Source organism: Achromobacter sp., from assembly GCF_049647645.1.
GTDB lineage: Bacteria > Pseudomonadota > Gammaproteobacteria > Burkholderiales > Burkholderiaceae_B > Achromobacter.
The window spans coordinates 57,672-100,303 of record NZ_JBARYB010000274.1 but is presented as its reverse complement, the minus strand read 5'-3'; the positions used below and the strand labels follow the sequence as shown (position 1 = coordinate 100,303).

General features: G+C 65.2%; 40 protein-coding genes, 1 tRNA gene and 1 pseudogene (1 of these 42 only partly in view). 20 read left to right on the top strand and 22 right to left on the bottom strand.

What is annotated here, in order from left to right:
- The first annotated feature begins 103 nt into the window (after positions 1–103).
- From rsmD to WBB14_RS31840, 4 genes are all read left to right on the top strand, one after another.
- Positions 104–670, top strand: a complete 567-nt coding sequence (gene rsmD, locus WBB14_RS31855; protein ID WP_424243318.1) for a 16S rRNA (guanine(966)-N(2))-methyltransferase RsmD — start codon at positions 104–106, stop codon at positions 668–670.
- A gap of 58 nt (positions 671–728) precedes the next feature.
- Positions 729–1,232, top strand: coding sequence for a pantetheine-phosphate adenylyltransferase (coaD, locus tag WBB14_RS31850; RefSeq protein WP_173145623.1), 504 nt, complete (start codon positions 729–731; stop codon positions 1,230–1,232).
- Between the two features lie 124 nt (positions 1,233–1,356).
- Entirely contained in the window at positions 1,357–1,608 is a 252-nt protein-coding gene (locus WBB14_RS31845) for a YfhL family 4Fe-4S dicluster ferredoxin (protein ID WP_006385941.1), read from the top strand.
- Entirely contained in the window at positions 1,605–2,828 is a 1,224-nt protein-coding gene (locus WBB14_RS31840; RefSeq protein WP_424243317.1) for a benzoate/H(+) symporter BenE family transporter, read from the top strand. The genes WBB14_RS31845 and WBB14_RS31840 overlap by 4 nt, the downstream gene beginning before the upstream one ends.
- A 25-nt stretch (positions 2,829–2,853) precedes the next feature.
- Here WBB14_RS31840 and WBB14_RS31835 read toward each other — a convergent pair whose 3' ends face one another.
- Entirely contained in the window at positions 2,854–3,240 is a 387-nt protein-coding gene (locus WBB14_RS31835) for an MOSC N-terminal beta barrel domain-containing protein (RefSeq protein ID WP_424243316.1), read from the bottom strand.
- A complete protein-coding gene (locus WBB14_RS31830; RefSeq protein WP_424243315.1) occupies positions 3,237–5,765 on the bottom strand; it encodes an AsmA family protein in 2,529 nt (842 codons plus the stop codon). Before WBB14_RS31830 ends, WBB14_RS31835 begins: the two co-directional genes overlap by 4 nt.
- A gap of 396 nt (positions 5,766–6,161) precedes the next feature.
- On the opposite strand from WBB14_RS31830, the gene WBB14_RS31825 reads away from it, so the two are divergent.
- Positions 6,162–7,760 (top strand): MDR family MFS transporter, encoded by a 1,599-nt coding sequence (locus WBB14_RS31825; protein WP_424243314.1) that lies wholly within the window; start codon positions 6,162–6,164, stop codon positions 7,758–7,760.
- A gap of 3 nt (positions 7,761–7,763) precedes the next feature.
- Entirely contained in the window at positions 7,764–8,213 is a 450-nt protein-coding gene (locus WBB14_RS31820) for a MarR family winged helix-turn-helix transcriptional regulator (protein WP_424243313.1), read from the top strand.
- Positions 8,214–8,259: 46 nt separating this feature from the next.
- Here the strand turns inward: WBB14_RS31820 and WBB14_RS31815 are convergent, their stop codons facing one another.
- A complete protein-coding gene (locus WBB14_RS31815; protein WP_424243312.1) occupies positions 8,260–9,156 on the bottom strand; it encodes a LysR family transcriptional regulator in 897 nt (298 codons plus the stop codon).
- Positions 9,157–9,260: 104 nt separating this feature from the next.
- On the opposite strand from WBB14_RS31815, the gene WBB14_RS31810 reads away from it, so the two are divergent.
- The 7 genes and pseudogenes from WBB14_RS31810 to WBB14_RS31780 form a co-directional block, all read left to right on the top strand.
- Positions 9,261–9,941, top strand: coding sequence for an RraA family protein (locus tag WBB14_RS31810; RefSeq protein ID WP_424243311.1), 681 nt, complete (start codon positions 9,261–9,263; stop codon positions 9,939–9,941).
- A 40-nt stretch (positions 9,942–9,981) separates the two neighbouring features.
- Entirely contained in the window at positions 9,982–10,959 is a 978-nt protein-coding gene (locus tag WBB14_RS31805) for a Bug family tripartite tricarboxylate transporter substrate binding protein (protein ID WP_424243310.1), read from the top strand.
- Position 10,960: 1 nt separating this feature from the next.
- On the top strand, positions 10,961–11,593 hold the full coding sequence (locus WBB14_RS31800; protein ID WP_424243309.1) for a 4-carboxy-4-hydroxy-2-oxoadipate aldolase/oxaloacetate decarboxylase: 633 nt from the start codon (positions 10,961–10,963) through the stop codon (positions 11,591–11,593).
- Between the two features lie 110 nt (positions 11,594–11,703).
- Positions 11,704–12,459 (top strand): sulfite exporter TauE/SafE family protein, encoded by a 756-nt coding sequence (locus WBB14_RS31795; protein ID WP_424243308.1) that lies wholly within the window; start codon positions 11,704–11,706, stop codon positions 12,457–12,459.
- A gap of 35 nt (positions 12,460–12,494) precedes the next feature.
- The gene (locus WBB14_RS31790; RefSeq protein WP_424243307.1) at positions 12,495–12,872 is read left to right on the top strand and encodes a ligand-binding protein SH3; all 378 of its coding nucleotides are present in this window, start codon (positions 12,495–12,497) and stop codon (positions 12,870–12,872) included.
- A gap of 519 nt (positions 12,873–13,391) precedes the next feature.
- Positions 13,392–14,534: an STY4528 family pathogenicity island replication protein gene (locus WBB14_RS31785; protein ID WP_424243306.1), complete on the top strand. Its 1,143-nt coding sequence runs from the start codon at positions 13,392–13,394 to the stop codon at positions 14,532–14,534.
- A 602-nt stretch (positions 14,535–15,136) separates the two neighbouring features.
- Positions 15,137–15,832: pseudogene (locus tag WBB14_RS31780) on the top strand (phage integrase N-terminal domain-containing protein); the annotation flags it as partial.
- Here the strand turns inward: WBB14_RS31780 and WBB14_RS31775 are convergent.
- From WBB14_RS31775 to WBB14_RS31730, 10 genes are all read right to left on the bottom strand, one after another.
- A complete protein-coding gene (locus WBB14_RS31775; RefSeq protein WP_424243305.1) occupies positions 15,812–16,750 on the bottom strand; it encodes a tyrosine-type recombinase/integrase in 939 nt (312 codons plus the stop codon). The pseudogene WBB14_RS31780 and the gene WBB14_RS31775 sit on opposite strands and share 21 nt — an antisense overlap.
- A gap of 194 nt (positions 16,751–16,944) precedes the next feature.
- Positions 16,945–18,036 carry a redox-regulated ATPase YchF gene (gene ychF, locus WBB14_RS31770; RefSeq protein ID WP_332014805.1) on the bottom strand — a complete coding sequence of 364 codons (1,092 nt, stop codon included), beginning with the start codon at positions 18,034–18,036 and terminating at the stop codon, positions 16,945–16,947.
- Positions 18,037–18,133: 97 nt separating this feature from the next.
- Complete coding sequence (locus tag WBB14_RS31765) at positions 18,134–18,913, bottom strand: type II CAAX prenyl endopeptidase Rce1 family protein (protein ID WP_424243304.1); 780 nt, start codon at positions 18,911–18,913, stop codon at positions 18,134–18,136.
- Positions 18,913–19,509, bottom strand: a complete 597-nt coding sequence (gene pth, locus WBB14_RS31760; protein ID WP_424243303.1) for an aminoacyl-tRNA hydrolase — start codon at positions 19,507–19,509, stop codon at positions 18,913–18,915. Before pth ends, WBB14_RS31765 begins: the two co-directional genes overlap by 1 nt.
- Positions 19,510–19,606: 97 nt before the next feature.
- Positions 19,607–20,221, bottom strand: a complete 615-nt coding sequence (locus WBB14_RS31755) for a 50S ribosomal protein L25/general stress protein Ctc (RefSeq protein WP_424243302.1) — start codon at positions 20,219–20,221, stop codon at positions 19,607–19,609.
- 147 nt (positions 20,222–20,368) lie between these two features.
- On the bottom strand, positions 20,369–21,319 hold the full coding sequence (locus WBB14_RS31750) for a ribose-phosphate pyrophosphokinase (RefSeq protein WP_006227587.1): 951 nt from the start codon (positions 21,317–21,319) through the stop codon (positions 20,369–20,371).
- Positions 21,320–21,459: 140 nt separating this feature from the next.
- Positions 21,460–21,536, bottom strand: a tRNA-Gln gene (locus tag WBB14_RS31745).
- Between the two features lies 1 nt (position 21,537).
- Positions 21,538–22,449 (bottom strand): 4-(cytidine 5'-diphospho)-2-C-methyl-D-erythritol kinase, encoded by a 912-nt coding sequence (gene ispE / locus WBB14_RS31740; RefSeq protein ID WP_424243320.1) that lies wholly within the window; start codon positions 22,447–22,449, stop codon positions 21,538–21,540.
- Between the two features lie 72 nt (positions 22,450–22,521).
- Entirely contained in the window at positions 22,522–23,118 is a 597-nt protein-coding gene (gene lolB / locus WBB14_RS31735; protein WP_424243301.1) for a lipoprotein insertase outer membrane protein LolB, read from the bottom strand.
- The gene (locus WBB14_RS31730) at positions 23,118–25,004 is read right to left on the bottom strand and encodes a tetratricopeptide repeat protein (RefSeq protein ID WP_424243300.1); all 1,887 of its coding nucleotides are present in this window, start codon (positions 25,002–25,004) and stop codon (positions 23,118–23,120) included. The genes lolB and WBB14_RS31730 overlap by 1 nt, the downstream gene beginning before the upstream one ends.
- Between WBB14_RS31730 and mutM the strand changes: the two genes are divergently transcribed.
- From mutM to WBB14_RS31710, 4 genes are all read left to right on the top strand, one after another.
- Entirely contained in the window at positions 25,003–25,830 is an 828-nt protein-coding gene (gene mutM, locus WBB14_RS31725) for a bifunctional DNA-formamidopyrimidine glycosylase/DNA-(apurinic or apyrimidinic site) lyase (RefSeq protein WP_424243299.1), read from the top strand. The genes WBB14_RS31730 and mutM overlap by 2 nt on opposite strands.
- Positions 25,831–25,969: 139 nt before the next feature.
- Positions 25,970–26,923, top strand: a complete 954-nt coding sequence (locus tag WBB14_RS31720) for an MBL fold metallo-hydrolase (protein ID WP_332012501.1) — start codon at positions 25,970–25,972, stop codon at positions 26,921–26,923.
- 112 nt (positions 26,924–27,035) lie between these two features.
- Positions 27,036–28,715, top strand: coding sequence for an FAD-dependent oxidoreductase (locus WBB14_RS31715; protein ID WP_424243298.1), 1,680 nt, complete (start codon positions 27,036–27,038; stop codon positions 28,713–28,715).
- Between the two features lie 19 nt (positions 28,716–28,734).
- Entirely contained in the window at positions 28,735–28,929 is a 195-nt protein-coding gene (locus WBB14_RS31710) for a DUF2783 domain-containing protein (RefSeq protein WP_414639406.1), read from the top strand.
- Between the two features lie 6 nt (positions 28,930–28,935).
- Here WBB14_RS31710 and WBB14_RS31705 read toward each other — a convergent pair whose 3' ends face one another.
- Complete coding sequence (locus WBB14_RS31705; RefSeq protein WP_424243297.1) at positions 28,936–29,844, bottom strand: LysR family transcriptional regulator; 909 nt, start codon at positions 29,842–29,844, stop codon at positions 28,936–28,938.
- Positions 29,845–30,010: 166 nt separating this feature from the next.
- On the opposite strand from WBB14_RS31705, the gene hmgA reads away from it, so the two are divergent.
- Complete coding sequence (hmgA, locus tag WBB14_RS31700; protein ID WP_424243296.1) at positions 30,011–31,309, top strand: homogentisate 1,2-dioxygenase; 1,299 nt, start codon at positions 30,011–30,013, stop codon at positions 31,307–31,309.
- A gap of 124 nt (positions 31,310–31,433) precedes the next feature.
- Positions 31,434–32,753 carry a fumarylacetoacetase gene (fahA, locus tag WBB14_RS31695; RefSeq protein ID WP_424243295.1) on the top strand — a complete coding sequence of 440 codons (1,320 nt, stop codon included), beginning with the start codon at positions 31,434–31,436 and terminating at the stop codon, positions 32,751–32,753.
- Here fahA and WBB14_RS31690 read toward each other — a convergent pair.
- The 8 genes from WBB14_RS31690 to WBB14_RS31655 form a co-directional block, all read right to left on the bottom strand.
- Positions 32,750–33,769: an acyltransferase gene (locus WBB14_RS31690; protein ID WP_424243294.1), complete on the bottom strand. Its 1,020-nt coding sequence runs from the start codon at positions 33,767–33,769 to the stop codon at positions 32,750–32,752. The two genes, fahA and WBB14_RS31690, sit on opposite strands and share 4 nt — an antisense overlap.
- A gap of 422 nt (positions 33,770–34,191) precedes the next feature.
- A complete protein-coding gene (locus WBB14_RS31685; RefSeq protein WP_424243293.1) occupies positions 34,192–36,087 on the bottom strand; it encodes an LTA synthase family protein in 1,896 nt (631 codons plus the stop codon).
- 147 nt (positions 36,088–36,234) lie between these two features.
- Entirely contained in the window at positions 36,235–36,963 is a 729-nt protein-coding gene (locus WBB14_RS31680; protein WP_424243292.1) for a FadR/GntR family transcriptional regulator, read from the bottom strand.
- 78 nt (positions 36,964–37,041) lie between these two features.
- Positions 37,042–37,776 (bottom strand): phosphatase PAP2 family protein, encoded by a 735-nt coding sequence (locus WBB14_RS31675; protein WP_424243291.1) that lies wholly within the window; start codon positions 37,774–37,776, stop codon positions 37,042–37,044.
- A 63-nt stretch (positions 37,777–37,839) separates the two neighbouring features.
- Positions 37,840–39,210: an ATP-binding protein gene (locus WBB14_RS31670; RefSeq protein ID WP_424243290.1), complete on the bottom strand. Its 1,371-nt coding sequence runs from the start codon at positions 39,208–39,210 to the stop codon at positions 37,840–37,842.
- Positions 39,207–39,923 carry a response regulator transcription factor gene (locus WBB14_RS31665; RefSeq protein WP_424243289.1) on the bottom strand — a complete coding sequence of 239 codons (717 nt, stop codon included), beginning with the start codon at positions 39,921–39,923 and terminating at the stop codon, positions 39,207–39,209. The genes WBB14_RS31670 and WBB14_RS31665 overlap by 4 nt, the downstream gene beginning before the upstream one ends.
- A 25-nt stretch (positions 39,924–39,948) precedes the next feature.
- On the bottom strand, positions 39,949–41,364 hold the full coding sequence (locus WBB14_RS31660) for an FAD-binding oxidoreductase (protein ID WP_424243288.1): 1,416 nt from the start codon (positions 41,362–41,364) through the stop codon (positions 39,949–39,951).
- Between the two features lie 121 nt (positions 41,365–41,485).
- Positions 41,486–42,115, bottom strand: coding sequence for a BPTD_3102 family carboxylase-like protein (locus WBB14_RS31655; protein ID WP_424243287.1), 630 nt, complete (start codon positions 42,113–42,115; stop codon positions 41,486–41,488).
- Positions 42,116–42,447: 332 nt separating this feature from the next.
- Here WBB14_RS31655 and WBB14_RS31650 point away from each other — a divergent pair, with 332 nt between their 5' ends.
- Positions 42,448–42,632, top strand: the 5' portion of a protein-coding gene (locus WBB14_RS31650) for a phosphomannomutase/phosphoglucomutase (protein WP_424243286.1). Its footprint extends 1,207 nt past the window's final position; 185 of the gene's 1,392 nt are visible here — the first part of the coding sequence; it begins with the start codon at positions 42,448–42,450; its stop codon lies off the right edge, out of view.

Below are 42,632 nucleotides of genomic sequence, written 5' to 3'. Positions count from 1 at the left end.
GGGCTCGGCAGGCGCGGCTACGGCGTCTGCGGCCTCGGGCGGCGGCGCGGGTTGAACCGGCGCGGCGGGCGGAGGGGATTTTTTCTTGAAGAAGCGGCTAAACATGGGTAACAAGTATATTCGTATCGTCGGGGGCCAATACAGACGCACCCCCATTGCCGTACCCGACGTGGAGACGCTGCGCCCCACGCCCGACAGGGTGCGCGAAACGCTGTTCAACTGGCTCAATCACCTGTGGGGCGGCGAGTTCGCCGACAAGCAGGTGCTGGATCTGTTCGCCGGCAGCGGCGCCCTCGGCTTCGAGGCGGCCTCGCGCGGCGTGGCGCATGTGCAGATGGTCGAGCGGGACAAGACCGCCGCGTCCGCGCTGCGGACACTGCGCGACAAGCTCAAAGCCGACATGATACGCATCCACGTGGGCGATGCCATGCAGGTCGCCGAACGCATGGATGCGTCCCGATTTGACCTCATCTTGCTGGATCCGCCCTTCGGCCAGGGCTGGCTGCCGCGCCTGTGGCCGATTCTGCCGGGCATTCTGACCGAGCATGGGCTAGTCTATGTAGAGGCGGAAACCCCCATCGAAGCCCCCGAAGGATTCACGATCTTGCGGCAGGACAAGGCAGGCGCGGTCCACTACCACCTGCTGGAATTTGCTGCATTGCGCAAATAGGTCAATAATCCGAGCTTCGGAGGATGGTGTACACCACTAATAACGGTACGGAGCTCGCATGATCATCGCTGTATATCCTGGCACTTTCGACCCGCTGACCAGAGGCCACGAAGACCTGGTCCGCCGTGCCGCCACGCTTTTCGACAAGGTCGTGGTAGGTATCGCCATCAGCCGCAACAAGAAGCCCTTCTTCAGCATCGACGAACGCGTGGAAATCGCGCGCGAAGTGCTGGGCCACTATCCCAACGTGGAAGTGCAGAGCTTCGCCGGCCTGCTCAAGGACTTCGTGCGCGACCAGAACGGCCGCGTCATCGTGCGCGGCCTGCGCGCCGTGTCCGACTTCGAGTATGAATTCCAGATGGCCGGCATGAACCGCCATCTGCTGCCCGACGTCGAAACGCTGTTCATGACGCCCTCGGACCAGTACCAGTTCATCTCCGGCACCATTGTGCGCGAAATCGCGCAGCTGGGCGGAGACGTGAGCAAGTTCGTGTTTCCGTCGGTCGAGCGTTGGCTGCAGGAAAAGGCCAAGGAACGCCGCGAACAGTCCTGGCCGGGCTAAGTCCGGCCACAGGTATTGCTCCACCCTCGAAGGGCGCGCAGAGCGCCCTTCTTGCGTTGCGTGGCCGGGGCGGGCGGCGGCGCTACAATGCGCTTAGCCCTATCCGCCCAACCCGCAGCCCGCCATGGCCCTGACCATCACCGAAGAATGCATCAATTGCGACGTTTGCGAGCCCCAGTGCCCGAACGACGCAATCTCCATGGGCGAAGACTATTACGTCATCGACCCTGACCGGTGCACCGAATGCGTGGGCCACCACGACGAGCCGCAATGCAAGGTGGTCTGCCCGGTCGAATGCATCGAGCTGCACCCGCAATGGAAAGAAGGCCAGGAACAGCTCATGGCCAAGTACCGTCGCCTGACCGGTGCGGCATGAGCGACGCCGCGCAGTCCAGCATCGACCTCCCTCCTTCCCGCCACCACGCCCGCCGCGACCTGTCCGCATCGGCCATCGCCGCCGGCCTGGTCGCCGTCCTCGTCAGCTTCGGCGGCACCGCCGTGCTGATGGTGCAGGCTGGCCATACGGCCGGCCTGGATTCAGCCCACATCGGTTCCTGGATCGGCTCGCTCAGCCTGGCGTTCGGCCTGGGCGGCGCCGTATATAGCCTGCGCACGGGCCTGCCCATCGTCATGGCCTGGTCTACCCCTGGGGCGGCCCTGCTGGTGACCGCGCTGGCCGGCGTTCCCTTCAACGAAGCCATCGGCGCCTTCATCCTGGCGGCCGCGCTGACGCTGGCCTGCGGCCTGTTCGGCTGGATCGATCCCATCCTGCGCCGCATTCCCGGCGAAATCGCCGCGGCCATGCTGGCGGGCGTGCTGCTCAATTTCGGCATGGGCGTTTTCAGCAACATCAAGCAGCAGCCCGCGCTGGTGCTGGCGATGTGCGCCGCCTATCTGCTATGCCGGCGCTGGGCGCCGCGCTACGCGGTGCTGGTCGTCATGCTGGTGGCCATCGCCCTCGCCTTCGGCCTGAACCTGATCCAGCTGGACCTGCTGGACTGGCGCCTCACCGAATTCGTCTGGACCACGCCCGCCTTCAGCGCGCAGGCCGCGGTCAGCCTGGGCATTCCGCTGTTCGTCGTCGCAATGGCGTCGCAGAACCTGCCGGGCCTGGCCATCCTGCAGGCCGCCGGCTACCAGCCGCCCGCCTCGCGTCTGGTGGCGGCCACTGGCCTGCTGGGCCTGCTGGCCGCCCCCTTCGGCGCGCACAGCGTCACGATGGGCGCCATCAGCGCCGCCATCTGCACCGGCCCCGAAGCGCACGCAGACCCATCCAAGCGCTACATCGCCGCCGCCACCTACGGCCTGGGCTATGTCGTGCTGAGCGTCGTGGCCGGCGCCGTGGCCGTGTTCTTCCAAGCCTTGCCCGCCGCCCTGCTGGCCGCGTTGGCCGGGCTGGCGTTGCTGGGCACCATCATGGGCGGCATGGCCGCGGCCATGGCCAACCCGCAACGCCGCGAAGCCGCGCTCATCACGCTGCTGGCCACGGCATCGGGTTTCAGTTTCTGGGGTATCGGATCGGCCTTCTGGGGCCTGGCGGCGGGCCTGCTGGCCCACGCGGCATTCGAGTTCAAGCGTTCGGGCGCAAAGGCCTGAAGCGGCCTTCGCGCGCCCGGCCTGCTCAGACCGGCCAGGTGGCCACGGGCGTGTCGGGGTGCACCTTCATGATGCGGCAAGGCACCTGCACGAAGTTGGAGATCCAGGCCGCAGCCAGCTCCCCTTCGTCGACCACGTCAATCACTTGCTCGCCCACCTTCATGCTGTAGCGCACGCTGTCGTCGTCTTCGATGACGTCCAGCGGAATATCCATGCGCAACATGCCCGGCGCCTTCAGCACCAGGTAGCCCAGCCGCAGTTCGACCGAGACCTCGGCCAGCCGCGGGCACAGGGCACGGTTCAGCCACTGTCCGGAATCGTTGGCGACCAGCCATTGCCGGTGATAGCCAGCGGCCTCGGCCTGTGCGGTGACGCCGCACTCGGCCACGGGTTGGAAGTGTCCGGCGTTCATTTGCCCAGCAATCCCTTCAAGGCCTTGTCGACGGCCGCGCCGCCCTTGCCCTTGCCCGTCACCGCCTCGCGCAGTTTGTTTTCCAGACTGCGCTGGAGAATGCCGCCGATGGCGTCCTTCCAGAGCAGCGTGTAGGTCGGCTTGTCGAACGGCCCCTTGACGTGCACAGGGATGGTCACGTCCTTCAGGTCTATCAGTTCCTTGCCTTCCGGATCGGCGGCCGGGTTGACGACGCGGGCGCGCGCCACCAGGTCCAGCTCGCTCTTGACGAAGTCTATGGTGGCCGGTTCGCCCTGCGTCACGCGCAGCAGGGGCGACACCACATTCAGGCGCTTGACGGCGGCCACGCCCTTGGTGAAGGCCAGGTCCGCGTCCATCTCGGAGAATGCCGTCTGCTTGCTGGTGTCGGAGGCGACGGTTTCGTTCTGCGATTCCGGCTTGAAGGCTGCCTTCAACTCGCGCAGCGTCTGCGTGAGGTTGATGCCCTTGACCGCGCCATCGCGCAGGCGCAACTGCATGGTGCCGCCCAGGCCGCTCTTCATGGCATAGCCGTTGGCGCCGGCCGTTTTCAGGTCCAGCGCGAGGCTGCCGGTGCCGCTCAGCACGTTCTGGTGCGCCAGATCCATCAGGAACGGTTCGATGGCGATGCCGGCCAGCGACATCTTGGTGGCCAGTTGGTTGCCCTGCGCGGCGTCCACCGACAGGGCGCCCGCCAGCTTGCCGCCGTAAAGGCCGGCAGTCAGGCTGGAAATGTCCAGCTTGCCCTTGTCCAGCTTGACCGCAGCGCCGACGTCATCGGCCTTCAGGCCGCGCACGACCAGCTTGCCGACCTTGATCGTGCCATTGACGCTGGGACCAATCAGCGCCGACAGATCGATCGTGTCGTCGGCGGGCTTGGGCGCAGCCGGTGCGGGTGCCGGTGCGGCCGGTTGCGCCGGCTTGCCTTCTTCCTTCTTGGCTTCGGCAGGCTGCTTGGCCGCGGGCTGCGCAGGCGTTGCGGCCGCGGGCGGCACCAGCTTGTCCAGGTCCAGCGTGTCCACCACCAGCGCGAAATTCACCTTCGGCGAATCGCTCAGCTTGGTAATGTCCGCGCTCAGGTCGAACTTGCCGCCTTCCAGCACCGCGTTGATCTTGCTGGTGGCCTGATCCTTCAACAGGTCTGCGGTGACGCTGCCGATCACCGGGATCTGCAGGCTGCCCTTGGGCAACCCGGGGTCGGTAATGTTGACGTCGCCGCGCAGGCCGGACAGGCCGCCGCTGCGCTGCAGCAGGTTCAGGGACAGCGGCGAGGCGAAGTTCAGCTTGACGATCCGTTCGCCGTTCTTGGACGTGCTGTCCAGCTTGGCTTCCTTGATATCCAGTTCGCCGGCGTTGCCGCTGATGCCGTTCAGGCCGAAGCTCGCGTCCAGGCCGCTGATGCGTACACGGCCCGTGAGCGCTTCTCCCGTGGCCGAAGCCGGCGAGATATTGAGCGCAGGCGCGTCCACGGCAAATTCGAAGGGACCGTCGGCCACGCCGCCCTTGGCGCGGATGGCCAGTTTCTCGATCTGCAGTTGGCTCTTGTGCGGGTCGATCGCCAGCTTGGGAATGGCCACGCTAGCGTCCACATTGGTGGCGCGCGCGGCGGGATCGGTGACGTCGCCCTGGAACACGACTTCCAGGCCGGCGATATCAAGCGCCGATTTCTGGCCGTTGAAGGCCAGATTGCCGCGCACGGCCAGGCTCTTGGCCTCGGCGCCCGGCAGCTTGCCGTCCATGCGCAGGTCCAGCTTCTGCGCCGCATAGCGCTTGGCGGACGGATCCAGCGTCAGCAGGGCCTGACCGGTCAGGTTGGCGTCCACGCGAGGATTGCCGCCCTCGACACGCGCGGTCATGCGCACGTCAAACGGCTGATTGAAGGTAACCCGACCCGTGTTGGCGTTGATCTTGGTGACCGCCACCGCCATGCCCGTGATCGCGTCCTGCAACAGCACCTGGCCGTCCTTCAGGTCGAGCCCGGCGATGTCGATCTGCATGTTGTTGCGCGGCTGCGGCAGATTGCCGTTGGCCAGGGCCTGCACCGCGCTTTGCGCCGCGCCTGCCAAGGCTTCGGCAGGATTGGCAGGCGCCGCCGTGATCGGCGCGGTGCCGCCCACGAGATTGCTGAAATTGAAATGGCCCTGCTTGTCCCGCACCACGCGGGCCTTGAAGCCGGTGATGGCCACGTGGTCCACGACAAAGCTGTTGGACAGCAGCGGCCACACGGCTACCGCCAGGCGGGTGCTGTCGATGGAAGCAAAGGTTTCCGGACTATCGGGCTCGGACAGCGACACGCCCTGCACCGACAGGCCGATACGCGGGAAGAGCGACAGCTCGATCTCGCCGTCGATCGTCAACGTGCGTTGATAGCGTTGCTGGACAAGCTCTTCCAGCTTGTACTTGTACGCGTTGGGGTCGAATGTCAGCAAGAAGATGGCCAGGCCGACGACGGCCACGACAACCAACACTACCAGGCCTATCAAAATGCGCTTGAACCACGTTTTCATTGCTGCCCCGTCGGTACCTCGACTGGAAATCCTTGAATGCCGTCCGCGGCGCCACGCGCGCGAAAGGTGCTTTGGCGGTGGAAAAACCGCCCGGTCTATGAAGCCATCGGCCTTTCAGGGCGTGCCCTATCTCAAGCCGAGCCTGGGGCTGCGGCGCCGAAAAGGGGGATCTGCCAAGGAAAGCCTGATGAAGACGCCAGCAAAGCCAGCGTACAGATAGCGCTATCGTAACAAATCAGGCCGACTGCGCGAGACCGGCCCGCCAGGTCGGCGCAAAATCAGCACTATTGCCGGCGCCCTTCCTCCCCTGGAAACGCATGCCGGACCTGACAACTTTCTGTCTGACGGATTGTAGGACTAGAATGATTGATACATCAATCATTGATAGATCCAACAATGTCCGCCCCCGCTCCCAGCACCCCGCACTCGCCCGGCCAGGTGCTCCCTTTCCGCCAGACCCTGCTCGCCATGTTGGGCATGTGCTTCGTCATGATGATGGTCGCGATCGACCAGACCGTGGTCGGCACCGCGCTTCCCACCATTGTGGCCGAACTCAAGGGCTTCGAACTGTATGCATGGGTAGCGACGTCTTACCTGCTGACCTCCGTCATCACCGTGCCCATCTTCGGCCGCCTGGGCGACTACTACGGGCGCAAACCGTTCGTGGTGGCGGCCATCGTGCTGTTCACCCTGGCCTCGGTGCTGTGCGGCGCGGCCGACAGCATGTTCACGCTGGTCCTGGCGCGGGCGCTGCAAGGCATAGGCGGCGGCATGTTGGTGGGCACCGCGTTCGCGTCCATCCCCGATCTGTTTCCCGATCCCCACGTGCGGCTGCGCTGGCAGGTCATGCTCAGCTCCGCCTTCGGCATCGCCAACGCGGTAGGCCCGACCCTGGGCGGCGCGCTGACGGAGCACTACGGCTGGCGTTCGGTGTTCTACGTCAACCTGCCCATCGGCATCCTCGGCCTCTGGTTCGTCACCCGCTATCTCCCGCACCTGCGCAGCCACACGGCCGGCCGGGTGCGGCTCGACTGGCAGGGCGCGCTACTCATCGCGCTGGCGCTGGGCAGCCTGCAATTGCTGGTCGAATTGCTGCCCAAGGAAGGGCTGAGCGGGTCCATCATGCTGCTGGGCGCGGGCAGCGCGGCCGCCTTCGCCGTGCTGCTCTGGTGGGAACGGCGCTGCCCTCATCCGCTGCTGCCGCTGGACATGTTCCGCAACCGCGGCCTGGCCATGCTCTTCACCCTGGCCCTGCTGGTGGGCGTGACCATGTACTCGCTGCTGTTCTACGCGCCGCTGCTGCTGCAGGGCGGCTTCGGGCTGTCGCCCCAGGATGCAGGCCTGCTCATCACGCCCATGGTGGTCTTCATTACCGTGGGCAGCATCATCAACGGCCGCATCATCACCCGCATCCGCAATCCCAACCGCATGCTGTATGCAGGCTTCATCCTGATGGCGCTTTCATGCACGGGCATTGTTACCACCCATAGCTATACGTCACATGGGCTCATCGCCGCATACATGCTGATGGCCGGCCTCGGCATGGGCTTCATCATGCCCAACCTGACGGTTTTCGCGCAACAGACTGCCGGCCGCAGCCACCTGGGCATCGCCACCGCGCTGCTGCAGTCGCTGCGCATGATAGGCGGCATGCTGGGCACGGCGATCGTCGGCACCATGGTGAGCCACAGCTATTTCAGCGGCGTCGAATCCACGCTGCGCGGCGCCTCCGCCCGCTGGTTGCCCGAACTGCACGATCCGCAGATGCTGGTCAATCCCGCGGCCCAAACGCAGTTCCTGGCACAATTGGCGCATCAAGGCCAGGACGGCACCTCGCTGATCGAGATCGCGCGCGTCGCGCTCGTGGGCGCGATCCACGAAGGGCAGTTGATCGCCCTGGCGGTCGCTGTGTTCGCGCTGTGGTGTGTGCGGCGGGTGCCGCCGATCCAGTTGATCCGCCCCTCCAAACCAGAGCCGGCCGGCGTCGGAGAATAACTTTTGCCCAAACAACAACAAGGCTTGCAGGTCATCCAGCACATGGGACAGGCCTACCGCGGCATGCAGAACGCGTTCAGCAGCACGGTCGGCCACGCCCTGCCCCGCTGGCGCATCCTGCTGGCACTGCATGAGAACGGCCAGTGTTCGCAGAAGCATCTGGCCGAACGTTGCCGGCTCGATCCCGCATCACTCACGCGCCAGCTGCAGGCCATGGAAAAAATGGGCTGGATCGCGCGCGAAGTCGACCCGCAAGACAACCGCCTGACCAACGCCAACCTCACGCCTGCCGGCCAGGCAGTGGTGAACGAAGCGCTACCCAAGCGGGCGGCCTTCTTCGAGGAATCTCTGAAGGGTTTGTCGGGCTCAGATATCGACACCTTGAATCGCGTGCTGAGCGTGCTGGAAGCGAATTTCCTGCGGGCAGCAGCGGATAAAACATCCCAGGCCTGAAGAGGCAAGGAATTTGCGGTGCGGATGCACACGCCGCATCGAACCTTCAGCGCTTGCCCGATTGCTCCATGATGATCTTCATGAAATCGTCGGCCAGCCGATGCGAGGCTCCCTTTGCGCGCACCGCATACACCTGGGCCGTCGCCGTCAATCCCTGGACTGGCAGAAACAGGATATCGCTGCGGCTTTCGTCCGCCACCGACCTGCCGACCAGCGCATAGCCCAGGCCAGCCGCGACCAGGCCTAGCGCGGTGTGGATCTCCTTTGCCTCATATCCCACGCGCACCTTGGCGCCGGCCTGCTCCAGCGCATGCATGGTGGAGCGGGCGAAGCTGCTTTCCGGATCCTTCGGATAACTGATGAACGCCATGCCGGCCAGATCATTGGGGGTCAGGCGCCGGCGTTTGGCAAACGCGCCCGAGGACGGCACCGCCGCAACCAGTGCGTCATCGAATAGCGGAAAGTAATCCAGGTCATCTTCCGCGACGCACGGCCCCATTGCGCGCGACAGGCCTACATGAATGAGACCTGAGCGCAAGGCCGCACCCTGATGCTCACTGAGGATCTCGGTCAGGTCGATGCGCACCTTGGGCAGGTCGGCCTTCATCTTGCGCACCGCGTCGGGCAGCACCGAGAAAATGGTCGAGCGCGTGAAGCCGATGCTGAGCCAACCGAAATGGCCCGCGGCCATGTCCTGCGCCTCGTCGAACAGGCGCTGGGCATCGGCCAGCAACGCCTTGGCTTTGGGATAGATGAAGCGTCCCAGCGGAGTGAGCGTCATGGGCCGCGTGGAGCGGTCAAACACCTTTGCGCCGAGCATGGCTTCCAACTGCCCCAGCTGCATGCTGACCGCGGTGGGCACCACGTGCAATCGCTGCGCCGCCAGATTGGCATTGCGGGTTTCGACCACTTCGCAAAAAAACTGCAGGGATTTCAGGTTCATGGAAATTGATCTTACGCTCAAAATCGCTTAATTGATTTCCACTTTTTATTAGCTGAACATGGGATCACACGCATATAACGACGCGCCGGAACCTGGAGATTCTGTTGATTCCCGATTTGCACGAACCCGAATGGCTGAACCTGGCCCGCGGCCTTTCCACCGCCGAGGTATCCGATGCCCTCGACTACTACGAGCTTCCCGGCAGTGCCCTGGGTATCCGGCCCATCGCCGGCCCGGCCCGGCTCTTCGGCTTGGCCTACACCGTCCGCTTCGCACCGATAGACCACGCCCAACCCGGCACGGTCGGTGACTTCATCGACCGGCTCGCGCCCGGCGCCGTCGCCGTTCTGGACAACGGCGGGCGCATGGACTGCACCGTGTGGGGCGGCATTCTCAGTCGGTTGGCCGCGCACAAGAACATCGCCGGCACCGTCGTGCATGGCGTGTGCCGCGATACGGCCGAGGCGGACGAGGCCGGCTATCCCCTGTATGCCCGCGGCGCCTTCATGCGCACTGGCAAGGACCGGGTGCAGGTGCAGGCCTACGAAGAGCCCGTAACGCTGGGTGACGTGCGCGTATGTCCTGGAGATCTGCTGATCGGCGACGCCGACGGCATTGTGGTGGTGCCGCGCGGGCGCATGCAGGAAGTGCTATCCAAGGCCCTGGAAACGCGCGCGCTGGAAAACCGGATTCTGGACGCCGCGCTTGGCGGCATGCCGCTGATCGAAGCGCGCAAGCAGTTCGGCTACCACACGCTGCAGCGTTCGCCGGCCAAGCTCGCCTGATGCTGGCTCGAATAACAACTACATGATCCAAGGAGACACGATGACCATCACCCGCACGCTGTCCGCGGCAACCCTCGGCCTGGCGGTGACGACCATGGCTAGCCCCACGCTGGCGCAAGACGCGTATCCCTGCCAGCTCGTCAAGATCATTTCACCCTATCCTCCGGGCGGTACCACCGACATCCTGGCGCGCCTGATCGCCCCTGGCCTGGCCGACGAACTCGGCACCAACGTGATCGTCGAAAACAAGGGCGGCGCCAGCAGCAACATAGGCACCCAGTACGTCACCACCGCAGCGCCGGACGGCTGCACGCTGCTCTTGGGAAACAACACCGGCGTCGTCATCAACCGCAACCTGTACAAGCTGCGCAACGACCCGGTCAGCACGCTGGCGCCGGTCGCCGAAGTGGCCGCGGTCCCGCTGGTGCTATACGTCAACGCCGGCGTGCCCGTGAAGACTGCCAGCGAACTTTTCACGCTGATCCGTAGCAAGCCGGGCGAATTCAATTTCGCGTCCGGCGGCAGCGGCAGTCCTCAGCACCTGATGGGCGAGATGCTCAAGCTCGACATGAAGCTCGACATGACGCATATCCCCTATCGCGGCCAGGGTCCGGCGCTGGCCGACGTGATCGCGGGCCAGGTCCCCGTGGCCTTCGAAACCACCACCGCTATCGCGCCACAGCTCGGTTCAGGCCGCATCCGCGCACTGGCCACCACCGGAGAGACCCGCTCCAAGGGCCTGCCGGACGTGCCGACCATGAAGGAGCTCGGCCACGCCAGTTTCGTGATCGAGAACTGGTATGGCATTTTCGCCCCCGCGCAAACGCCTGCGACTCTGATTCAGCGGCTCAACCAGGGCATCGTGAAAACACTGAAGAGCCCCGCGCTGGCCAAGAACCTGGACGAAATGGGATCCGATGACGTCGCCGGCACGCCCGAACAATTCGCGAGCTTCATTGCCAAAGAATTGCCCTACTGGGAATCGCTGGTCAAACGCACCGGCGCAAAGGTGGACTGACATGACAGACCTGCTTGCCACCCTGCGCCAACTGGGCGCCGCCACCGTCTACGAAGCGCAGGGCGCCAAGGGTGCGCTGGACCACGGCATCAAACCCATCGACCCGACCGTACGCCTTGCGGGTCCAGCCTTCACCGTCGACTGCCGCCCCGCCGACAACCTCATGCTGCACTATGCGGTCCAGAAGGCCCGTCCTGGCGACGTCCTCGTGGTCGATGCCAAGGCCTTCATGGAAGCCGGCCCCTGGGGCGACGTGCTGACGTTGCAAGCCATGCAGGTTGGCATCGCCGGCCTGCTGATCAACGGCTGCGTGCGCGACGCGAACCTGATCATCGAACTTGGCTTCCCGGTGTTCTGCCGCGGCCTGTCGATCAAGGGCACCGGCAAATTCCAGCCAGGCCGGATCAACGTGCCCGTCAGCATCGGCGACACGATCGTCCATCCCGGCGACTACATCGTGGGCGACCGCGACGGCGTGGCCGTTATTCCCGGGAACGAACTGGAACAAACCATCTCCCGCAGCCTCGCTCGCGAAGAGAAAGAAGCTGGACAGCGCAAGGCGATCGAGCAAGGCGTCTTTACAACCGAGCTGCTGGGCTTGACGGACACCCTGCGCAGACTCGGTCTGGAATAACCCTCAACCATAAGACCCGCGGTATCGGCCCATAGGAAAACAGGATTTCCCAGAGCCGAAGATCGCCCAGAATACAGAACCTTTCCGTACATGCCATGAGAAGGACGGCGATGGATTCTGTATATCTGGTGGTCACCCTCGGCGCGGTCGTCGCGGGTTTCGTGCAAGGCCTGTCGGGCTTTGCGTTCGGCCTGGTGGCGATGTCGTTCTGGGCCTGGGTGCTGGACCCGCGCCTGGCCGCGACGCTCGCCGTCTTCGGCGCCCTGGTCGGGCAAATCCTCGCCGCCATCACCGTGCGCCGCGGCTTCGACCTGCGGCGACTGCTGCCTTTCGTGATCGGCGGCCTATTCGGCATTCCGCTGGGCGTGGCGCTGCTGCCGCGACTGGACATGGACTGGTTCAAGACCATCCTCGGCGCCCTGCTGGTGATCTGGTGCCCCGCCATGCTGTACTCCAAGAATCTTCCCAAGATCTCCGCGGGCGGCCGCGCGGCCGATGCGGCAGTCGGCATGGCCGGCGGCGTGCTGGGCGGCATCGGCGGCTTCACGGGCACGCTGCCCACCTTGTGGTGCACTCTGCGCGGATTCGACAAGGACGCGCAACGCGCCATCATCCAGAACTTCAACCTGTCCATGCTGCTGGTGACCATGGGCACGTATCTGGCGACGGGAATTGTCACGCGCGCCATGCTGCCCATGTTCGCCATCGTCGCCGCCGCCATGCTGGTGCCGGTGTTGCTGGGCGCGAAACTCTACATAGGCATCAGCGAAGCGCGTTTCCGCCAGATCGTGCTGGGATTGCTGACAGGATCGGGGGTTGCCCTGCTGGCGTCGGCAGTGCCGCGGCTGCTGGCGCGCGTGGCATAGTTCCGCGCATGCAACAGCACGAACAAGGAGTACCCATGAATCCCGATCGCCACTACCTCGTCATCCAGGCCCATGCCAGCGAATTTCCCGAGCCCATGCTCGTACGCAAAGGAGATCGCGTGGCCGTTGGCGAACGGTACGATGGCCCCGAGGGCTGGCCCGACTGGTATCACTGCACGCCAGAGGGCCAGGAAGCCGGCTTCGTGCCGGCGCAATTCCTTGACCGCCACGGCGACGGCAGCGCCACGATGACGGAGGATTTCACCAACAAGGAACTGGATGTCGCGCAAGGCGAAATGCTGCGCGGCGAACGCGAATTGAATGGATGGGTGTGGGCGATCAGACTCGCCGATGGTGAGGCAGGCTGGGTGCCGCTCGATAACTTGCGCGTCTGCGGTCAAGCCAGCTGCTGACGCAGTCCAACTCGGCCTTGACCGGCCACCCCCCTATTCACCGCAAGATTTGCAGCGAATAACCAGTCTTTCGCCGCAGAAAGTTATCTTCTTGCCCTTCCTGCCTTCCTCGCAGGGTACTTCCGGGGCGCGAGCAGCGTGTATCGCTCGTGCCCCCTCTCCATGAAAAACACCCCAAAGATCGGCCCGAAGTCCGATCTTTGGGGTGCGTCGCAGAATGTTCAGCTGCGCTTAGACGTTGATCACACGTTTAAACGTTGATCGGTTGGCAAAGGCTTGTGAACACTAGGTTTCGCGGAGAAATCTGGCCACGACCTTTGCGGGAATCGCTGGAAGTACCCCCAGTTGTACCCCCATAGGGGTATCGGGATGATAGATCAGTCTGGATGCCGGCGCCAGCGCTGCGCCTGCCGGATAAAACGGGTATGGCGCAGACCGCATTGTTGGCTGACTGCCGAGAGGGTACGCGATGAGATGCAGGGGAACGGGCCGCTGTGGCCCAGACCTTGGAGAACTCTCATGGCAGACCACCACACCCGCCACAACCCGCTGGGGCAAGATGCCCTGTTCATGACGCCGGCCTCACTCATGCTCGATGCGCGCCTCACGCCGCTGGAGCGCAATGGTTGGCAGGTTCTGCGCATGCTGCGCTCTGCGGAGGGCATCAGTCCGCTGGCAAACCTGGGGCAGTTGCGTCGCTATCTCACCTCTACCCCGCTGGGGCAGCGGGCCGGGTACGAGACGGCCCGGCGCGTTCTCGTTGTGCTTCGGCTGACGGGCTGGATCAGCCTGGTAGGCCAGCAGCGCGATCCTCTAACCGGCCATGTGCTCAGCGAGCTGTATCAGGTTCACGAAAGCGCCCTGCACTTCCAGCAGGCCCGCACGCTCGATGCCAGTCTGTCCGCGCTTCTGCAAGCCTCCATCGGCCACGAAAACAACCAGGTGGATCGGGTGGCTGTCCACATTCAGGCAACGCTGGCACAGGCACCTGAAGCCGCCTCCATTGCGACCCACGATCAGCTCGGCGATGACGATGATTTGCCCCCTACGCCGCCGTCGCAGGAGAGCGAGGCAGCCGACCCACTGCCATTGTCTGGCGATTCCGCTGGCAGCACACTTGTTCCTCAACAGACCGAACACGCTCGCCACATGACGGCTGAGCAGGGCAGTACGTATAAGACGCATATGTATAAAAAAGAACGTACGTACCGCGCGCGCGAAGGCGACGGCGATCCGGCATCGCAGTCGGTGAGCTTGCCGCCTTGCCTGAGCAATGCCCAGGCAGATCAGCAAAAGGACGTGCAGGCCGCCTTGCGGCGGCTGCCGCCGCAGCATCGCCAGGAAGTGCTCGACGAGTTGCAGGCACGCAGCCAGAGCGGCACCGTGCGCAATGTCGTGGCCTACTTCTTCGCCTTGGTGAAGCGCGTTTTTGCGGGCGAATTCCGTCTGTGGGCAGGACGCAAGGAGGCGTCTGTCGCGAACCTGCCTACAACTCCGCCGCGTACCGAAGCCCGCCCTGAACCGACTGCGCCACCGGCATCGCGTGAAACTGCCCTGGCGCACATCGCCAACATCCGCAAGATGCTGAACGCCTCGACGAACACTGGGGACATCGCAGCGCAGGCAATGCAGGCCAGGGGATGGCAGCCGCATCCTGCGTAGCAAATGCTGCCGCGAAACGGGTCGTCACTGCACTCCGCAGTGACGACCCGCGCCACACCGCCAACAATGCGGGCAAAAGCCTGTTCCCATTGCGTGCGGCCTACATGATGATGCCAGCGCTACACTGACCGGGCAGTCGCCAAGACCGATGGGCTTCGTACATCGGCACCCCCAACAGCGCAGGTTCCTGCAAGCGCTGGCCCGAAAGGGTGGAGCCACCCCAGGTATGCCCAGGCTCCGACCGCATACCGGCCCTACCCAAGGGCGGAGCCCTCTTCGTCTGTTTGAACTCATCCCTACCGCGCCGCCTGGCGCGCTGTCCTTTGCGGCAGTTTCCTCTGTGCAACGCACAGGGCTCCCGCTGCATTTCTCATCCCACTCACTTCATAGGAGGACTCGTCCACGTTCGCATCACTTTCGTCTTGTAGTACCTCCGTCCGGGCTTCCAGCAGGGAGCAAGACGGATGCCTCATTCGAGGCTCTGGTGTCTCCTGAACACCATGCCCTTGCCCTCACGGGATCTCGCGTCAGCGAGTTGGCACCAACACTAACCATTGATTTTCAGGACAACGCAGTATGGCGCTTTGCTTGGAGGCCAGAAAATGGACGACTTGACCTATACCCTGCGGCAGCTTTGCCAACGCAACCGTGACGGCAGCCACACTACACAGGCCGACCGGATGCGCTCGCTGTCGCTGGCCGCCCGGCAACTGCGCAAGGCGGGTTTCCGGCAGATGAAAGCATCGTCACTCAAGGGCAAGCACGCTCAGGCGCTGCTGGAACGCTGGCAAGGCGAAGGCTTGTCGTCCGGCACCATCAAGAATCGGCTCTCTCACCTGCGCTGGTGGGCCGAGAAGATCGGCAAGGCTGGTGTCCTTCCGATGGCCAACGCACAGCTTGGCGTGGCTGAACGCCGTTATGTGACCAACATCAGCAAGGCCCGCGAACTGGGATCTGCACTTGATCAGATCACCGATGTCCATGTGCGCATGAGCCTGCAACTGCAGGCCGCGTTTGGCCTGCGCCGAGAAGAATCCATCAAGTTCCAGCCCAGCTATGCAGACCGGGGCGATCATCTCGCTCTCAAAGGGTCATGGACGAAAGGCGGAAGGGCACGAACCGTACCGATCACCACGCCCGAACAGCACGAAGTGCTCCGGGCTGCGCACCGTCTGGCAGGCGCTGGATCAATGATCCCGGCACACAAAAGCTACATCCAGCAGCGGCATGTCTACGATGGTCAGTGTAAAGCGGCGGGATTGAGCAACATGCACGGGCTACGGCATCGCTATGCACAGGTAGCGGCCACCGCCCGTGATGCACTGCAAATCCTTCAGCACGGCAATAGCCTGCGCCGACAACGGGCTGACGTGGTCACGCCGCGCTTTCATCTTCGCCGCAGGCCGCCGCCACAGCGCATCCTCAAAGTCGAACTCGTCCCACTCTGCGTCCGCCGCTTCCCCTGGACGGCAGGCGGTCAACGCAATCAGCCTCAGACACAACGAGGTTTCCGGATAGCCCCGGTAGCCGCGCAACTCCTGATAGAACTTCTGGATTTGCTCTCGCGTCATCGCCGCCTTGCTCTCGCTGAACGGCACGCGCAGCAGCCCGCGCAGGCTGGGAATTGGATTTGCCTCGACCAGCCCCCGCACCACCGCAAACTCAAAGATCGCTGAAAGATCACCTTTGACGTGAATCGTCGCCCACGCACCGTGGGACTTGCACTCCTCCAGCAGCGGGCGAATCTGCTTCACGCCAATGTCGCTCATCGGCATCCCATCGAACTTGGGCGACAGGTACTTCCTGATGCGGGACTCTTTCGTGCGGTAGGAACTGAGCGCAAAGACTGGCTTGATCTCGGCCAGGTACGCCTGCGCCACCTTGGCGAACGAGCTTTCACGGGCGCGCTTACGTTCCTCCAGCGCTTCGAGGTTGCGCTCCTTGACCTGCCGCCGCTCATGGGCAGGATGGATGCCTTGCTTGACCAAGGCACGCGCCTTCTCGCGGGCCGCGCGCGCCTCCGCAAGGCTTACTTGAGGAAAGCCGCCAATGGCAAAGAGGTTCTCCTTGCCTTGCAGGCGGTACTTCCACCGCCAGAGCTTGCCGCCGGTGGGCTTGACCAGCAGGAACAAGCCCCCGCCGTCTGAAAGTTTCCAATCTCGATCAGTCGATTTGGCCGACCTGACTTTGAGGTCGGTGAGTAGGTTTTCGGGCATCGTTGGACTCCACTGCGGGGAAAAGTACCCCCACGGTTGAACACGAGTACCCCCAACGCTACCCCCGAATTTTTCAGACCTCGATGAACAATAGGAACGCTCAGTAGACCGTATTGTTTGGCAAGCCCTTGATTTAAAAAGGTCTGCTCAATCCACCAGGCGCCACTGAACGCTCCTGAGTTCCGAAAAAATCGTCAGACGTTGAACAGGAAGTTCATCACGTCCCCATCCTGCACGATGTATTCCTTGCCTTCCGCGCGCATCTTGCCCGCTTCCTTGGCGCCCTGCTCACCCTTGTAGGTGATGAAATCTTCGTAGGCGATGGTCTGGGCGCGGATGAAGCCGCGTTCGAAGTCAGTGTGGATGACGCCGGCAGCTTGCGGCGCCGTGGCGCCGATCGGCACGGTCCAGGCGCGCACTTCCTTCACGCCCGCAGTGAAGTAGGTCTGCAGGCCCAGCAGCTTGAAGGCGGCGCGGATCAGGCGGTTCAGGCCGGGTTCTTCCATGCCCATGTCCGACAGGAAGGCCTGGCGGTCGGCATCGTCAAGGTCGACGATTTCGGATTCAATGGCGGCGCAGATCGCGACCACGGGCGCGTTGCGCGCGGCGGCGAATTCGGTCAGGCGGTCGAGCAGCGGATTGTTGGTGAAGCCGTCGTCGGCCACGTTGCCCACGTACATCGCGCGCTTGGCGGTGATGAAGCAGAGCTGGGCGATGTCGGCCTGCTCTTCGGGCGAGAGGTCCAGTGCGCGGATGGGCTTGGCTTCGTTCAGCTGGGCCACGCACTTTTCCAGCACGGCCACGATGCGCTGCGATTCCTTGTCGCCGGAACGTGCGGTCTTCTGGTGACGATGCAGCGCCTTTTCGGCGGTTTGCATGTCGGCCAGCGCCAGCTCGGTTTCGATGACTTCGATATCGGCGATAGGGTCGATTTTTCCCGCCACGTGGATCACGTTGGGATCCTCGAAGCAGCGCACCACGTTGACGATGGCGTCGGTTTCGCGGATGTGCGAGAGGAACTGGTTGCCCAGGCCTTCGCCCTTGCTCGCGCCGGCGACCAGGCCCGCGATGTCGACGAACTCGACGGTGGCGGACAGGATGCGTTCGGGCTTGACGATTTCAGCCAGCTTCTGCAGGCGCGGATCCGGCACTTCGACCACACCAACGTTGGGTTCGATGGTGCAGAACGGATAGTTCTCGGCGGCGATGCCGGCGCGGGTCAGAGCGTTGAAGAGTGTCGATTTGCCTACGTTGGGCAGGCCGACGATGCCGCATTGCAGAGCCATGGGAATCCTGTGTAAGTACGGTATTGATCGTTAACGTTCTAGTTTACCCCGGCCGGGCGCTCGAGCCCCGCCGGTGCTGTGGCCGCTGAGGCCCCGGTTAAGTCGCGGCAGCCGGGATCCAGCGCATGATGATCCAGATCATCAAAATGGGGCCGGCGTTGAAAGCGGAGTGCAGCAGTATCGCCGCGCCGATTCCGCGCCGTACGCGCATCCAGCCCAGCACCAGGCCCGTCAGCCACTGCGGCAGCACCAGCAGGGGCAGCAGCCAGTATGGCGTCTTGCTGTAGACGAAATTGGTCAGATGCACGGCGGCGAAGGTCAGCGCGACCAGATGGAACACCAGGCCGAAATGCTTCAGGTAATAGCGCCGCCAGGTGGTGTCCCAGCCTTGCAGCGGTTCGGCGCGCTGGCGCGCGCCCCAGCAGGCCAGGATCACGAATGCGGCCAGGAGCAGGCCGGTCCAGACCTTGGGACCCCACAGCACCACAGGCACCATCGCCGGGATCAGCCACAGCGTCTGCTTGGGGCGGCGCAGGCCGTAGCGGAACAGTATTTCCTCGACCAACGGCGCCCAGATCACGGCGGTCAGCCAGGGGATGTTGGCCGGATCGAGCCGATGCGTGACGCCACCCAGCCCCGCCGCCGCCACGGCGACAGGCCCCAGGGCGAACAGGTTCACAGCCCACAGCAACGCGGCCCAGGCCAGCAGGCGGCCCGGCCCCAGGCCCGGCCACCAGTCGGCCACCAGGCCGCTCGCGGCTGCGCGGCCCGGCAGGCGCGAAGCCGGATGCGGGTGGCGGATGAAACGCCAGAAGTCCACGACCTCACTGCGAAAACGCAGTTTGCCGTCGGGCGCGGACCGCCGCTGGTCTGTCATCAGGCGTCGTTGCCGCTATGAAGCTGGCGCGTCGCCAACGGGAAATCGCCGGCCAGCATCGCCGGCACCACGGCGCGGCAACGGTCGATGACCGCTTCGATCTCTTTTTGCTCTTCGCGGCGCGGCGGATGCAGGACGAAGTCCGCCACCTGCTGGGCCAGGCCCAGCGTGCGCGGATGGCCGATGCCGATGCGCAGGCGCCAGAAATTGGGGCTGCCCAGCGCCGCCTGGATGTCCTTCAGGCCGTTGTGGCCGGCGTGGCCGCCGCCCTGCTTCAATTTCACCTGGCCGGGCATCAGGTCCAGCTCGTCGTGCAGCACCAGCACCTGTTCCGGCACCAGCTTGTAGAAGCGGGCCAGTGCGCCGACCGCCTGGCCGGACCGGTTCATGTAGGTGTTGGGTTTCAACAGCAGCACGTTGTCGGCGCCGAGGCGGGACTTGGCCACCATGCCGAAAAAGGACTTCTCCAGCGCAAAAGAAGTGCGCAAGTCGTCCGCCAGATGGTCGGCCAGCCAGAAGCCGGCGTTGTGCCGGGTGGTTTCGTAGTCGGGGCCGGGGTTACCCAACCCGACGATGAGGCGTATAGGAGTAGACATGATGGGGGTGTTTAAACCAAAAAACCCTGCGCATGCAAATGCACACGCAGGGTTTCGGGCATCAGCCGCGGAAAGCCCGAAGGCTTTCCGGCAGGACTTAGGCGGCCGGAGCTTCGGCAGCGCCTTCGTCAGCGGCAGCGCCGCCCTTGACCACGGCCGTGGCGGCCAGCAGCGGGTTGGCGTCACCGCCGTGGGGGACGTAGGTCACGCCCTTGGGCAGCTGGATGTCGGCCAGGTGGATCGAAGCGCCAGGCAGCAGATCCTTCAGGTCCACTTCGATGAACTGGGGCAGCGCTGCCGGCAGGCAGGTGACTTCGAGTTCGGTCAGGACGTGGCTGATGATGGCGCCGCCCAGCTTCACGGCCGGCGAGACTTCAGCGTTGATGAAGTGGAACGGGACCTTGGTGTGCAGGGCCTGGTTGGCGTCCACGCGCTGGAAGTCCACGTGCAGGACTTGCGGCTTGTAGGCGTGCCATTGAACCGAACGCAGCAGGACTTGCTCTTCCTTGGCTGCGCCTTCCAGCGCCATTTGCAGGATCGACGCGTGGAATTGTTCCTTGCGCAGGGCGTGGTAGATCTCGTTGTGGTCGAGTTCGATGTTCAGGGGGGCAGCCGTACCGCCATAAACGATGGCAGGAACGCGGCCCGCGCGGCGCAGGCGGCGGCTCGCACTCGAACCCTGGACGCTACGCGCAGTGGCATTGAATTTCATGGAAAACTCCAAAAACAATAAATGGCGAAGAGACTTCGCCGGTTGGTACACGGCACGCGAAATGCGCGCCGTGTTTGTTGCACCTTGCCGCGACCAGCAAGGCGCAAAACTCTGTATCCGGACTGCCCGTCCGAGGGACGCCGCGTCTTAATCGACGAACAGCGAGCTGACCGATTCGGCGTTCGAGATACGCAGGATGGTCTCGCCCAGCAGCGCGGCGCACGACAGCTGGCGGATCTTGCCGCTGGCCTGGCCTTGCTCGGAGAGCGGAATGGTGTCGGTGACGACCAGTTCGTCCAATTCCGATGCTTCAATGCGGTCGATGGCGCCGCCCGACAGCACGGGGTGCGTGCAATAGGCGTAAACGGCGCCGGCGCCGCGGTCCTTCAAGGCCTGGGCCGCCTTGCACAGCGTGCCGGCGGTGTCGACCATGTCGTCCATGATGATGCAGGTGCGGCCGTCGACTTCACCGATGATGTTCATCACTTCCGACACGTTGGCGCGCGGACGGCGTTTGTCGATGATGGCCAGATCGGCTTCCAGCTGCTTGGCCAGCGCGCGGGCCCGCACCACGCCGCCGATGTCCGGGGACACCACGACCAGGTTCGAGAAATTGCGGCGCCAAATATCGCCCAGCAGGATCGGACCCGCGTAGATATTGTCCACGGGGATATCGAAGAAGCCCTGGATCTGGTCGGCGTGCAGGTCCATGGTCAGGACGCGGTCGACGCCAGCCACCTGCAGCATGTTGGCCACGACCTTGGCCGAGATGGCCACGCGCGCCGAACGCGGGCGGCGGTCCTGGCGGGCATAGCCGAAATAGGGAATGGCGGCAGTGATGCGGCCAGCGGAAGCGCGGCGCAAGGCATCGACCATCACCATGATTTCCATCAGGTTGTCATTGGTGGGGGCACAGGTGGGCTGCAGGACGAAGACATCCTTGCCGCGCACGTTCTCGTTGATCTCGACCATCACTTCGCCGTCCGAGAAGCGACCGACGGTCATCTTGCCCAGGGACATATCGAGGTGGTTGACTACGTCCACGGCCAGCCGAGTGTTGGCGGTGCCCGTGAAAATCATGAAGCTATCGTTTGCCATGATGGATGATGCGATGGTCGTTTTAAGACACTAACGAGGTGATGCGAGGTGATGCACCAGCGGATCCGGAAAATAAAAAAGCTGCTGAACCCGGGCCAGTGTCTTACAGGCGTGTTCAACAGCTTTTTTATGTATTCGGTTGGCTGGGGAGGAAGGATTCGAACCTTCGCATGCCGGAATCAAAATCCGGTGCCTTAACCAGCTTGGCGACTCCCCAACTATCTTGCAATCCAATTCCGCAACGGATGTTCAGTTAACCCAGTACATGCCTGCACTAACCGAAACCGTGGATGCGTTTGGCTGAATGTTTTATCAGCGCCGCGCATTATAGCGGATATTTCTGCTTCTGCCAAAACGGCTTCGGACAGCTCGGAAAATTCGGCGAACAAACACGCACCAGATCCCGACATGCGAACTGGGGTTCCACGAAGGATTCCCTGTTCAGCAAGCCACCGCGATGCCCCAAGCACTTCTGGGTAAAGACGGTAGACCACCGGCTCCAAATCATTCCTGCCGAAGCGGGAAGTAGGCGAAGCAAGAAAGACCGCTATTGTGGTGGAAGAAGAATCCCTTGTCAAATCGGGGGCAGAAAATACTTGTGGGGTGGGCACGCTGGCGTCCGGTTGCGCCACCAGGTAGGCGCGTTCAGGCAGCGTCACCGCAGTCAGGTCTTCGCCCACGCCCTGGGCGAAAGCCGATTGCCCGAAGACGAACACGGGCACATCCGCGCCCAGGGGCAGGGCCAGCGCCATGAGTTCGCGCCGCGACAATCCCGTGCCCCACAGCCTGTTCAGCGCGATCAGCACCGAGGCGGCATCGCTGGAGCCCCCACCCAAGCCTCCGCCCTGCGGAATACGCTTTTCCAGGCTGATCTGCACGCCCTGCTTCACGCCTGTGGCCCGCCGCAACGCGTGCGCGGCGCGCAAGGTCAGGTCCTGGTCTTCCGGCACGCCAGGCAGTTCCGTGGCGCGGCTGATGACGCCATCGGCGCGTGCGTCGAAATGCAGGGTGTCGCACAGGTCGATGAAGCGGAAGACGGTCTGCAGCAGGTGGTAGCCGTCGGCACGACGGCCCACGACGTGCAGGAATAGATTCAGCTTGGCGGGAGCGGGTACGTCGTAGAGAGTCACGGCTGGGCGAAAAAAAAGCGGTAGCCCGATTTTACCGGCTACCGCTGGTTTCGAGCCGGCATGGCCCGCCATTCAAGGCTGATTGACCACCAGCCGCAGCATGATGCGGCGGCCCGGCTCCTGGCGTTCCAGCACCAGCAATTGCGGGCCCAACGTGTCGTAGCGCGACAGCCGCGCGCGCCAGCCGCCTTGCTCGAAAGCCGCCGGGCGGCCCAGTTCGTCGCGGGACACTTCGGTGGCCTCGGGCGTGGCGGCGAGCTTGCCGCGCAGCCAGTCGCGCAGACCGGACACAGGCATGCTGCTGCCCAGCGCTTCCTCGGCCAGGGCGTCGGGATTGTCGGCGACCAGGCGGGTGCCGTCGGCCTTGGTCAGGCTGGCCGCGCCGGGCCGCCCTTCCACCCGAGCTTCGGTCGAGCCCAGGGGATTGGTCAGGTCCAACACATAGTGGCGACCGTCGTCCGACCACGAGAAGCCGCCCTGCACTGCGTTCTGCTTGCCGCTTTCCTCGTTGACGGTGATGGCGAAGCGGCCGATGCGCGAGAACGCGTCGGCACTGGCGCCTTCGATCGGCTTGGGCGTGGTGCAGGCGGCCAGCGTCGCCGCCAACATCGCCATCAGGAACCAGCGCAGCGGCGCGGCAACGCCGAACATGCGTCGGACTGCTGCCATCACAGACTGATCCCCAGCCGCTTGGCCACGTCCAGGACGGTCTTGTTCTTGGGATCCTTCATCAGCGCCGCACGCAGCAGTTCGACGGCCTGATCGCGCTTGCCTTGGGTCCAGAGGACCTCCGCCAAGTGGGCGGCGATATCGGCTTCCGGACGCACGCTGTAGGCACGCCGCAGGTAGTCGGCGGCGGCGGCGGAATCGCCCATGCGGTACTTGACCCAGCCCATGCTGTCGAGAATGAACGGATCGTTGGGCGCCAGTTCCAGCGCCTGCGTGATCAGATCCAGGGCCTCGGGCAGGCGCTGGTTGTGATCGGCCAGCGTGTAGCCCAGAGCGTTGTAGGCGTGCGCGTGATCCGGATCCAGCGCGATGACCTGGCGCAGCATGCGCTCCAGGTCGGCCAGGCGGTTCTGGCGCTCATACAGCATGGCCAGTTCGTACTTGATCTCGACCGTGTCGGGCAGCGCCTGATCGGCCGCTTCCAGCACCGACACCGCCTGCGGCACGCGGTCGGCGTCGCGCAGAATCTGCGCCTTGGTCAGCACGCCCAGCGTGCGCTCTTCCTCGTCCTGCGGGCCGGCGGCGTCGATCATGGCCAGCGCGTCGTCGATGCGGCCGCTCTTGGCGCGCAAGGCGGCCTGGCGCATGTGCACCGAGTATCGCAGGGTCGGGTCGTCGATGCGGCCCAGTTCGGCGATGGCGTCGTCGTAATGCCCCTGGTCCTCGGCGATGCGGGCCAGCAGCACATGGGCATCGGCGGCGGCTGCGCCGGCGTCGGTCGCGCCCGGCACGGTGGCGCGCTGGCGCTGTTGCTGCACGTCCAGATACTGCTGCAGCAAGCTCTTGGCCTGCGGCAACTGCCCGGCCTTGTAAGCCAGCTGCGCCTGCATGAACAGCAAATCGAAATCTTCCGGCGAACGGCGCGACATGGCCTGCAATTCAGCCAGCGCGCCGTTGTAGTCGCCGCTGTCGGCCAATTGGCCGGCCAACATCAGGCGCACCTTGCGGGCGTTGGGATTGCGCGCGATATAAGTGCGCGCCTCGGTCTGCGCGCGTTGCGGGTCCACCTTGTAGCCGTATTCCAGCACGCGCAGGGCGGCGGCTTCCGACTTGGGATCGGCGGCCAGGGCCGCGCGCGACTCCTGCGAGGCGCGGGCGTAGTCGCCCGAAGCGGAGGCCACGTCCGCCAGCGCCAGGTGCGCGGCCGGCAGCTTGCGCACGTTGTCGCTCAGGGATTCGTCCAGGATGCGCAAGGCCAGGCGGCGGTCGTTCAGCCGGCTCAGCACGGCCAGGGCCTGGCCGATGGCGGCCGGCTTGTCGCGCGATGAGTCTATGCGGTTGCGCAGGGCCTGCGACAGGCCCTTGGTCTGGCCGTTGGCGGCGGCCAACGCCAACTCGGTGGAGCTGGCCTCCACGTCGTTGGGCGACAGGCGCGCCCAGACCCGGGCCGCGTCCAGGGCGCCGGGCAGATTGCCGCCGGCCAATTGGAACTCGAGGGCGCGGCGGGCCAGGCGAGGATCGCCGGTATCCCGCGCCAGGCCCAGCATGGTGGTGGCCGCCGACCCGTACATGCCGCGCTGCGCGGCGATCTCGGACGCGAGCACACGGTAAAAGATGTCTGCGGTCAGCGAGACATAGGGCAACTGCCCGGGGCGCAGCCGTATTACTTCGGTTTCAGGGTGGCGGCTCTGGGGCGCCATCCTGGGCCCGGTCGCATCGCGCGACCGGCTGTCGGCGGCCTGGGCCGGCGGGGTCAGTATTGCTGCCAGCGCAAGCGCTAGCGCGGCGATCCCGATATTTATAGGTTTGAAAGACGACTTCACGCGGCCCGTCCGGTTGATGGCACAATCTTCGTACACGCAATTAATGATCTTACACTGGCTCATGCCGGAACTGCCTGAAGTCGAAACCACGCGCCGAGGAATCGACGCCGTCATCACCGGCCGGACGCTAACGCGGCTGGTCATCCACGAATCCCGCATGCGCTGGCCCATCCCGCCGGATCTGCCGGCCACGATCGCCGGCCGCGCCGTGCTGGAATGCGCGCGCCGGGGCAAATATCTGCTGCTGCGGTTCGAACATGGCACCCAGATCGTGCACCTGGGCATGTCCGGGTCGCTGCGCAGCGTGGCCCCCGGCGAATTCCTGCGCAAGCACGACCACGTCGAATGGATCTTCGAGGAAGCCGTGCTGCGCCTGCATGACCCGCGGCGCTTCGGCGCGGTGCTGTGGCACTCCGCCAGCGACGGCCCCGTAGATGCCCATCCCCTGCTGGCCAAGCTGGGCATCGAGCCCTTCGACCCGCGTTTCGACGGCGCCTGGCTGCACCGCCACTTCAAGAACCATGGCGCCGCCATCAAGCAGGTGCTGCTGGCGGGCATGGCGGTGGTGGGCGTGGGCAATATCTATGCGTCGGAAAGCCTGTTCCGCGCCCGCATCAACCCCAAGACGCCGGCCAACAAGCTGTCGCCCGCCCGCTGCGAGCGCCTGGCCGACATGGTGCGCGCCACCCTGGCCGACGCCCTGACCTCGGGCGGCAGCACGCTACGCGACTATGTCGGAGCCACCGGCGAGCCGGGCGCCTACTTCGAGATCCACGCCGCGGTCTATGAACGCGAGGGCCAGCCCTGCCGGGTCTGCGCCACCCCGATACGGCGCATCGTGCAGGGGCAGCGCGCCACCTATTACTGCCCGAAATGCCAGAAAAATTGACCGCCGCCCCTCCGGAAACCCACGGGAAATCCCTGAAAAAACAAGGGAATTCGTTTATAGCAAACGTATTGCACAAACACTAACGTCGGGCTATATTTCTTCCACACACCCTATTCCTAGAAAAGTGGAAGGAGCCTCCATGAGCAAGCAATTCGCCTCGCACGCCGACCTGGACGACAAGGTCGTCTCGTTCGAAAAACTGTCCGACAACGCCTATGCCTACACGGCCGAAGGCGACCCCAACACGGGCGTGATCATCGGCGACGAGGCCGTCATGGTGGTCGATACCCAAGCTACGCCGGTCATGGCGCAAGACGTGATCCGCCGCATCCGCGAAGTCACGGACAAGCCCATCAAGTACATCCTGCTGTCGCACTACCACGCCGTGCGCGTGTTCGGCGCGTCGGCTTACGACGCCCAGGAAATCCTGGCCAGCCGCGACACCTACGACCTGATCGCCGAGCGCGGCGAGCAGGACAAGGCCAGTGAAATCGGCCGCTTCCCCCGCCTGTTCCGCAACGCCGAATCGATTCCGCCGGGCCTGGTCTGGCCGACGATGACGTTCAAGGGCGAGATGACCGTCAACCTGGGCAACCTCGAGGTCAAGCTGCTGCAGGTGGGCCGCGGCCACACCAAGGGCGACACCATCGCCTGGCTGCCCGAGCAGAAGATCCTGTTCGCCGGCGACCTGGTGGAATACCAGTCCACCCCCTATTGCGGCGACGCCTACTTCCGCGACTGGCCCAGCACGCTGGATGCGCTGTCGACCTTTGAAGCCGAGAAGATGGTGCCGGGCCGCGGCCCGGCGCTGAAGAGCGCCACCGAGGTCCGCCAGGGCCTGGCCGGCACGCGCGCCTTCCTGACCGATCTGTACGGCGCGGTGAACCGCGGCGTAGCCGAAGGCAAGGACCTGAAGACCATCTACCGCGAGGTCTACGACTTCATGAAGCCGCGCTACAGCGACTGGGTGATCTTCGACCACTGCATGCCGTTCGATGTGTCCCGCGCCTATGACGAGGCCACCGGCCACACCCACCCGCGCATCTGGACCGACAAGCGCGACCTGGAGATGTGGGCGCAGCTGGAAGGCTGATCCCTGCGGGCCGCCGCTGGCGGCCTGTCCCCGCTACAACCGGAATCGCGCGCCGCAAGGCAGCGCGCGGCTTCGTGACATAAAAACAATATGACCCACACAGGAGACAACCGTGGGAGACATCGACTTTCAGGCGATGGAATTCGCCTATGAAAAACACGCCGACCAGGCCGCCAGCGAACTTGCGCGCCATCAGGTAGTGGTGGTGGGAGCCGGTCCGGTCGGCCTGACCACCGCGCTCGATCTCGCCCGCCAGGGCGTGCGCGTGGTGGTGCTGGACGACGACTTCCGCCTGTCGACCGGCTCTCGCGCCATCTGTTTTTCCAAGCGCACCCTGGAAATCTGGGACCGCCTGGGCGTGGGCCAGCGCATGATAGACAAGGGCGTCTCGTGGAATGTGGGCAAGGTCTTCTTCCGCGAGCAGGAAGTGTGGCGCTTCGACCTCCTGCCTGAGCCCGGCCATCGCCGCCCGGCCTTCATCAACCTGCAGCAGTACTACGCGGAAGGCTATCTGTACGAGCAGGCGCGCCAGGAACCCAATATCGATCTGCGCTGGAAGAACAAGGTTGTCGGCGTGGAGCAGCGCGATGACGGCGTGGTCCTGAGCATGGAAACTCCCGACGGCGCATACACGCTGCATGCCGACTGGCTCATCGCGTGCGACGGCGCGCGTTCGCCGGTGCGCAAGCTGATTGGCCAGGAAAGCCATGGCCGCATCTTCCGCGACCGCTTCCTGATCGCCGACGTCAAGATGCAGGCGGACTTCCCCACCGAGCGCTGGTTCTGGTTCGACCCGCCGTTCCATCCCAACCAGTCCGTGCTGCTGCACCGCCAGCCCGACAATGTCTGGCGCATCGACTTCCAGCTGGGCTGGAACGCCGACCCAGTTGAAGCCGTCAAGCCTGAGAACGTGCTGCCGCGCATCCGCGCCCTGCTCGGCCCCGACGCGCGCTTCGAGCTGGAATGGGTCAGCGTCTATACCTTCGCCTGCGAACGCATGGACAAGTTCCGCCACGGCCGCGTCATTTTCGCGGGCGACTCCGCGCACCGCGTGTCGCCGTTCGGCGCCCGCGGCGCCAACAGCGGCGTGCAGGACGCGGAGAACCTGGCCTGGAAACTGAAGCTGGTGCTGGCCGGCCAGGCGCCCGAGGCGCTGATCGACAGCTACGCCGCCGAACGCGAGTACGCCGCCGACGAGAACATCTTGAACTCGTCGCGCGCCACCGACTTCATCACGCCCAAAAGCGACATCAGCCGCAGCTTCCGCAATGCGGTGCTGAACCTGGCCAAGACCCATCCCTTCGCGCGCTCGCTGGTCAACAGCGGCCGCCTGTCGCTGCCCGCCACCTACGCCGGCTCGCCGCTCAACACCCCTGACTCCGACGCCTTCGCCGGCCGCATGGTGCCGGGCGCGGTGGCGCTGGATGCCCCCGTGGACGCGCAAGGCACGCAGGACTGGTGGCTGGCGCAACTGAATGGCGAGTTCGTACTGGCCCTGTTCTGCGGCGATGCGCTGCCCGACCGCGACGCGCTGCTCGCCTTGCAAGCCCTGCGCATGGCGCCGGTGCCGGTCAAGGCCGTGCTGGTAACCAGCCCGCAATGCGACCTGTCCGCGCTGCCAGCGGAACTGGCTGCCGTAACGGACCGCGAGGGATGCCTGGGCAAGCGCTATGACGCGCAGGCCGGCACCGCCTATCTGATCCGTCCCGACCAGCACGTCTGCGGCCGCTGGCGCGCCTTCAACGCCGCCGCCGTCGCTGCGGCGGTCGGCCGCGCCACCGGCCGCGCCTGAACTTCGAGATCACTCCATCATGCTGATTACCGAAACCAATCTGGGTTCGCCTGACGACTTCTACGAAGCGCTGATCGAGACCCACCGCGACCTCACCAACGAACAGAGCCAGGAGCTCAACGCGGCGCTGATCCTGCTGCTGGCCAACCACCTGGGCGACATGGACGTGCTGCGCGAGGCCTTGCGCCAGGCTCGCGCGTCGGTGGCGCCGTAAATCCGTTCACGCCCCCACCGCGAACGTATTGATGATCAGCGCGCGCAGCCACTGGTTGCCGCTGTCCCGCTCCATCCGGCGCTGCCAGTACATATTGGCCTGCAGCGCCGGCACTCTTATCGGCGGCGTCATGTAGCGCAGGCCGAACGGCTGCGCCGCGCTGGCGGCCAGTCTCTCGGGCACGGTGGCCAGCACGTCGGTCGCGCTGACGATATACGGCACGGCCGAGAAATGCGGCACGCTGAAGTGCTCCGCCAGATCGACGCCGGCGCGCTCCATGGACTGGTTGACCTGGCCATAGGGGGCCGCGCGCGACACGATCAGGTGGCGCTCGGCCCGGAACGCCTTGAGGCTCATGCCGGCGTGCGCCGTCGGATGCGCCTGCCTGAACAGGGTCGCATAGCCCTGGCGGAACAGCATGCGCTGCAGCGTACCCGCCCCTATTTCATCGAATGCGCCGATCGCCAGCTCGACCCGCCCGGCCTCCATTTCCCGCGCCAGGTCCTGCCCCTGCACGCGCACGGAATCGATACGCACCAGCGGCGCCACCTGTGCGCAGACTTCCATCAAGCGCGGCATGAAGTGGATCTCGCCCACATCCGTCATCGCTACGCGGAAGCGCCGCGTGCTGCTGGCGGCGTCGAAGGCGTCCTGGTCTTTCAGGGCCTGCGACAGCATGGTCAACGCCTCGCTGACCGGGCCCGCCAGGCGCTGGGCGCGCGGCGTGGGCAGCATGCCTTGCGCCGTACGCACGAACAGGTCATCGCCGAACGTTTCCCGCAGACGCCTCAGCCCATTGCTTACGGCGGGCTGCGACAGGTCCATGCGCCGCGCCACGGCGGACAGATTGCGGTCCTCCAGCAGATGTTGGAACAACAGCAGCAGATTCAGATCGACATCGCGCAACTCGGCCATGCGCCCCCCTACTATTCACAAAACTTATAGTCTCTATTTTTGCATTCCCGTAGCCGTAGCGGGGGTTTTTTCCGACAATGACGTATCGGCCCCCGGACGCCTTCCGTACCGGCCACCCGCAACAGGCTGCGCGGCCAAGCACCGCGCTGCCGCTCAGGAGGATTCCATGGAACTGCAATATCAAACCGGCTTCGGCAACAATTGCGCCACCGAGGCCCTGCCCGGCGCGCTGCCGCTGGGCCGCAACTCGCCGCAGCAATGCCCCTACGGCCTGTATGCCGAGCAATTGTCCGGCACCGCCTTCACCGCGCCGCGCAGTGAAAACCGCCGCTCCTGGCTGTACCGCATCCGCCCGGGCGCGCAGCACAAGCCGTTCGAAGCCTTTGACGGCGCCACCGGCTGGCAAAGCGCCTTCGGCCTGGGGCCCGTCACGCCCAACCAGCTGCGCTGGAGCCCGCTTCCCATCCCCGCCGCCCCCACCGACTTCCTGGAGGGCGTGAAGACCTGGGGCGGCAACGGCAGTCCCGATGAATTGGGCGGCGTGGCCATACACATGTATGCCGCCAACCGTTCGATGCAAGGCCGCTACTTCTACAACGCGGACGGCGAGTTGCTGCTGGTGCCGCAGGAAGGCCGCCTGCGCCTGGCCACCGAACTGGGCCTGATCGACCTGGAGCCGCTGGAAATCGCCGTCATTCCGCGCGGCGTGCGCTTCCGCGTGGAACTGCTGGACGGCAGTGCGCGCGGCTACATGCTGGAGAACTTCGGCGCCGCCATGCGCCTGCCCGAGCTCGGTCCCATCGGCTCGAACTGCCTGGCCAACGCCCGCGACTTCAAGACCCCGGTAGCCTGGTATGAAGACGTCGAAGGCGACTTCGAATTGATCGCCAAGTTCACGGGCGGCTTCTGGCGCGCGTCCATCGACCATTCGCCGCTGAACGTGGTGGCCTGGCACGGCACGCACGCGCCTTACAAGTACGACCTGCGCAACTTCAACACCGTCGGCTCCATCAGCTACGACCATCCGGACCCCTCGATCTTCACGGTCCTGACCGCGCCGTCGGACACCCCGGGAACGGCCAACATGGACTTCGCGATCTTCCCGCCGCGCATCCTGGCCATGGAAAACACCTTCCGTCCGCCCTGGTTCCACCGCAACATCGCCAGCGAATTCATGGGCCTGATCCAGGGCGTCTACGACGCCAAGGCCGACGGCTTCGCGCCCGGCGGCGCCAGCCTGCACAACTGCATGAGCGGCCACGGCCCCGACGCCGAGACCTTCGAAAAGGCCTCCCGCGCCGACACCAGCACTGCCCATTACATCCGCGACACGATGGCGTTCATGTTCGAGACGCGCCGCGTCATCCGCCCCACGGACCAGGCGCTGGCCTCGGTAGAATTGCAGGGCGACTACTACCGGTGCTGGCAGGGCATCGCCAAGCATTTCGACCCCAGCAAGGCGTGACGCGCAGCCCCTCTGCTTTCCACGCCCGCAGCGATGAGCGCAAGCTCATCGCTGTTTGGCATTTGAATCTTCCGGTGCCTGACGCCCGGCCACCGCATAACCACACTGAAAGAGACACGCAGCCATGACCACCACCATCAACGAAACCCACGACCCGTCCCTGAAGAGCTGGATCGCCAGCGCCAACACCGGCGAGTCTGATTTCCCGGTGCAGAACCTGCCCTACGCCTCGTTCCGCCGCAAGGGCACGAGCGTATCGTTCCGCCCCGGCGTGGCCATCGGCGACCAGATCCTGGACCTGGCCGCGCTGGCGGCCAAGCCGCCCTTCGAAGGCCTGGCCGCCGAAGCCCTGGCAGCTTGCGCCACGGACAGCCTGAACGCCCTGATGGCCCTGGGCCAGGCGCATTGGAGCGCCCTGCGCTTGGCGCTGTCCCGCGCGCTGCGCGAAGGCGCGGCCCTGCGCGGCGCCGTCGAGCCCCTGCTGGTCTCCCAGGCCGACGCCGAATACACCACGCCCGCCCGCATCGGCGACTACACCGACTTCTACATCTCGGTGCACCACGCCACTGCCGTGGGCAAGCAATTCCGCCCCGACAATCCCCTGCTGCCGAACTACAAGTGGGTACCCATCGGCTACCACGGCCGCGCCTCCAGCATCGGCGTGGACCAGAAATTCCCCCGCCCCGTCGGCCAGACCCGCCCCGCCAATGAGGGCGAAGCGCCGCAATTCGGCCCCTGCGCCCGCCTGGACTACGAACTGGAACTGGGCATCTTCGTCGGCACCGGCAATGCCCAAGGCGACCGCATCAGCCTGGCCGACGCCGAATCGCATGTGTTTGGCCTGTGCATCCTCAACGACTGGTCGGCGCGCGACATCCAGGCCTGGGAATACCAGCCCCTGGGCCCCTTCCTGGCCAAGAATTTCGCCTCCACGATTTCGCCCTGGGTCGTCACCATGGAAGCGCTGGAGCCGTTCCGCACGCAATGGAACCGCGGCCCGTCCGAGCCGCAACCCATGCCCTACCTGGCATCCGACGCGAACCGCGCCAAGGGCGCCTTCGACGTGCAGATGGAAGTCCTGCTGACCACCGAAAAATCGCGCGCCGACCAGCAGCCGCCCGCCTTCCTGTCGCGCAGCAACTTCCGCGATGCCTACTGGAACGTGGCACAGCTGATCACCCACCACACGGTCAACGGCTGCAACCTGCAACCGGGCGACATGCTGGGCACCGGCACCTTGTCCGGCCCGCAGCCCTCGGAAGCGGGCTCGCTGCTCGAACTGTGCAATGGCGGCAAGAACCCGATCGACCTGCCCTGGGGCGAAAAGCGCACATTCCTGCAGGACGGCGACCAGGTCATCATGCGCGCCGAATGCGTGAAGGCAGGCTATCCGCGCATCGGCTTCGGCGCGAGCTCGGGCCTGGTGCTGCCGGCCCGCGTTTAATCGGTCTTGGCGTTGGACCGCGCACGCGCGGTCAACGCCTCGATCTCATCGTCCTTGGCCTGCCACTGCTGGCCCAGCCAGTGGTGGAAGGCCGTGCGGAACGCCTTGTCCCCGGTGTAGTCGGCATCGCAGAACTCCGGCGGCACCGGCAACTGCCGCATGCGCACCAGCACCTGACCCGCGCGGCCACAAGCCAGATCCCAAAAGCTGGGCGCGCCGTCCGGATAGGCTATGGTGGCATCTATCATCGAGCGAAAGCGCTTGCCCATCGCATTCAGCGCCACCGCCAGCCCGCCCGCCTTGGGCTTGAGCAAATGGCGGTACGGCGAACTCTGCCCATCGCGCTTGGCTTGCGTAAACCGCGTCCCTTCCGCAAACACCATCACGCTGGTCGGGACCAAGGAAAACTTCGCGCAGGCCCGCCTTGCGGTCTCCTGATCCTGCCGACCCAGATCCGGATTGCGGCGCAACGCCGCCTTGCCATGGCGCTTCATGAACGGAAAGTCCAGCGCCCACCAAGCCAGCCCGATCACCGGCACATAGATCAGCTGTTGCTTCAGAAAAAATTTCAGCAGGGGAATGCGCCGGTTCAGCGAATATTGCAAGACAAAGATATCCGCCCACGACTGGTGATTGCAGTTGACCAGATACCAGTCCGCGTAGCGCAGTCCCGTATTGCCCTGGATATCCCAAGGCACCTGCTGGATCCGCGCCAACCACCCGGCATTGCTGGACACCCACGCCGTCGCAATACCGTTGAGTACAGGGTCAATGTGCCGCCTGACCGCAGGAAACGGCAGCAACAACTTCAGCAACGAGACCGGAAACAGCAGCAAGCACCAGAACAGCGTGCTGGCCGCCAGCCAAACGGTACTGACGACACCCGTGATCCACGCAAACCGCCCGCGCGGCAAGGGCAGCGCGCGGCGCCGCAGCGGCATAGGGGAATCAGGCTTGCTGGATTGAGCGCCCGCGGCAGCGCGAGCAGCATCAGAAGACGATTCAGGAAAAGTCATGCGCCAGTTTCCTACCTTCAACAAAAATCCGACTTGCGCAGAATCAAGGCTACCAATTGCGCGCAACGCCATCCGCCATGGCAAGCCACCGCGTAAGCCTCAAAAGGCCGCCCGGGCGGCCTTTTGAGGCAGGCACCGCAAGATCTTCCACCGTAACACTCCGGCGCCAAGAACCCTAAGAAAAATTCCCTCCCCAACGATCCGTGGCATTCAGCCACCAGAGCTTGGGGCGTCGGGGGCCTGGGGCGCGCGGGGCGTCGATAAGCCCAAGGGAATCCGTAGGGAGCCGAAGGCGTACGAGGATGACGCAGGGGAAGTCCGGAGCGAAGGCTCCGGACCGCAATCGTTGCCCCGCGCACCCCAGGCCCCCGACGCCCCAAGCGCCTTAAGAACCAGCAACACCCCGCACAAAGACAGCCGCCTCAAGGCAACCGATACCGCTCTTCCCGATAAGCCCAACTAGCCCACAACGCATGCGCCAACGCCTCATCGGCAAGCCCAGCATCCAAAGGCTCCACCGGCGCATAAACCTCGTCACGCCCCACCGGCGCCGCCTCATACCGAAACTGCCGCGGCGGCTTGGCAGGCTCCAGCACCAGCAGTTGATCCCCTTGCAGATACCCAAAATTATCCGCGTACTGCATCATCGCCCGGTTCGGATCCCGCTGCGTCAGATCCGCACCCAACATCGGATTCACATTGTCCAGCCCGATCAAGGACAGCATGGTCGGCGCCATGTCGATCTGGCTCACCAACCGTTCATCCTGCCGCGGTGCGATGCCCGCCCCCAGGATCAGCGCAGGAATCTGGAAATGCCGCACCGGCACCGGAATGGAGCCGTAGACGCGCGAATCGTGGTCCGCGATCACCAGGAACACCGTGTTGTCCCAGTACGGCGCCTTGCGCGCCTTGTCGAAAAACTGCCCCAACGCCCAATCCGCATAGCGCACCGTGTTGTCCACCGTCGCCGGATCTCCCACCGGCTTGATGCGCCCTTCCGGATACTCCCACGGCGAATGGTTGGATACCGAGAACGCCAGCGTGAACACCGGCTTGTCGCCATCCGCTCGCAACAGCCGGTCCACCTGGTTGAACATGTCCTCGTCCGACGCCCCCCACGAACCCTCGAACACCGGATTCACGAACTTCGGACGATCCACGATCTCATCGAAACCGTTGCCCAGGAAAAACGCCCGCATATTGTCGAAGTGCGACTCGCCCCCGTACACGAAACGGGAGTGGTAGCCGTGCTTGCCCAACACCTGAGCCAGCGTGAAGAACCCCGTCTGCGAGCGCGGCAGTTTCACCACCGCGTCCGCCACGCTCGGCAGGAACCCCGCCGTGACCGCCTCGATGCCCCGCACCGAGCGCGTACCCGTCGCATAGGCCCGATGGAACATCCAGCCTTCCTTGCCCAGCCGGTCGATGTTGGGCGTCAGATCACGCCCGCCCAGGCTTCCCACATACTGCGCGCCCAGGCTTTCCTGCAGGATGATCACCAGATTCAGCGGCTTGTCCCGGCGCACCGTCGCCTTCTGCTCATGCAGGCTGGGATAGCGCGGATCCAGCGGCGCGCCGGTCAATCCGGCCTTCTCGCGCACGATGGCATTCATCTCATCCACCGCCATCTTGGGATACATGGCGGCGGACGAACGTTCGTCCCGCATCCGGTAGGCCGCATCAAACACGCTGTACAAGGAATTCAGCGCCAGCGCATTCACCATGGCATCGGAACTGTAGGCGACCTTGGCCGGATTGATCGGGCGATGCTCCAGCGTGCCGCGCGCGCCCAGGAACACCAACGCCAGGATCACGAACGAAGCCACCGGCCGCTTCCACCACGACATGAACGGATCGCGCACGCGAGTGGCGAACAGCCGGACCGACAGCCAGGCGGCCAGCAGCAGCACCACCAAGGCCGCCAGCAGCACGCCCTTGTAGCCCTGCCACAGCATCGACCCGACTTCCTTCGGGTTGAGCAGATAGATGAAATAGAGCCGGTTGGGCCGCGTGTCGTACTCCGCGATGAACTGCGGCGTGGAGACTTCCAGCAGCACGAACAGCATCCACCAGACGCGGAACCACCAGGCAGTGATGCGGGCCGCCAGCGGCCGGTGCCCGAACCAGGGCGAAAACACCGCCGGCAGCGCGATCACCATGGACATCAGGCAGACATCGATGCGCAGCCCGCCCAGCAGCAGCGGCCCCAGCCCGCCGGCTGCCTCGACCCGGTCCCACATCCAGAAGGCCAGACCCAGGCGCGACAGCGTCAGCAGCGCCAGGACGGCAATAACGAACCGTAGAGTCAGCCGACGCATGCTAGCGTCCTCCGCTGACGCCGCAACGCCCGTTCAGATGTGGAAATGCCGCCGTGTATGCCGAGCAGAGCCATGCCGCCTCGTGGTCCGAAATTTGAAAACGCGCAAAGATTAACGCGGTTTTGCGCCAACCACCGGCGGACGTCCTTACTGGGCGCGCCGCAGCCGCTCGCGACTGTTGCTCAAATGCGTGCGCATTGCCGCGCGCGCAGCCTCCGCGTCCTGGCGCTGGATCGCGCCGTAGATGTCCTCGTGTTCGAGGTTCACGCGCGCCAGATAGGCGGCGCGGTCCTCTTGTGCGAACTTCGCCGAATTGATGCGGGTGCGCGGAATGATGGCCGAACCCAGATGCGACATGAGATCCGCGAAATAGCGGTTGTCCGTGGATTGCGCGACCAACAGATGGAATTGGAAATCCGGCGTGACCGTGTCCCCGCCACTGTCCAGCGCGCCTTTGAAGGCATCCAGCGCACGCCTCATCTCCAGCAGCTGCGCCGGGCTGCGCCGGGCCGCGGCCAGGCCGGCAGCCTCGCTTTCCAGGCAGATGCGCAGCTCCAGCAGCACCAGCACGTCCCGCACCGTGGCGATGTCGGCGGGATCCACGCGGAAATCACTGCCGCCGCTGGGCTCCAGCGCATAGGTGCCCACGCCATGATGCGTTTCGACCAGGCCCGATGCCTGCAGCCGCGACAGCGCCTCGCGCACCACCGTCCGGCTGACGCCGAACTGGCGCATGATCTCGGATTCCGTCGGCAACTTGTCGCCCGGCCGGATGTTCCCGCCACGGATGCGGTCCGTGATGCTCTCGACCAGCCCCTGGGCCAGGTTCCTGGGACGACGCCGCGGCGTGACGGGAGAATCGGCGGGAACGTTCATTGGAAATTGTCCGGAAGCGGTTGAGCACGGCCCGCGGGCCGAGCGTCGGCGCCCATTGTACTTTGGGGCGTCCCGCGGCTAGCGGTCCCGGCGGCTGGCGGCCGGCCGGGCCACGATGAGGGGATAGAAAAACAGGGACGCCAGGAACCACATCAGCGCCGCGGACCAGAGGGTCTGGCTGAGGAAATGGGCGCCCTGCAGGATACGCACCACGGAAAAGCCCACGCCGGCCGCGATGCCCACGGCCAGGCCCCACCAGCGCCAAGTTGGGCGCCCCAGCGCCCAGCCCACGAAATACAGGGTCAGCATCGAAAAGCCCGCGCCAGCGTGGCCGCTGGGCAAGGCGCCGCCCGCCCCGGTCCGCGCCCAGGTCCACCAGTGCAAGGGATAGGGGGTATAGCCGCCCAGGAAGTCCAGGTCATAAGGACGGGGCAGTGTCGTGTAATGCTTCAGCTGGTTCACCAGCACCTGCCCGGCCAGGCAGGTCGCCGCCAGCGCCAGCGCCGGCCCGCGCCACGCCCGCCAGGCCGGAATGCGATAACTTGCCGCTACCACGCCGACGGCGGCCAATCCTATCCCGATGGGCAAGGCCAGCACCATGCGGTGGCCGACCAGTTCCAGCCAACGATTCAGGCGCAATGGAAAGTCGTCCAGCGCCGGATCGAACAGCGCCCGCGCGATGCGCAAGTCCAGCCCGGAAGCATTGGCCCACCACGCCAGACAGGCCAGCGCGAGCGTAATCGCGATGATATGGCTGAATAGATACGAGGCCGGGGTCGGCTTGCGCAGCGCGGGCGGCGATAATGGCGGCATGGTGGGCGACAGGCTGTCCGTCAGGCAAACAAGCAGCTTAGGCCGCGGACAGTCGAACTTTCGTCAAATTTGACCCTGCGCCCCGCCGGCCATCTCCATCGCCCGTCCCAAGCCGGCCTCGAAACGCAGCGTGAAGCGGGTGCCGCGCTGCTCGCCCTGCCGCGAGGAATCTACGGACAGCGACCAGCCTTGCATGTCGCAGACGCGCTTGGCGATCGCCAGCCCCAAGCCGCGCGCCGTCTCGTCCGGGCTGCCCGCCCCGGAATCCCGCATGCGGCCGCTGTAATAACGGCGGAACAGGAACGGCAGGTCCTCTGCAGCGATGCCCTTGCCGTCGTCGCTCAATTCCAGCGCGCCGTCGGCCGCAACGCTCACGGTCAACGTCGCAGGCGCGGCATGTTCGACTGCGTTGCGGATCAGGTTGCGCAGCACGGTCAGCAAGGCATAGCGGTCCAGGGAGCGAACCTGGCCGGCGCCGATCCGGTTCTCGAAGCCCAGCCTGGCCAAGCCAGCCTGGGCTTCATAACCGCGCCAGGCATTGTCCATGCATTCCGCGAGGTCGACGGGCTCTGCCGGGCGCAGCTCATCCCGCGCCATGGCACGCGCGCTCTCCAACGACACGATCACATCGTCCACGTTGTCCACCACGCGGGTCAGGCGCTGGCGCTGGTCCGGAGTCAGCGCCTGCGTCAGCAGCATCAGCTCGCTGTCCGAGCGGATCGCGGCCAAGGGCGTGCGCACCTCATGGCTGAGATTGCCCGCGAATTCGCGCTCGCGGGCGATCGACCTGTCCACCTGGTTCTGCACCCGGTTGAAGGCCTCTATCAGCCGGCCCGCTTCGTCGTCGCGCGTCACCGCCATGTCGGGCGACCCCGGCGCCCAGGTCGCCAGCCGGTCGGTCAGGTCCAGCAGCGGGCCGACCGCGATGGCGGCCACGCGCCGCGACAGCGCGTAGGCGCCCACCACGCAAATGGCGCCCACGCCCAGCACGATCAAGCCGAAGTCATGCACCCGCCCTTCGTTCTCGGTGGCGTCGTACAGCAGGTACACCTTGGCTCCGGCCGTTTCGGCCACCATGACGTGCCAAGTGTATGCGCCAGGCTCGACCAGGTGCAGGCCGCTATCCAGAGATTCGATTTCCTGGGGCATGCTGGCGGGCCGCTTGCCACCCGCGCTGACCCAGGCCCGCATGGAGCCGCCCAGCTCGCGCACGCCGTCGCGCGGCAGGAAATCGTCGCTGACGCGCGCGTGCTGCACCAGCCGGTCCATTTCGGTATTGAGGATGTCGTTGACCAGATCGTCTTCCATCTGGTCGAAGGTCAGGTAGGCCAGCAGGGCCAGCGCCGTCACGAACAGCGCCACGGTACCGGTCAGCGCCCACACCACGCGCTGAGTCAGGGTGCCCCCGGCAGACGCCGAAGAAACGTCGCTCATCTCGCCGCCCCGGCTTCCAGCGTCAGGCGCCAGCCGGTTCCGTGTATGGTCTCGATGCCGTCGAAGCCCGCATCGGCCAAGGCGCGGCGCAACAGGTGGACCTGGCTGCGCAAAGCGTCAGACGAAGGCGGCTCGTTGCCCCAAAGCGTGGATTCCAGCTCCTCGCGCGATACCACCCTGCCGGGGTCGCGCAACAGCGCTTCGATGATGAGGCCGGCCTTGCGCGTCAGGTGCACAGGGCTGCCGTTGACCGACACGGCGCGGTTGCGGGTGTCGTAGGACAAGGGGCCGAATGCCCGCACCGAGTCCACTGTCGCGCCCTTGGAGCGCTGGATCAGCGCGACCAGGCGCGCTTCCACCTCCAGCAGCGCGAAGGGCTTGGTCAGGTAGTCGTCGGCGCCATGCGAGAACCCGGCCAGCTTGTCTTCCAGGCTGTCGCGCGCCGTCAGCATCAGCACCGGCACGTCCACGCGCCTGTCGTTGCGCAGCGTGTGCAGCACCGCGTTGCCATCCATGCCGGGCAAACCGATGTCCAGGATCAAGACGTCGAAACGCTGCTCTTTCAGCCGCTCCAGCGCGGCCGGACCCGAATAGGCGGCATCGGGCAGGAAGCCGCGCGCCTCCAGGAAGGTGTACAAATTGCCGGAGATGACCGGGTCATCCTCGACGATCAACACCCTGTAATTCGCGCCCGCCGCGGGACTGGTTGCCATGGTTGCGATCCCCTGTCGTGCGCGGCTAGGCCCGCAGCACCTTGCCCGGATTCATCAGCCCTTGCGGGTCCAGCGCGCGCTTGATCCTGCGCATCAGATCCAGTTCGATGGCGCTCTTGTAGCGCGGCAGCTCGTCGAGTTTGAGCTGGCCCACTCCATGTTCCGCGCTGATCGAACCGTTGTGCGCGTGCACGCTGTCGTGCACCACGCCGTAGATCTCGCTTTGCAGCGCCAGCAGCTCAGCCTCGGTCTGGCCTGGCGCATGGGCCACGTTGTAATGCAGATTGCCGTCGCCCAGGTGGCCGAAGATCACGTGGCGCACGCCCGGAAAGCGCGCCTGCAGCAAGGCGTTGGTCTGGTGCACGAAGCCGGCGATGGCGGAGATCGGAATCGACACGTCATGCTTGACCGACTTGCCCAGTTCCGCCTCGGCCAGCGGAATGCTCTCGCGCAGATGCCATAGCGCCTTGCTTTGCGCCACGTTCGCGGCGATGGCGGCATCGTTCACCAGCCCGCTCTCGATGGCCTCGCCCAGCACGGTCTCGAAGCGTTCGCGCGCATGCGCCTCGCTTTCGCTGTCGGACAGTTCCAGCAAGGCGAACCATGGAGACGCGGCGGAATCCCCTTCAAAGGGCAGGCGCTGCTGCGGGAACAGGCGCACGACCGACTGCAGGCAGGCGCCGCTCATCAGTTCGAAACCGGTCAGCGCGGCGCCAAAGCCCGCGCGGGCGCGCGAAAGCAGCTCGACGGCCTGGTCGATGCCATCCAGCGTCAGCAATGCCGTGCACGAAGCCACCGGCCTCGGAAACAGTTTCAGCGTGGCGGCGGTGATGATGCCCAGCGTGCCTTCGCTGCCTATGTACAGGTCGCGCAGGTCGTAGCCGGTATTGTCCTTGCGCAGGCCGCGCAGGCCGCTCCAGATATCGCCTTCGGCGGTCACGACCTCCAGGCCCAGCGTCAGCTCGCGCGTGTTGCCATAGCGCAGCACTTGCGTGCCGCCGGCATTGGTCGCGAGGTTGCCGCCGATGGTGCAGCTGCCTTCGGCGGCCAGACTCAGCGGAAACAGCCGGCCGGCGGCGGCCGCGGCCTCCTGCACTGCCTGCAGGACGCAGCCGGCTTCCACGGTGATCGTGTCGTTGTCGGTATCCAGCGCGCGCACGGCGGTCAGCCGGGTGGTGGACAGGATCACCGCGCTGCCAGACAGGTCAGGCGTGGCGCCCCCGCACAGGCCGGTATTGCCGCCTTGCGGCACCACCGGCGCGCCATGCCTGGCGCACAGCTTCACAGCCGCTGCCACCTCCGCGGTCGAGCCGGGACGGATCACCGCCAGCGCGGCCCCTCGGTAGCGGCGGCGCCAATCCAGCACATAGGTGTCGGCATCCGTGCCCGTCAGCACGTGGGAAGCGCCCAGAAGGGACTGTAGATCGCTCAGCAAGGTCATATGCGCCGCACAAGTAGGCGCCTGGGCGCGCCCAGGCCAGGGATGTGCGGTCTATTGTAGGGGCTGAAATGCCCCCAGGTCGCGGCGCGGCGGGCTGGCGCAACCCGCCGGCGAAAACGGGTCAGCCAACCGCCTGGTCCAACCGCGTGCCCGTCAGGCCCGAGCAGTAGGCCCGGGAGGCGATGCGGCTCATGAGAAAGGCGCGGTCGACGCCCGCGGGGCCGGGCATTTCCGACAGCGCACGGTAGGCGCGGCGCAAGACCTCGCCCCGGGTCGCACCGCACACCAGCAGCCGCGTGCACGGCAGGCGGCGGTCCACGCAGCCGTCGATGCGCACTTCCAGCGCATGGGCGGCGACCGGCTCGCAGTCATACACGGCCGCACCCGAATGGGCCTGCGCCTGCGCGTCGATCACGCGAAACACGCCGCTGCGGTCGTCCAGCGCGAAAGCGACGGTGCCCATGCCCTGCCAGCCGCGGTCCCGCGCCACGTCGGCGGCGACGATGCGCAAGGCGCTTTCCACTGAAACTGGAAGATGCGGCGCCGGGGATTCGGCGATCAGGACGCGGGCATCGCGCCATACGCAGCGCTCCCAGGCCCGGCCCGTGGCCAGGCCGCCCGCTTCGGAAACGAACACGTGGATGTCGAGCCGGCGCTCGCGGCCCGCGGCCGGTCCGGCGCAATCCGTGGGCGGACCCCGCCGGCTTGAGGCGCCCCTGGATGACATGACAGTAGAAACTTTGGCGCCCATGGCCCCTCCCGGTCTTTCTGCTTGCATAGCAAGCGTATCACCTTCGGACAACGAGCAAGTTTTATGCCATGCGCCGCTCCCTGGGCAAGCCCCCGGAACGCGGGCATGCGCCGCACCAGGACAAGGCGTCAACGCCCTCGTACGCACCACATCGGCGCGGACGGCCTGCCGCGGTGCAAAAACGGAAAACGCCCTACACCGTCTGCCGGATGAAGGGGGAGCGCCAATGGGGGATAATTCCGGTTTAATCCCTAGCCAGGCGCGTTTTGATACGCGGATTTGCCGAAATCCGCGCCAGAACCCGAGCTGCAACCCCTCATCAAGGAACCGCCGTGGGCAACAACACGCAATTCCCGGGCTCGGTCTTCAAGGCCTATGACATCCGCGGCACCGTGCCCGACCTGATCGACGCACGCTTCGCCCGCGCCCTGGGCGCGGCGCTGGCTGCCCGCGCCCGCGACCAGGGCGTGCAGACCCTGGTGGTCGGCCGCGATGGCCGCCTGAGCAGCGAAATGCT

Excerpts from the sequence above, each read along its gene's own strand:
- rsmD (WP_424243318.1), top strand. The coding sequence starts at position 104 with ATGGGTAACAAGTATATTCGTATCGTCGGGGGCCAATACAGACGCACC.
- WBB14_RS31840 (WP_424243317.1), top strand. The coding sequence starts at position 1,605 with ATGAGCGACGCCGCGCAGTCCAGCATCGACCTCCCTCCTTCCCGCCAC.
- WBB14_RS31675 (WP_424243291.1), bottom strand. The coding sequence starts at position 37,776 with ATGCCGCCATTATCGCCGCCCGCGCTGCGCAAGCCGACCCCGGCCTCG.
- lolB (WP_424243301.1), bottom strand. The coding sequence starts at position 23,118 with ATGGCAGCAGTCCGACGCATGTTCGGCGTTGCCGCGCCGCTGCGCTGG.
- WBB14_RS31685 (WP_424243293.1), bottom strand. The coding sequence starts at position 36,087 with ATGCGTCGGCTGACTCTACGGTTCGTTATTGCCGTCCTGGCGCTGCTG.
- WBB14_RS31825 (WP_424243314.1), top strand. The coding sequence starts at position 6,162 with ATGTCCGCCCCCGCTCCCAGCACCCCGCACTCGCCCGGCCAGGTGCTC.
- WBB14_RS31790 (WP_424243307.1), top strand. The coding sequence starts at position 12,495 with ATGAATCCCGATCGCCACTACCTCGTCATCCAGGCCCATGCCAGCGAA.
- WBB14_RS31660 (WP_424243288.1), bottom strand. The coding sequence starts at position 41,364 with ATGACCTTGCTGAGCGATCTACAGTCCCTTCTGGGCGCTTCCCACGTG.
- WBB14_RS31665 (WP_424243289.1), bottom strand. The coding sequence starts at position 39,923 with ATGGCAACCAGTCCCGCGGCGGGCGCGAATTACAGGGTGTTGATCGTC.
- WBB14_RS31805 (WP_424243310.1), top strand. The coding sequence starts at position 9,982 with ATGACCATCACCCGCACGCTGTCCGCGGCAACCCTCGGCCTGGCGGTG.
- WBB14_RS31720 (WP_332012501.1), top strand. The coding sequence starts at position 25,970 with ATGAGCAAGCAATTCGCCTCGCACGCCGACCTGGACGACAAGGTCGTC.
- WBB14_RS31755 (WP_424243302.1), bottom strand. The coding sequence starts at position 20,221 with ATGAAATTCAATGCCACTGCGCGTAGCGTCCAGGGTTCGAGTGCGAGC.
- WBB14_RS31785 (WP_424243306.1), top strand. The coding sequence starts at position 13,392 with ATGGCAGACCACCACACCCGCCACAACCCGCTGGGGCAAGATGCCCTG.
- fahA (WP_424243295.1), top strand. The coding sequence starts at position 31,434 with ATGACCACCACCATCAACGAAACCCACGACCCGTCCCTGAAGAGCTGG.
- coaD (WP_173145623.1), top strand. The coding sequence starts at position 729 with ATGATCATCGCTGTATATCCTGGCACTTTCGACCCGCTGACCAGAGGC.
- ychF (WP_332014805.1), bottom strand. The coding sequence starts at position 18,036 with ATGGCTCTGCAATGCGGCATCGTCGGCCTGCCCAACGTAGGCAAATCG.
- WBB14_RS31830 (WP_424243315.1), bottom strand. The coding sequence starts at position 5,765 with ATGAAAACGTGGTTCAAGCGCATTTTGATAGGCCTGGTAGTGTTGGTT.
- WBB14_RS31815 (WP_424243312.1), bottom strand. The coding sequence starts at position 9,156 with ATGAACCTGAAATCCCTGCAGTTTTTTTGCGAAGTGGTCGAAACCCGC.
- WBB14_RS31845 (WP_006385941.1), top strand. The coding sequence starts at position 1,357 with ATGGCCCTGACCATCACCGAAGAATGCATCAATTGCGACGTTTGCGAG.
- WBB14_RS31750 (WP_006227587.1), bottom strand. The coding sequence starts at position 21,319 with ATGGCAAACGATAGCTTCATGATTTTCACGGGCACCGCCAACACTCGG.
- WBB14_RS31775 (WP_424243305.1), bottom strand. The coding sequence starts at position 16,750 with ATGCCCGAAAACCTACTCACCGACCTCAAAGTCAGGTCGGCCAAATCG.
- WBB14_RS31705 (WP_424243297.1), bottom strand. The coding sequence starts at position 29,844 with ATGGCCGAGTTGCGCGATGTCGATCTGAATCTGCTGCTGTTGTTCCAA.
- hmgA (WP_424243296.1), top strand. The coding sequence starts at position 30,011 with ATGGAACTGCAATATCAAACCGGCTTCGGCAACAATTGCGCCACCGAG.
- WBB14_RS31765 (WP_424243304.1), bottom strand. The coding sequence starts at position 18,913 with ATGACAGACCAGCGGCGGTCCGCGCCCGACGGCAAACTGCGTTTTCGC.
- WBB14_RS31690 (WP_424243294.1), bottom strand. The coding sequence starts at position 33,769 with ATGACTTTTCCTGAATCGTCTTCTGATGCTGCTCGCGCTGCCGCGGGC.
- pth (WP_424243303.1), bottom strand. The coding sequence starts at position 19,509 with ATGTCTACTCCTATACGCCTCATCGTCGGGTTGGGTAACCCCGGCCCC.
- mutM (WP_424243299.1), top strand. The coding sequence starts at position 25,003 with ATGCCGGAACTGCCTGAAGTCGAAACCACGCGCCGAGGAATCGACGCC.
- WBB14_RS31710 (WP_414639406.1), top strand. The coding sequence starts at position 28,735 with ATGCTGATTACCGAAACCAATCTGGGTTCGCCTGACGACTTCTACGAA.
- WBB14_RS31835 (WP_424243316.1), bottom strand. The coding sequence starts at position 3,240 with ATGAACGCCGGACACTTCCAACCCGTGGCCGAGTGCGGCGTCACCGCA.
- WBB14_RS31800 (WP_424243309.1), top strand. The coding sequence starts at position 10,961 with ATGACAGACCTGCTTGCCACCCTGCGCCAACTGGGCGCCGCCACCGTC.
- WBB14_RS31670 (WP_424243290.1), bottom strand. The coding sequence starts at position 39,210 with ATGAGCGACGTTTCTTCGGCGTCTGCCGGGGGCACCCTGACTCAGCGC.
- WBB14_RS31655 (WP_424243287.1), bottom strand. The coding sequence starts at position 42,115 with ATGGGCGCCAAAGTTTCTACTGTCATGTCATCCAGGGGCGCCTCAAGC.
- WBB14_RS31730 (WP_424243300.1), bottom strand. The coding sequence starts at position 25,004 with ATGAGCCAGTGTAAGATCATTAATTGCGTGTACGAAGATTGTGCCATC.
- WBB14_RS31680 (WP_424243292.1), bottom strand. The coding sequence starts at position 36,963 with ATGAACGTTCCCGCCGATTCTCCCGTCACGCCGCGGCGTCGTCCCAGG.
- WBB14_RS31795 (WP_424243308.1), top strand. The coding sequence starts at position 11,704 with ATGGATTCTGTATATCTGGTGGTCACCCTCGGCGCGGTCGTCGCGGGT.